General features: G+C 58.8%; 42 protein-coding genes. 19 read left to right on the forward strand and 23 right to left on the reverse strand.

Translation table 11 applies throughout. The features are described 5' to 3' along the window. Positions 1 to 51 precede the first annotated feature (51 nt). The 5 genes from ASB58_RS04085 to ASB58_RS04105 all read left to right on the forward strand — a co-directional run bounded on the left by ASB58_RS04085 (position 52) and on the right by ASB58_RS04105 (position 8,337). Complete coding sequence (locus tag ASB58_RS04085) at positions 52 to 2,820, forward strand: TonB-dependent receptor (protein WP_118129427.1); 2,769 nt, start codon at positions 52 to 54, stop codon at positions 2,818 to 2,820. Positions 2,821 to 2,899: 79 nt separating this feature from the next. Beyond that, a complete protein-coding gene (locus ASB58_RS04090; RefSeq protein WP_202974584.1) occupies positions 2,900 to 3,142 on the forward strand; it encodes a helix-turn-helix domain-containing protein in 243 nt (80 codons plus the stop codon). A gap of 447 nt (positions 3,143 to 3,589) precedes the next feature. Continuing rightward, positions 3,590 to 5,695 carry an ATP-dependent nuclease gene (locus ASB58_RS04095; RefSeq protein ID WP_118129429.1) on the forward strand — a complete coding sequence of 702 codons (2,106 nt, stop codon included), beginning with the start codon at positions 3,590 to 3,592 and terminating at the stop codon, positions 5,693 to 5,695. Position 5,696: 1 nt separating this feature from the next. Then, positions 5,697 to 7,535 (forward strand): UvrD-helicase domain-containing protein, encoded by a 1,839-nt coding sequence (locus ASB58_RS04100; protein WP_118129430.1) that lies wholly within the window; start codon positions 5,697 to 5,699, stop codon positions 7,533 to 7,535. A 175-nt stretch (positions 7,536 to 7,710) separates the two neighbouring features. After that, positions 7,711 to 8,337 (forward strand): LysE family translocator, encoded by a 627-nt coding sequence (locus tag ASB58_RS04105; RefSeq protein ID WP_118129431.1) that lies wholly within the window; start codon positions 7,711 to 7,713, stop codon positions 8,335 to 8,337. 2 nt (positions 8,338 to 8,339) lie between these two features. On the opposite strand, the gene ASB58_RS04110 is transcribed toward ASB58_RS04105, so the two are convergent. From ASB58_RS04110 to ASB58_RS04120, 3 genes are all read right to left on the reverse strand, one after another. After that, entirely contained in the window at positions 8,340 to 9,125 is a 786-nt protein-coding gene (locus ASB58_RS04110) for a hypothetical protein (protein ID WP_235827207.1), read from the reverse strand. Between the two features lie 114 nt (positions 9,126 to 9,239). Next, positions 9,240 to 9,548, reverse strand: a complete 309-nt coding sequence (locus ASB58_RS04115; protein ID WP_118129432.1) for a chorismate mutase — start codon at positions 9,546 to 9,548, stop codon at positions 9,240 to 9,242. 458 nt (positions 9,549 to 10,006) lie between these two features. Further along, entirely contained in the window at positions 10,007 to 11,173 is a 1,167-nt protein-coding gene (locus tag ASB58_RS04120; RefSeq protein WP_118129433.1) for an MFS transporter, read from the reverse strand. Positions 11,174 to 11,267: 94 nt separating this feature from the next. On the opposite strand from ASB58_RS04120, the gene ASB58_RS04125 reads away from it, so the two are divergent. Further along, positions 11,268 to 12,161 (forward strand): LysR family transcriptional regulator, encoded by an 894-nt coding sequence (locus ASB58_RS04125; protein ID WP_118129434.1) that lies wholly within the window; start codon positions 11,268 to 11,270, stop codon positions 12,159 to 12,161. Positions 12,162 to 12,391: 230 nt separating this feature from the next. Here the strand turns inward: ASB58_RS04125 and ASB58_RS20120 are convergent, their stop codons facing one another. Together ASB58_RS20120 and ASB58_RS20125 are read right to left on the reverse strand one after the other, a co-directional pair. Continuing rightward, positions 12,392 to 12,730, reverse strand: a complete 339-nt coding sequence (locus ASB58_RS20120) for a tyrosine-type recombinase/integrase (protein WP_202974608.1) — start codon at positions 12,728 to 12,730, stop codon at positions 12,392 to 12,394. 157 nt (positions 12,731 to 12,887) lie between these two features. Beyond that, positions 12,888 to 13,016: a phage integrase N-terminal SAM-like domain-containing protein gene (locus ASB58_RS20125; RefSeq protein ID WP_235827211.1), complete on the reverse strand. Its 129-nt coding sequence runs from the start codon at positions 13,014 to 13,016 to the stop codon at positions 12,888 to 12,890. Between the two features lie 372 nt (positions 13,017 to 13,388). Between ASB58_RS20125 and ASB58_RS04135 the strand changes: the two genes are divergently transcribed. From ASB58_RS04135 to ASB58_RS19830, 6 genes are all read left to right on the forward strand, one after another. Beyond that, positions 13,389 to 13,934 (forward strand): DUF2975 domain-containing protein, encoded by a 546-nt coding sequence (locus ASB58_RS04135; RefSeq protein ID WP_118129435.1) that lies wholly within the window; start codon positions 13,389 to 13,391, stop codon positions 13,932 to 13,934. A 6-nt stretch (positions 13,935 to 13,940) separates the two neighbouring features. Then, entirely contained in the window at positions 13,941 to 14,147 is a 207-nt protein-coding gene (locus tag ASB58_RS04140; protein ID WP_118129436.1) for a helix-turn-helix domain-containing protein, read from the forward strand. Between the two features lie 97 nt (positions 14,148 to 14,244). After that, positions 14,245 to 14,961, forward strand: coding sequence for an SDR family NAD(P)-dependent oxidoreductase (locus ASB58_RS04145; RefSeq protein ID WP_118129437.1), 717 nt, complete (start codon positions 14,245 to 14,247; stop codon positions 14,959 to 14,961). A gap of 115 nt (positions 14,962 to 15,076) precedes the next feature. Then, entirely contained in the window at positions 15,077 to 15,679 is a 603-nt protein-coding gene (locus ASB58_RS04150; protein WP_118129438.1) for a DUF4272 domain-containing protein, read from the forward strand. Positions 15,680 to 15,774: 95 nt separating this feature from the next. After that, entirely contained in the window at positions 15,775 to 16,011 is a 237-nt protein-coding gene (locus tag ASB58_RS19825; protein WP_147336789.1) for a hypothetical protein, read from the forward strand. Between the two features lie 42 nt (positions 16,012 to 16,053). After that, positions 16,054 to 16,500, forward strand: coding sequence for a hypothetical protein (locus ASB58_RS19830; protein ID WP_147336790.1), 447 nt, complete (start codon positions 16,054 to 16,056; stop codon positions 16,498 to 16,500). A gap of 192 nt (positions 16,501 to 16,692) precedes the next feature. Here ASB58_RS19830 and ASB58_RS04155 read toward each other — a convergent pair whose 3' ends face one another. Both ASB58_RS04155 and ASB58_RS04160 read right to left on the reverse strand, forming a co-directional pair. Beyond that, complete coding sequence (locus ASB58_RS04155) at positions 16,693 to 17,769, reverse strand: ATP-binding protein (protein ID WP_118129439.1); 1,077 nt, start codon at positions 17,767 to 17,769, stop codon at positions 16,693 to 16,695. Further along, positions 17,766 to 18,500: a response regulator gene (locus ASB58_RS04160; protein WP_118129988.1), complete on the reverse strand. Its 735-nt coding sequence runs from the start codon at positions 18,498 to 18,500 to the stop codon at positions 17,766 to 17,768. Before ASB58_RS04160 ends, ASB58_RS04155 begins: the two co-directional genes overlap by 4 nt. A gap of 159 nt (positions 18,501 to 18,659) precedes the next feature. Between ASB58_RS04160 and ASB58_RS04165 the strand changes: the two genes are divergently transcribed. From ASB58_RS04165 to ASB58_RS04175, 3 genes are read left to right on the forward strand one after another with little or no spacing between them, the layout of a single operon-like run. Further along, positions 18,660 to 19,814, forward strand: a complete 1,155-nt coding sequence (locus tag ASB58_RS04165) for an efflux RND transporter periplasmic adaptor subunit (protein ID WP_118129440.1) — start codon at positions 18,660 to 18,662, stop codon at positions 19,812 to 19,814. A gap of 16 nt (positions 19,815 to 19,830) precedes the next feature. Continuing rightward, positions 19,831 to 22,965, forward strand: a complete 3,135-nt coding sequence (locus ASB58_RS04170; protein WP_118129441.1) for a multidrug efflux RND transporter permease subunit — start codon at positions 19,831 to 19,833, stop codon at positions 22,963 to 22,965. Then, positions 22,962 to 24,401 carry an efflux transporter outer membrane subunit gene (locus ASB58_RS04175; protein WP_235827213.1) on the forward strand — a complete coding sequence of 480 codons (1,440 nt, stop codon included), beginning with the start codon at positions 22,962 to 22,964 and terminating at the stop codon, positions 24,399 to 24,401. The genes ASB58_RS04170 and ASB58_RS04175 overlap by 4 nt, the downstream gene beginning before the upstream one ends. 57 nt (positions 24,402 to 24,458) lie before the next feature. On the opposite strand, the gene blaOXA is transcribed toward ASB58_RS04175, so the two are convergent. Next, entirely contained in the window at positions 24,459 to 25,292 is an 834-nt protein-coding gene (gene blaOXA, locus ASB58_RS04180) for a class D beta-lactamase (RefSeq protein ID WP_118129442.1), read from the reverse strand. 143 nt (positions 25,293 to 25,435) lie between these two features. Here blaOXA and ASB58_RS04185 point away from each other — a divergent pair, with 143 nt between their 5' ends. Beyond that, the gene (locus tag ASB58_RS04185) at positions 25,436 to 27,022 is read left to right on the forward strand and encodes a hypothetical protein (RefSeq protein ID WP_118129443.1); all 1,587 of its coding nucleotides are present in this window, start codon (positions 25,436 to 25,438) and stop codon (positions 27,020 to 27,022) included. A 198-nt stretch (positions 27,023 to 27,220) separates the two neighbouring features. On the opposite strand, the gene acuI is transcribed toward ASB58_RS04185, so the two are convergent. Both acuI and acuR read right to left on the reverse strand, forming a co-directional pair. Beyond that, the gene (gene acuI / locus ASB58_RS04190) at positions 27,221 to 28,204 is read right to left on the reverse strand and encodes an acrylyl-CoA reductase (NADPH) (RefSeq protein WP_118129444.1); all 984 of its coding nucleotides are present in this window, start codon (positions 28,202 to 28,204) and stop codon (positions 27,221 to 27,223) included. A 47-nt stretch (positions 28,205 to 28,251) separates the two neighbouring features. Next, positions 28,252 to 28,884: an acrylate utilization transcriptional regulator AcuR gene (gene acuR / locus ASB58_RS04195; protein WP_181977860.1), complete on the reverse strand. Its 633-nt coding sequence runs from the start codon at positions 28,882 to 28,884 to the stop codon at positions 28,252 to 28,254. A 163-nt stretch (positions 28,885 to 29,047) separates the two neighbouring features. Here acuR and ASB58_RS04200 point away from each other — a divergent pair, with 163 nt between their 5' ends. Next, positions 29,048 to 29,359 carry an NIPSNAP family protein gene (locus ASB58_RS04200; protein ID WP_118129445.1) on the forward strand — a complete coding sequence of 104 codons (312 nt, stop codon included), beginning with the start codon at positions 29,048 to 29,050 and terminating at the stop codon, positions 29,357 to 29,359. 45 nt (positions 29,360 to 29,404) lie between these two features. On the opposite strand, the gene ASB58_RS04205 is transcribed toward ASB58_RS04200, so the two are convergent. Then, positions 29,405 to 30,313, reverse strand: coding sequence for a LysR family transcriptional regulator (locus ASB58_RS04205; protein ID WP_118129446.1), 909 nt, complete (start codon positions 30,311 to 30,313; stop codon positions 29,405 to 29,407). Positions 30,314 to 30,428: 115 nt separating this feature from the next. Between ASB58_RS04205 and ASB58_RS04210 the strand changes: the two genes are divergently transcribed. Beyond that, a complete protein-coding gene (locus tag ASB58_RS04210; RefSeq protein WP_118129447.1) occupies positions 30,429 to 30,758 on the forward strand; it encodes a nuclear transport factor 2 family protein in 330 nt (109 codons plus the stop codon). A 322-nt stretch (positions 30,759 to 31,080) separates the two neighbouring features. After that, a complete protein-coding gene (dapA, locus tag ASB58_RS04215) occupies positions 31,081 to 31,986 on the forward strand; it encodes a 4-hydroxy-tetrahydrodipicolinate synthase (RefSeq protein ID WP_118129448.1) in 906 nt (301 codons plus the stop codon). A gap of 67 nt (positions 31,987 to 32,053) precedes the next feature. Here the strand turns inward: dapA and ASB58_RS04220 are convergent, their stop codons facing one another. The 12 genes from ASB58_RS04220 to ASB58_RS04275 form a co-directional block, all read right to left on the reverse strand. Then, a complete protein-coding gene (locus ASB58_RS04220) occupies positions 32,054 to 32,383 on the reverse strand; it encodes a hypothetical protein (RefSeq protein WP_118129449.1) in 330 nt (109 codons plus the stop codon). Between the two features lie 45 nt (positions 32,384 to 32,428). Next, positions 32,429 to 33,142, reverse strand: coding sequence for an NINE protein (locus tag ASB58_RS04225; RefSeq protein WP_118129450.1), 714 nt, complete (start codon positions 33,140 to 33,142; stop codon positions 32,429 to 32,431). Positions 33,143 to 33,226: 84 nt separating this feature from the next. Further along, positions 33,227 to 33,685 carry a DUF4190 domain-containing protein gene (locus tag ASB58_RS20130; RefSeq protein WP_202974585.1) on the reverse strand — a complete coding sequence of 153 codons (459 nt, stop codon included), beginning with the start codon at positions 33,683 to 33,685 and terminating at the stop codon, positions 33,227 to 33,229. A gap of 370 nt (positions 33,686 to 34,055) precedes the next feature. Beyond that, the gene (alkB, locus tag ASB58_RS04235; RefSeq protein ID WP_118129451.1) at positions 34,056 to 34,709 is read right to left on the reverse strand and encodes a DNA oxidative demethylase AlkB; all 654 of its coding nucleotides are present in this window, start codon (positions 34,707 to 34,709) and stop codon (positions 34,056 to 34,058) included. Further along, positions 34,693 to 35,241, reverse strand: a complete 549-nt coding sequence (locus ASB58_RS04240) for a methylated-DNA--[protein]-cysteine S-methyltransferase (RefSeq protein ID WP_118129452.1) — start codon at positions 35,239 to 35,241, stop codon at positions 34,693 to 34,695. Before ASB58_RS04240 ends, alkB begins: the two co-directional genes overlap by 17 nt. A gap of 51 nt (positions 35,242 to 35,292) precedes the next feature. Next, positions 35,293 to 35,562, reverse strand: coding sequence for a hypothetical protein (locus ASB58_RS04245; RefSeq protein WP_118129453.1), 270 nt, complete (start codon positions 35,560 to 35,562; stop codon positions 35,293 to 35,295). Then, positions 35,562 to 36,350, reverse strand: coding sequence for an SDR family NAD(P)-dependent oxidoreductase (locus ASB58_RS04250; RefSeq protein WP_118129454.1), 789 nt, complete (start codon positions 36,348 to 36,350; stop codon positions 35,562 to 35,564). The genes ASB58_RS04245 and ASB58_RS04250 overlap by 1 nt, the downstream gene beginning before the upstream one ends. 200 nt (positions 36,351 to 36,550) lie before the next feature. Then, positions 36,551 to 37,387 carry a 5'/3'-nucleotidase SurE gene (gene surE / locus ASB58_RS04255; protein WP_118129455.1) on the reverse strand — a complete coding sequence of 279 codons (837 nt, stop codon included), beginning with the start codon at positions 37,385 to 37,387 and terminating at the stop codon, positions 36,551 to 36,553. A 73-nt stretch (positions 37,388 to 37,460) separates the two neighbouring features. After that, a complete protein-coding gene (locus ASB58_RS04260) occupies positions 37,461 to 38,507 on the reverse strand; it encodes a phosphotransferase (protein ID WP_118129456.1) in 1,047 nt (348 codons plus the stop codon). 103 nt (positions 38,508 to 38,610) lie between these two features. Beyond that, positions 38,611 to 39,375, reverse strand: a complete 765-nt coding sequence (locus ASB58_RS04265) for an SDR family NAD(P)-dependent oxidoreductase (protein ID WP_118129457.1) — start codon at positions 39,373 to 39,375, stop codon at positions 38,611 to 38,613. 96 nt (positions 39,376 to 39,471) lie between these two features. Then, positions 39,472 to 40,668, reverse strand: coding sequence for an acyl-CoA dehydrogenase family protein (locus ASB58_RS04270; RefSeq protein WP_118129458.1), 1,197 nt, complete (start codon positions 40,666 to 40,668; stop codon positions 39,472 to 39,474). Positions 40,669 to 40,832: 164 nt separating this feature from the next. Next, a complete protein-coding gene (locus tag ASB58_RS04275; protein ID WP_181977861.1) occupies positions 40,833 to 41,459 on the reverse strand; it encodes a TIGR04282 family arsenosugar biosynthesis glycosyltransferase in 627 nt (208 codons plus the stop codon). Between the last annotated feature and the right edge of the window lie 188 nt (positions 41,460 to 41,647).

Consider the following 41,647-nt stretch of genomic DNA (forward strand, 5'->3'; position numbering starts at 1 on the left):
CGCGTCTTGTTGGTAGTGATTTGCATTAACAACAATCTGCCGGAGTCAGTCATGCGTTTTTGTCGTTCTGCTGTAGCGCCTACATCCACCCCATTCCCGCTGCTCAACGGCGTCGCCCTCGCTGTGGCGCTGGCGCTGGGCAGCGCCCAAGCCCAGGCAGCGGAACCTGCATCCGTCGGTCAGGCCCAGGCGCAGCTGCTGCGTTTTGATATTCCTGCCCAGCCGTTGGATCGTGCGGTATTGGCCTATGCCGAACAGGCCGGGGTGCAGGTGCTGTTTGACAGTGCACGGCTGCAAGACCTGACCGCCACTGCGGTCGCCGGGCAACTGACCGCGCGCGAGGCTCTGCAGCAGCTGATCGGCGGTGCGCCGGTGGACTTTCGCTTCGACGGCATCAATCAGGTAACCCTCACGCGCCGGGCCGAGACGGCCGACAACGCGTTGCAGTTGCAGACCATCATGGTTGAAGGTCAGGAGCTGACCCAGCGCCAGCAGGTGTACCTGGAGCCCAGCTCGGTGGCAGTGATCGACCGCGCGCAGATCGATAGCCGCCCGCCGCGCCATGTGGCCGACCTGCTGGAAGAAACCTCCGGCGTCTATACCGCCGTCAACCAGCGGGATCCGGGCCTGTCGGTGAACATTCGCGGCGTGCAGGATTACGGCCGGGTCAACATGAACATCGACGGTATGCGGCAGAACTTCTCCGTTAACGGTCATCAGCAGCGCAACGGTGTGATGTTTATCGATCCGGAGTTTATCTCCAGCGTCGAGATTGCCAAGGGCACCAGCGCCGGGCAGGGTGGGGCGGGCGTGCTGGGTGGTATCGCCACCTTCAATACCGTCGATGCCCGCGAGTTTCTGACCGATGGCAAGGAGATGGGCGGGCGCCTGCGCGCAGGCCACGGCATTGGCGAGTTGGGTAACGGTACCAACTTCAACGGCAGCGCGGTATTTGCCTTCGGCAACGAGACCGGTGATGTGCTGTTGGGCCTGAGCGAGCGCCACTTTGGCGACTACCGCGCCGGTACCAGCGATAAGGACAATCTGGGCACCCAGATTCGCCTGCGCAATATCCATCCTCAGGCCTGGGAGCATTGGCTGGAGTCCGAGGTGGGCGACACCGGCAGCGTTAGCCGCTCGCGCCTGTTCAAGCTCGGCCTCAACCTGCCGGAAGACCAGCGCCTGCAGTTCAGCTACATGGAGTACGACGCCGACAGCAAGAATGCCTGGACCTATGTCTCGTCCGATGCGCAGACGACGTACTACCTGCGCAGCAGCGCCAGCGACCTGATCGCCCGCAACGCCGCGCTGGATTACAGCTACAACCCCGACAGCAACCTGATCGATCTTGAAGCCAAGCTGTATTACGTGACCACCCGCGAGGACCGCTGGAACGCCGCCAGCACCGCCAGCCAGAGCAGCGGTAACTGGTATCCCGACTACCTCGACCACTATCAGATCGATACCTGGGGCCTGCAGCTGACCAACACCGCGTACTTTGATGTCAGCGACGACCACCTGCTTACCTTCACCTACGGCGGCGAGGTCTATCAGGATCGCTTTTCGCCCTCAACCACCCGCACGCCCACCATCAATCAGCTGGCCTATCCCTTTATCAAGGGCGCCAACCCCGATGGCGAGCGCACCATGGCCAGCATCTTCGGTGAGCTGGTCTGGGACTACAGCGACTGGCTTCGGGTGGATGCCGGGCTACGCTACGACCGCTATCGACTCAAGGGCGAAAGCGGGCTGACGGTGTGGATGTATCCCGACGGCGAGTTTGTCACGCAGGATGGCGCAAGGAGCGAACAGGCGATGGTGTTTGATGTAGACCAGCAGGCCGGCCGCCTGTCGCCCACGCTGGGCATCGCCGTCAAACCGGGGGTTGATTGGCTGCAGCTGTATACCCGCTGGGGCAGGGGCTGGCGCCCGCCGGCTGTGACCGAGGCGTTTATGTCGGGCCGCCCGCATGGCGGCGGTGGTAGCGAGATGGTGTACCCCAACCCCTTCCTGAAACCCGAGCGCTCCAACAACTGGGAGGCAGGTTTCAATATCTTTGCCGAATCACTGCTGCGCGACGGTGATCGCCTGGGTATCAAGGTCGCGTACTTTGATAACCGCATCGACAACTTCTCCTACATGGACGTCAACGTCGATGTGCCCGGCCTGACCGCCGCCAACACCTCGATGGGCCGCAGTGCGTACCAGAACAACCTGGAGGAGACGCGCTTTCGCGGCGTTGAGTACAACCTGGACTACGACGCAGGCAGCTTTTACTCGCGCCTCAGCTACACCCACATGATCGGCAGCAATGACTTCTGCTCCAACCAGTTCTATCTGGGCGGTGCGCAGGAGCTGGTGCAGGTGGGCACCCGGCCTGGCTTTATTCAGGTTGGCCCGATTCAGATCCCGGTGCAGCTGCCGGTGTATGACGCCCAGCCCAACGACGAACTGAACAACTTTGTGCAGTGCAATCAGGTCATGGGCAGCGCCTCTTACATGCCCGCCGACAGGGGGGCGCTGACGCTGGGCATGCGCTTTCTCGACAACCGTCTGGATGTGGGCGGGCGCGTGCGTTACAGCGAGGGCAACGGCGCGAACCTGAACACACCGACCTACTCGCAGCTGGAGCAGGCGCTGTGGCCGCAGTATCAGGTGTATGACCTGTACGCCAGCTACTGGGTGACCGACCAGCTCAATATCGCAGCCTCCATGGAGAACGTGTCAGACCAGGCCTACTTTGTCGCCATGGGTGATGTGAACAATCTCTCGTTGGCGCGCGGGCGGACGCTCTCCGGCATGCTGGAGTTTCGTTTCTGAGGGTCCTGATAAAGCAGGGCGAGGTTACGCCCTGCTTTAGCTGTGCAGGCTGGCGACTCAGGCCGAGCGGCGCAGCGGGGTGACGTTGTTCTCGCGCGTGCGCTCGCTGCAGCGCAAACTGAGCGCCGAGAAGCAGACCTTCGATGCCATCCGTGACCAGGTTCGGCGCAACGCAGCAGAACATTACCTGCTGGAAACGCATATCCCGCTCGCTCAGATTGCCGACCTGCTGGGGCTGGCAGACCAATCGGTACTGACCCGTCTGTGCCAGCGCTGGTTCGGCAACCCGCCCGCACGGCTGCGCAAGGCGCGGCGGGGCTGATGTGCAGTCACGGGCTAGTTCCCTGCTACTAAGCCACCGCCTAATACCCGTTTCAGCCACTGACCAGAAAATGTCTGACGCTACCTCCATCAGGTGCTCCAGGGCGAGATCTACGCCTGCGCCCAGAGCTGCGGTAGAACATTGATGGGAAAGTAGTTTGGAGGGGCGGAGGTATGGGTAATCTGGACGGAATGCCGGGTTTTGGTGGAAGGGTTGGAGAGGGTGCTTTCGGCCAGGAGCAGTCATTCACGACCGACAGCTATAGACCCAGAGCGACCAGTCACGACAGACAGGAGGCGGCCAGAAGCGACGGCACGAGGACAACGAACTGATACTCCCAGGCAGCAGGTGTGAGAGGGTGGAGGAACCAAGCCGAAAGGATATAGGCTAGGATCTCAATCGGGCAGTGAATGATTGCTCTCTCAATGCGTCAGGGAGGAGGTTTGTATGAGAGTTAGTAGTATTTCGATCCAAAATTTCCGTCGACTGGAAAAAGTTCAGATAGACATTGAGGAGCGGGAGTCAATCTTTGTTGGCCCGAACAACAGCGGCAAGACTTCTGCCACCGCAATTTTTCGCTGCTTTCTAGGTGGACGCGACTTCAAGATTCATGATTTCTCGGTCGCCCGAATAGCAGACTTCGACGCGTTCACCGCGACAGATGATGCCAGCAAGCTCCCCAAGATCAGTCTTGACCTTTGGTTCACCATCGATCCTACCAGTATCGCATTCGGCAGAGTGTTCACACTGCTGCCAAAGCTTTCTGACTTAACGCGGGTAGGAATTCGATTGTCGTATGAGGTCGCGGACGCGAAGACGTTGCGTGAGAGCTACGAAGCCGCCTATCCGCACAAGGATGATGGTACCCGCGCTAAGACGCTGGCTCAGTATCTGGCGCTTGATGGAAATCTTGGCCGACATTTTGCGGTTTGCTACTTCTCACTTGATGAGAAACGCCAGGACGGAGCACCTACTGAAACACTGACGAGTCAGCTAGCCCCTGACGAAGGTAAACGGCTTCTGAAGCATCTCATCCGGGTTGAGTTTGTCGACGCACAGCGCAACATTAACGACGATGACAGCAGCCGCAGTAACCGGCTTTCGTCAGCCTTTGCCGCCTTCTACCAGAAGAATCTTGAACAGGCTGGCCATGCTGCCGATGCACACAGCGTAATCGATGCCAACAACAAGCTACTGACTGAACACTACGCCAATCAGTTTGAACCGCTGATTAAGCTCATCAAGCACCTTGGCGTGCCATCGATTAATGATCGAGAGTTGCGGATCATCTCCTCGCTAAGCCCTGAAAGTGCGCTGCGTGGGAACACCGAGCTGCTCTACGTTGACCCTGGTCGCCAGCATGAACTGCCAGAGCTTTATAACGGCCTTGGCTTCAAAAACCTGATCTACATGGCAATCCAAGCTCAGCACTTCCATTCTCAATGGGTGATGACTGCCGAAAACAGGCCTTTATGCCTAATGATCTTTATTGAGGAGCCTGAGGTTCACCTTCATGCGCAGGTGCAACAGGCCTTCATCTCCAACATCTGGCAGGTGATCAACCAGTCCGCCGAGGCGGCTGGAGAACCTGCTCTCGTACCACAGCTGGTTGTTACTACGCACTCTTCGCACATCATGGAGGCTGTGGATTTCGAGAAAGTCCGTTACTTTCAGCGCTGCTATATCGAAGGTGAGACAGCAGCGGAGAGTATTCGCAACGCCTCAGTAGTTCATAGCCTTCGGGCCTTCCAGCCGGAAGTGGAAATGGTTGATGAGAAGCGGATCGAACCTGCGGAGTCGTTGGCCTTCCTCAAACGCTATTTACGACTAACACATTGTGATTTGTTCTTTGCGGATGCTGCCATTCTTGTCGAGGGGGCCGTCGAGAAGCTGTTAATGCCATCCATGATTGAGCGTGCTGCTGGGCGACTAAGAACGACATACCTCACAATCTTGGAAGTGGGAGGCGCCTATGCCCACCGTTTCGAGGGTTTGCTCAGCTTCCTTCACATTCCATACCTAGTTATCACCGATCTCGATTCCGTAGTGCCCACTGGATATCCCCGAGCTTGTCGGGCGGACCTTGCCGGGGCTCGAACCTCAAATGCTTCTCTCAAAAAACTGTGTGGGATAACCACCGTCGCTGAGCTTATGGCCTTGACTCCAGCTCAGCGACAGCAAGCCGAGAAGGATCGTTGTATTTCTTTTCAGACGGATATCTTGGTAACGGAAGGTGAGACTCAGGCAACGATGCGGCCGCGCACTTTAGAGGAGGCAATCCTTTACGAGAACTTCGGGCTGCTTCGATCCGGCGTCTTATCTATCGACACCCACATTCCAGCGCTTCTGAGCGACGCTTACCAGGCTGTCTACGAACAGGTTCGCTCGGATAGTTTCAAGAAGACTGACTTTGCTATGGATATCTTGGCATGCACTCAGGAATGGGTCGTTCCTAGCTACATTGCAGAGGGGCTAAGTTGGCTTGAGTCGCGCTTGGATCCAGTGCGTGAAGCAGACACGACGGCAAAAGCTGCTGGCACGGAGGGGGCATAGCATGGGGGGGTGGGTTGAAAGCAAAGCGGATGCCCTAGTCCGAGAATGCCTAGAAAGTCGCCGAAGCTTCGCTATGATCGCAGGCGCTGGGGCTGGTAAGACAAGTTCGCTGGTTGATGCTCTGAGCCGAATTCGCGATCGCGAGGGGATTGCTCTTAGAAAGCATGGTCAGCGTGTTGCATGTATCACCTTTACCAAGCGTGCGGTTGAAGTGATCAAGGCAAGGCTGGGGTTCGACGAGCTGTACCTAGTTTCAACTCTTCACGGATTCTTGTGGGGGCAGATCAGCCACTTCCATGATGATATTCGACAGGCGCTTTGTGAAAGTCGTCTTCCAGCTCTTATACAGAAGGCAGAGGATGATGATAACGGGGGCGGTAGCAAAAAGGCACAAAAGGCTCGCGCAAAACGCGCGCGACTGATAGAGCAGTTAGCTCTTCTTGAGTCAGTTAAGAGCTTTGATTATGCCGACACAAACTTTAGTGATTACGGAAAGGGGCAGATTGGCCACGATGACGTCATCGCGATTGCCACCCACTTGCTTGCGAATAATGAAACTCTAAGGCGTATTGTCGGATTGCGTTTTCCTTATATCTTCGTCGATGAAGCACAGGACACATTTGAGGGTATTGTCACCGGACTTAATCTTGTCGGTGCTGGCATTGGTCTTCCTGTGGTCGGATACTTCGGTGACCCCTGGCAGCAAATTTATGACCGAAGTGCTGGGGTTTTTTCACCCCCTGATGGTGGTGAAGTTATCAAGAAAACGGAGAATTTCCGCTGTTCGCAGAGTGTTATCCGACTCCTCAATGCTTATCGCAGAGATGTTGAGCAATATGCCGCTGGCGAAAATGCTGCATGTGAAGGCAGTGTCGAATTCCTGCTGGTAAAAGCAGAAGATCCAACGGAGCCACGCAGGCGCTATTCAGAAGAACAAATTGAGCGTGCCCTGCTACGCATGGATGCAGCAGTCGATGCATGGGGCTGGGCTGGGCGTGACGATATCGTCAGGCTCTTCCTTGCACGCCAAATGATTGCGCGGAGGCTTGGGTTCGCTGATCTAAATCGTCTCTTTACAGGCGACTACGCATCGTCCCGCGCGCAAGATGCCTTTGAGGAAGGTACACATTTTCTTCTCAAGCCATTTATTACGACGATTTGTCCTCTTGTCGCTGCTCAAGCTCAAGGTGATGAAAGAGAAATTATCAATCTGCTTCGTCATAATAGTCCGGCTTTCGCAATCGATGGATTAAACTCGGAGAAGTCACTGAACTTTATGATTGAGGTGTCGAAGGAAGTAGTTGGCCAATTGCAGGAGTTGTGGGGTGGCGAGACAATCGGAACGATTCTTCGTTTTTGTATCGAGAAGCAGATCATCCAGCCTTCCGACAAGTTACGTGAGCATCTCGATCGCGCCCCTCGGCTCGAGCAGTTTGATGAGGTCATTCACAGTCTAGACAAAGGGGATTGGCTAGCAGACGCGCTATTCACAATGGCACCAGAGGCGGTATCCCGCTACGCCCAGTACCTCAACAACAATACGGCCTATAGCACCCAGCATGGGGTCAAGGGTGAGGAGTACGCAAAAGTCTTAGTCGTCTATGACGATATTGAGGCCGCATGGAACCACTACAGTTTTAATAAAACCCTGACACCAGGCACGGCTGGCGATCCCTCTGATCGACAACGCTCTGTAACTCAGAAACTAGCGTATGTCTCGTTCTCCCGTGCAATGGAGGACTTGCGTGTCGTGCTGTTCACCGCTGATCCGGCGGGGGCACGAGATGAACTTATTCGAAGTGAGCTATTAAGGCCTGATCAAATACAAATCATGAACTAATAGTTTTCCAGCTTTTAGGTTAAGGAAAAGACTAAAGGGGGGTAGATTTATTTATTGGGGAGACCGGCCGCTTCTGGCCGAAAACAGCCGCTCCACTAGGTCATCGCCCCAACTTGCTATCCTATCGCCACACCGTCAGCATGGCACCTAACCCATCCCAACGAGAGAGCCTGCCGTGTTTCCCATCAGTGTGTGGTTTGCCTATACCGCTGCCTGCGTTCTATTGGTGCTGGCGCCGGGGCCGGATAATTTGCTGGCTATCGGGCGGGGGCTTAGCCAGGGCAAGCTGGCTGCGGCTTTGTCTGGCATGGCGTCTGGTGCGGGTATTTTGTTTCATGTGGCGGCGGCATCGTTGGGGCTGACGTTGCTGATGCAAACCTCGGCGGTTGCCTTTTGGGTGGTGAAGCTGATTGGTGCGGCCTATCTGCTGTGGCTGGGCATCAAGGTGTTGCGCTCGCGCAGTTTGTTCAACTTGCAGGCGGCGTCTCGGCAGTCATTGCCGAGCATCTTTTTGACCGGGTTTCTCTCTGCGGCACTCAACCCGAAGCCGGGGTTGTTCGTGCTGGCCTTTATCCCTCAGTTTGTTGACCCGGCGCGTGGTTCGGTCACTGTGCAGATGGTGGTATACGGGGTGTGGTTTGCGGTGCTGACGGCGCTGGGGTTTGCCTTGATGGGCATTTTTGCCACTGCGCTCTCCCGCTTTTTGCTCAACCGGCCACGGCTGGTGAACAGCTTGAACATGGGGGCAGGGCTGACCTTTGTTGCCTCTGGCGTGTCGGTGGCAACGCTGAGTCAGCGCTAGGGCTAGACTCGGTTGACTGGCCGCTCTGCGGAACCCTTCGCGATGCAATCACTGCAGTACTCTGGTCTGGGTTCATCGAGAGCGCCCATAGCGTCCATCCGTTGCGCTTTAAGAGTAAGGCTGTCCGGCATCGATAGGTGCTTTCCCGGTGTGGGTAAAGCAGTTGCTGTCGTATCGCACCAGCTTTTATACAAAGCGCTTGCATCAACAGGCGCGGGTACTTGTTCCTTGCGCTGCAGTGCCAGCGACATCTGCTCGGCAATGATGGGGTTGCTAGCAGAATAGGAAAAGTGTGAGGAAGGATGGCTCACCACGGCTACAGGTACATCACCTGTCAGTGCCTTAACCCGACGGCCGTTTCGCTTGCTGTAGCAGACGATTAAATCTGGCTTCAGCACCCCCAAGACTTCAGTGAATGGCTGCTTGCCTCTCTCCCATGCGGCGTCGCATGGCGTCTTTCGGGCTTTGGGTATGAACTCCTGGATGAAGTTGTAGTAGGCGATGCTATGCCAAAACTCGCTTTTATCTGATTTGGAAAATCGCTTTCTGGTGTTCAGGATAGAAGCCATGATTTTGGTGAAATGTGGGTGGCGGCGAAGCTTGGCGGTGGCTTGCGGGTGTTTCTGGCCCAAGGCGAGAGCCTTTACGATCTCAGGCGTGACAGTCGGGCGTTCATTCTCTTTGGCACCGTAGTGTGACTCGCAGACCACGAGTACCCGCAGGCCATGAATGCCTTGCTCGTAGCGGGGGCCGACCCATGGCGCAAAACGAACAGTACTCTTGGTCATTGCCTTCCTTGGTCAATAGGGCCAACACGCTTGGCCAGGCCCTGAACACGTAGCGAATTTTTGGGTTTTGGCAGTCGACTCGATGGCTGTTTTGTCCCCTTGCCCAGGCGGCCTTTAACTACCGGATGGCGCGTTCGTCAGTTGCGCGTGGGTAGACAGTTCTTCCGCAATAAACGCTGCAATCATCGCCCGGTATACCTGTTCCACTACCTCTGGTGAAGCGCCGGTTTCGCTGGCGATGGCGCGGACCTTGGCGATAACCTGCTCGACCCGTGCAGGCGCTTTTACATCATCGGTGGTTTTCTTGAAGCTGGCCGCCTGGGTGACGAGGTTGCCGCGCTTGGCGAGCAAGGAGACGAGGCTGCGGTCGATCTCATCGATTCGTTGGCGTACTTCGTCGAGGGAAGAGCAGGGCACATCCATTGTTTAACGCTCCTTTTTGCTGGCCTGTGGTGGCTTGGCTGTTGCCGCCGTGCCCGTAGCCTAACCCTCAGCGCTTCGGCGATTCAATGCGGCGTCACTGTTGAGCGCTTGCATTCCCCTCCTGCCAACCCGCACCTAACGCCAGAAGCAGCTCAATCTGCCTGAGCGTCACTTCGGTATTCACCGCGGCCAGACGCACGCATTGACGGCCTCCCTTCGGCCGTGCGGGGCGTCAATAACGGGGCAGACCCTGGGCTGGATGCATCTTGTCCTGGGCCAGATTACGTGGATCGGCATGCGCGCGCTGGCGTTATTTAACGTGGACAACTGCGCTGTGTGAGGTCTGCATGGCTGCAATAGCATCACGCTGTGGCCGCTCTGCAGGCCCTGGGGAAGGGGTTAAGAAGCCGGGCGTATTGCCCGGCTTTTTGATTGCTGCGCCAGCGGTATCTCGGTGCCTAGACTGCCGCCGCCGTTACCGCCCGGGCACGCCAGACTGAGCCCAGCACCATCAGCAGGCCAATTGCTGCCATCGCCGCTCCGGCTAGCGAGATGGCCGGGTAGCCGAGCCCTGCCTTGATGACTGCTCCACCCAGCGCCGCACCAATCGCGTTGCCCAGGTTGAAGGCGCCGATGTTCACCGCAGAGGCCAGGTTGGGCGCATGCTTGGCGGCCTCCATCACCCGCATCTGCAGCGGCGGCACGATGGCGAAGCTGGCAATGCCCCAGAGCAGAATGACCACGGCGGCAGGCAGCGGCCAGCGCATCAGCACGGTAAAGGCCAGCAGGATCACAATCAGCGCACTGAGTGAAGCAATCAGCGTGCGATCAACCGACCGATCTGCCGCCTTGCCGCCCCACATATTGCCCAGCGTCAGGCCGATGCCGTAAAGCACCAGCATGGCGGTAATGAAGGCCGCGGAGGCGTGGGTCTCGCTGGTCAGAATAGGCGCGATATAGGTGAACACGGTAAACATGGCGCTGGAGCCGATCACGGTCAGGGCCAGCGCCGACAGCACCGGGCCACGGCCCAGCACGCGGATCTCGGCCAATGCGCCGCCGCTGTTGGGCTGCGGCACATGGGGCAAGGCAAACCACAGCGCGACCATCGCCAGCACGCCAAGGCCGGTAATACCCCAGAACGCGGTACGCCAGCCGAACGCATCACCAAACCAGGCCGCCAGCGGCACGCCACCAATGGTTGCCAGCGTCAGCCCCAGAAACATCGCCGCCACCGCGCCCGCGCGTTTGTCCGGTGCGACCACACTGGTGGCAACAATGGAGCCAACGCCAAAGAAGGCGCCGTGGTTCAGCGAGGTCACTATGCGGGCGATCAGCAGGCTGTAGTAGTCGGTCGCCATCGCTGACATCAGGTTGCCCAGGGTGAAGATGCCCATCAGGCCGATCAGCAGATAGCGGCGGGGGATGCGCCCGGTGGTCAGCGTCATCAGCGGCGCGCCGAGCAGTACGCCCAGCGCGTAGGCGCTGACCAGCAAGCCGGCAGCCGGGATGGATACGCCCAGATCGGCGGCGATGCCGGGCAACATGCCCATTGGGGAAAACTCGGTAACACCAATGCCAAAGGCACCGATAGCAAGTGCAACAAGGGGTGGGTTGATACGCATGGAAGGCTCCTCATCTATGCCGCGAATGCTACAATCCGCTCCTTGATGGCGGTAGATGGCTTTTCCGGTAAACACCTTTGCGTAGAGAGCACAAATGGACTTTAACGGCAGGTCGGGCGACATGGTCGTGTTTACCACGGTGGCGCAGGAGGGCAGCCTGTCAGCTGCCGCGCGGGCGCTGGGCCTGACACCCTCGGCGGTCAGTCGCATCATCACGCGTACCGAGCAACGCCTTGGCACGCGGCTGCTGCTGCGCACCACCCGTGCAATCACCTTTACCGCTGAAGGCGAGGCCTACTTGCGCGGCGCCCGCCGTATTCTTGCCGACATGGCCGAGGTAGAAGAGTCCATTGCCGATCAAGGCGTGCCCAGAGGCCGCCTGCGCGTCAGCGCTGCGCTCGGCCATGGACGGTTGGCAATCGTGCCGCTGGTGGCTGCGTTTACCGCGCGTTATCCAAAGATCACCGTCGACCTGTCCCTGGGCGATGAAGTGGTCGATATCCTCGCCGGCGAGGCCGACGTTGCCGTGCGCTTTGGCCCACTGCCCGACAGCCCGCTGACTGCGCGCCGCATCGGTGAAACAGGGCAGGTCGTGGTGGCGTCCCCAGACTATCTGCAACGCCACGGCACCCCGCTGCAACCGGAAGACCTCGCTCAGCACAACTGCCTGCGTTTCAACTTCCGCCGCGCCGAACCCAACTGGCCGTTTATCCGCGACGGCCAGTCATTCTCCCTGCCTGTGTGCGGCAACATCGAATGCAGCAGCGGCGAAGCGCTTGCCCAGCTCGCCCGCGTAGGCGCCGGTATCGCCCGCATCGGTGAGTTCAGCGTGGCCGAGGATATACAGCGCGGCGATCTTATGCCCTTGCTGCAAGCCTTCAACCCGGGCGACCGCGAACCTATTCATGCCGTATTTGCGGGCGGCTCGACAATGCCGGTGCGGGTGCGGTTGTTTGTGGACTTTCTGCTTGAGCAGCATCAGATGTGAATGAGCGATAGGTGCTGAGGGTGAGGGGCGATTTTGGCCAAGATGAAGCGGTTGAAGACGGCATCTGGATGGGGATATTCCGCAAACCCGCAGCGTCATCGCTCGAACGACAGTGACATAAACAACACTCCCGACCATCGCGTGGGATGGGTGTATGTACGGGATAGACAGCGCTTTGTGCCGTGGAATAGTCTTGAAGCACAAAAGGGACAGCTCAGCGTAGCCAAAGCTCAGCCGAGCGGACTTTGCACTCCGGCGAAGGCATTACCAAGGACATGGGTATAAATCTGCGTAGTACGCACATCGGCATGTCCCAGCAGCATCTGCACCGTGCGAATGTCACTGCCACGGCGCAGCGCATAGGGCAGGCTGGCATCACACTGGTAAAACGCATCTTGCTCGCGCCAGGCACGCTGGATGCGCGCTTTGCGGTCTTTCAGTGGCTCAATCAGCGGGCTCGGCAGCAGCGTGGTGCGATCCTTATCTCCGTTACCGCTACGCACCGTGATGATCTGGCGGTCGAAGTCGATGTCTTTGATTCGCAGCCGACAGGCTTCGACAAGACGCAGCCCCCGAGCCGTACATCAACGACGCAATCAGTTTGTGAGGCTCCGGCAGCAGCGCGATGATCTGGGTTGCTTCACCGTGCGTCAGCACTGTCGGGATACGTGCAGGGCGCCTCGCCCGCACAGTGTCGCCAATATCACCCAGCGGCTGATCAAGCTCCTAACCGTAAAGAAACACCAGCGCGTTGAGCGCCTGATTCTGTGTGGCTGGGGCCACATGCCGACTGACGGCCAGCCAGGTGAGAAACGCGCTAACGTCCGCCGTCCCCATCTCCAGTGGGTGACGCATCCGGTGATAGCGCAGGAAGTAGCGTATCCAGTACCAGTAGGCCTCCTCGGTACGAATGCTGTTTTTTATACAGCGTTATTGGTTGCGCAAAATGAGGACGTCAAGATGCTACAGGCTGTGCGTTGTGGGAGAGATATAAGTATTTGATTTAAATATAAAAACTTTGTTTTAGGTGAGCGAGGCGTCGCGTTGTTATGAAGAGGTCACTGATACGCAATGGTGAATCCGTCGGTCCACTCAGCTGTTAGCTGTAAAACCAGCGTGGAGCGTTGTCTCAAGTAAATTATCGATATACGATAAAAAAATATTGAAAAGCGATAATTTACCTCCTATGCTCTCTTTTCATTCTTGAAGAAGCGGAGGCCTTAGTCTATGAAAAGTGAAAGCGAAAATATTAAACGCATACAACGTGTCAGCGGTACATTTCGATTACTGTTTACGGTTTTAATTTTTTTGATTCCCGCCGTAACCTTGACGTATTGGATGTTTTTTAACTACCTACCTGCTGGGTTTACGGCTGAACTACCTGTTGTGGTTAGCCAGACGCTCCCTCTTAAAACTCTCTTGTTAGCATTTTCAGTCAGCTTGATTCCCGTATCTGTTGCTGTATATGGGGCTATGAATCTAAAAGAACTGTTCAAACTCTACGAGAGGGGAGTTGTTTTTTCTGAGCAAAATGTAAACTATGTTCGTCGTCTCGGGTACGCGTTGATATCTTGGGTTGTTGCTAATCTGTTATTTGTCGTTCTAATAAGCATTGTTTTAACATTCAACAATATGCCAGGAGAACGTATAATAGCTGCGCAGTTTGGGGTTTCAGACGTAGGTACATTAATTATCGGGGCGGTCGTTCTGTTAGTCTCCTGGGTAATGAAAGAGGCATCAAAATTAGAAAGCGAACTAGCACATACGGTATAAAACACAATGGCAATTGTAGTAAACCTAGATGTGGTGCTTGCAAAGCAAAAAATGAAATCTAATGAGCTGGCGAAACTTATTGGTATTTCTGAGCAAAATTTATCTATTTTGAAAACGGGCAAGGCGAAAGCGATTCGCTTAACAACACTGAATGCTATTTGTAGAGAGCTTAATTGCCAGCCCGGAGATATATTGGAGTATCAGGAAGGTTAAATAAAACAGCTAACAAGCGCATGTTGCTGGACTGGTTTTCCGCTGCGCTCCAAACTAGTCGCAAATGCGGACGTTAGGCAAAAAGGAGAGTTGGTTCATGAAGTTAATGGTCGTTGGGGCGAGTAAAGGTCTAGGTCGAGCTTTTGTAGAAGGGTTATGCACGGCTGGTGATAATGTTGTTGGTATTTCACGCCTGCGTCCGAAAGAGCTTAAGCTGCCTGATTTCGTTAGTCTTGATTGGATCGAAGCGGACCTAGGAACCCCTCTGGAGGCAGCCTTAGAGATTGAGCGGCAAGCTCCCCCGGAGCTGGATGTGCTGATATACAATCTGGGAGTCTGGGAAGAGACGGCTTTTACGGATGAGTACAAGTTTTTTGATGATTCTGATGAGAGCATTGTTGGGATGGTGAATATCAATATCACTGGAACCATACTGCTGCTAAAAAGGCTTATTCCCAAGCTTCTCAATTCCACTAATCCTCGATTGATTCTTACTGGTTCAACATCCGGGCTTCGCCAGAGTGGACGTCCGGAAGTTACGTTTGGCGCGTCAAAGTTTGCCCTGACAGGTATTGGTGACGCATTGAGAGAGGGTTTCCGAAAGGACGGTTTAGCGGTTACTTGTTTGCAGCTTGGCTACCTCAACACAGACGATGCTCTTTCTGTGCCATTGGATGAAGCCGCTCTCCGAGGTGACGGACAACTTGTACCCGTTCACGACGTAGTCAATGTTGTAAATGCCCTCATTAACATGTCTAGCGCATCTTACGTCCGTGAACTTGTGCTGCCTGCTATATATGATGAACGGTTTTGACGTCTGTTCAGCAGAAGCCTAACAATCGCAGTCACAGCGACGGCTTTTCCGCTGCGGCTTTGTCTTCACTACAAAGCCGCGCGTGCTGCGGGCGTTAAGTGAGAAGGAAGAAGTAATGTTCTGGAAGAAGAAAAAGAATGGTAATGTCGTTCACATAGAGCAAGAAGATGACTTCGAATTAAAACCTCGGGACTCTGCTGCAACATCACAAAGAGTGTTGGCTCTCCTTGCGGTTATCGGGCGTGTTCACGAAGACCCTCCTGAAAGAGTAACAAGCTGGGTTAGAGAAAATAGTATCGCCAAGTATTTTTCAAATGAAGAGTCGAAATATTTTTTTAAGACTGAAATTACGTTTCAAGAAAAACAAAATTTTAGCTGGAGAGCAGAGTCAGTAGTCTCGCTGATTTGGGCGCTAGGCGGGTTAGAGGAATTTCCAAACCTTGATGAGCAATTTGATATTTACGCGACTGAACTTGTAGTTAGAGCTATCAATGACCCTGAGAAGTTTCTGTTGAATGCAAGGCTAAGACCATTTGAGGAAATAGAAGAAAAGGAAAGCGACATGCATCATCAACACTGGAAAATTAGAGATGCTCAACTATTTCAAAAGACTATGCCTGATGAGCTAGATCCAGGGATAGTTTACGAAAGACGCTATGCTCTAAGCTGGCTCGTAGGTTACGGGGAGTGCTGGGATGACGTTCCAACAGATACTTAACAAGGCGCTCAAGTTCGTTCCGGCCTATGGCCTCCAGCGGACGCCCCTGTCAGGGCGCCGCTTAGCTTTGCGTTAAAGGTACGTAAGGCATAGCGATGGAGTTTACTGATCCAGAGGAAGAAAAATCTCGCGGTAGAATCGCGCTTTGGCTTGATCCCAGCGATATTGCATTCTTAGCAAACGAATGGCGAAAAATCCCCGATAATGCCCCCGAGTCGGTAAAAGAAGCATGGGCTCGTGTAGCCTTTCGGGCATCAACTGCACTGCACAAGGCTGGCGTAAGCTACTCGCCAGAGTTTCCGAGCGACGATGAGAAATACCGAAACCTTTAACAAATCAATGTTGGCGGACAATTTTCAGCGTTAGGCTTTCTTATGAATCCACTATGGAATGAATTTCCAAGAATCCCTTGGGGCTCTGCCGGTTGGAGAATGGGCTTCGGTGAGACCTATCTAAAGCAATGGAATGATTGGTATATAAATTTATCGTCATGTGAAAAAGAAAAATATGAAAGTAAATACCCTGAACCTCCAGAATGGGAAGGGTTTTACAACTATGTAAAAAAAGGAGAAAAACCTCCGAAAATTTTACGTGAAGAAAAACTAATGGCAGAAGCGGCAGTGCCGCCGCTTCCTGAAGAAATGGTAATTTCAGAAAAGTATAGGGTTATGTGGTGTATGCAACGCTATATGAAAAATGAATATTGGCCCCATGAAGAAACAGAAGAATACTTTAATAAATTGCTCTTTGTAGAGCCAAACGGGTTTAGGTGGTTCTTCTATTCACTAAAATCAGGCGGTTTTCGCTTCGAACGCGAGTAGGCCTAACAAGTGACTGTGGTGTCAATGCCTCAAATCAGGCTGTTTGTACAGATCAAGTATTCACCTAACACCGGTCCCCCCGCAGCTGGGCTGGCCTTTGCGTCGCGTGACTTCGCGGTTTGAAGGGTGCCCCGTACTGGACTCTACGCGTTGGGGCGTCCGCGAACAGTAGGCAGTCGATGTATCTGCTCGCTACCGCTCCAGTGCCTGCGCACCAATCGGCCAGGCCATCACGAATGCGCTACCTTGGCCCGCAGGCTGGCAAATCACATCGCCGCCATGGGCTTCGGCGATGGCTTTGACCACGGCCAGCCCGAGGCCGCTGCCGCCGCTTTGACGTGAGCGAGAGGGGTCGCCGCGGCGGAAGGCTTCGAAGATCGCCTCGGCCAGGGCGCTATCGATGCCGGGGCCGTCGTCTTCAACCGTTAGTTGGCAGAGGCCGTTCGCTTGCCGGAGGCTTACTCGCAGATTACCGGGTGTGGCGTGCTGCAGGGCGTTTTCCAGCAACCCCATGAGCGCCTGCCGGATGCGCACCGGGTCGCATTCCACCAGCAGGCTCGCATCCAGGTCACTGTGTAGTTGAAACCCTTTTTCGGTCAGCGGTGTGGTGAAGGCTTGCAGCACTGGGTTCAGTTCATCTGCCAGCCTGACTGACACCCGCTGAATATCCAGATGGCCATTTTCATTCAGGCTGAGTACGCGCAGGTCTTCGATCAGCCGACTGAGCCCCTCTACCTGGCGCAGCAAGCCTTCAAAAATGTCTTCACTGGGGGTGAATACCCCCTCGGCCAGACCCTGCAGGCGACCACGCAGGATGGTCACCGGTGTGCGCAGCTCGTGGGCGATGGCGGCACTCCAGAACGCGCGTTCGCGGGTCATGTGTTGCAGGCGCTCGGCCATGGTATTGAAGTCGCGTACCAGTTGCGCAGTCTCGCCCATGGTTTGCTCGTCAAGTGATGCGCGGGCATCAAGCTTGCCCTGGGCGACTTCACGCAGGCTGTGCGCCACTGAGTTGAGCGGGGTGATCAACCGCCGGGAAAGGCGAATGGCGACGAACACTGCCATGCTCAATGCGGCGATGATGGTGCAGCCGATCCAGATCATCTCGACCCGCGAGGGTATCCAGGTTTCGGAGATGCTGTCCGGCATGTAGGCCACGGCGATAGCGTAGAAGGCATACGAGCCGAATACGGCGATCACGATGATCCCCAGCGCCATGACGGCCAGGGACTGGATTATCTGCCGCCGCAGGCCCGGTGTCCGCTTCATGATTCGCTACCAAAGCGATAGCCCACGCCCCAGACACTTGCTGGTACACCTTGAATGTCGAGCGCTTCGAGCTTCTTGCGCAGCTTGCTGATGTGGCTGTCTACAGTCCTTTCCTGGGTATCCCCTTCGGGCAGGCAGTTGACCAGCAGCTCGGCGCGACTGAACGCCCGTTTGGGCGCTCGCATCAGGCAGGCGAGCAGCTTGAACTCGGTCAGCGTCAGCTCTAGTGGCTGCTGCTGGCCTTGGCGCTGAACGCTCGCTTGGTGATTGTCCAGGTCGATCTGAAACGGGCCGACCCGCAGCATCTGCGTTGCTGCTGGTGCCCTGGAGCGGGTGCGGCGTAGTACGGCTTCTACCCGCGCTACAACTTCGGTCGGGTTGAACGGTTTGACCACGTAGTCGTCTGCCCCCAGCCGCAGGCCCATGACCTTGTCAATGTCCTGGTCGAGTGCGGTGAGCATGATGACCGGCGTGTCTGCACTGGAGCGGAGTTCACTGAGGACTTTCCAACCATCCAGACGGGGCATCTGGACATCGAGCAGCAGCAGATCGGGTTTGAGTGCCCGGTGCATGGCCAGGGCTTCGTGGCCATCTTTGGCGTGCTGTGTGCGCAGGCCACTGCGTTGCAAATAAGCCACGAGGATGTCGGCGATTTCGGCTTCGTCCTCTGCGATCAGTACCAGCGCTGGCAGCAGGGAATCAGGACGTACGCTCTCGATCAGATCAGACATGGTCAGGCTCGCAAGCAAAGAGGCGAAAGTATATCGCCCCCTCCACACCATCTCCACATAGCCTCGAATCATTCGCAACAGAGCACCATCAGAATTCACCTGGGTCAGCCCCGAACGTTATCCGGTTGGGGCTCGGGTATTCAGTGAAGGGGAAGGGTTATGGGGATCAAACAGCGGCGTCTCGGGTGTCTGTTGGCGGGGCTCGCGGCTTTGGGGCTCGCTGGCTGCGATGCGCCACCGCAGGACGAGCAGGGGCCCGCGCCAGTCCAGGTATCGGTGATGACCTTGGAGCCGCAGGTGATGTCGGTCAGCGAGGTGCTGCCGGCCCGAGTGGCAGCCGTGCGCAGCGCCGAGATTCGTGCGCAGGTCAGCGGTATCGTTCAGCACCGGCTGTTTGAGCAGGGCGCCGAAATTGACGCCGGCACCACGCTATTCCAGATCAACCCGGCTCCCTTCAGGGCCGAGGTCGACAGTGCCGCAGCAGCCCTGCAGCGCGCTGAAGCGGTACTTGCTCGAGCCCGTCTGCAAACCCGGCGCCTCGCGCCTCTGATGGAAGCCGAGGCGATCAGCCGTCAACTCTATGATGATGCGGTGGCACAGCGCGACCAGGCCGCTGCCGATGTGGCGCAGGCCAGAGCCACGTTGAGCCGACGCAAGCTCGATCTGGCGTTCGCCAGTGTCGAGGCGCCGATTGCGGGGCGTATCGACCAGGCTCTGGTCAGTGAGGGGGCGCTGGTTTCGCCGACCGATGCTGCCCCCATGGCACGGATTCAGCAGATTGACCAGGTCTATGTCGATGTGCGCCAGTCGGCTTCGGTTCTGGAGGTGCTGCGACGTCAAGCCAGCTCAGCGGCACCGGACATGGTGGTGGAGGTTCTGGGGAGCGATGGCAGCCCACTCGGCATGCAGGGCCACATTCTGTTTTCAGGTATTGAGGTAGACGCCGGTACCGGTGATGTGTTGCTGCGGGTCCTGGTCGACAATCCGCAGCGCCGTCTGCTGCCCGGCCTGTACGTGCAGGCGCGGGTGCCGCGCGCGCATTACAGCGATGCGCTCAGTGTGCCCCAGCAGGCGGTGACGCGCATTGCTGGTCAGGCCAGCGTGTGGGTGGTGGATGCTCAGGGACAGGTGCAGCAGGTGCCCATTGAAGTCGGTGAGCTGGTCGAGCGCCGTTATCGCGTGGTGTCAGGGCTTGCCGCTGGCCAGCAGGTGGTCATTGAGGGTATCGAGCGTCTGAGCCCGGCAGTGCACGTCGCCGCACGCCCGTGGCAGCCCGCTGTGCGGAGCGCACAGCACAGTGCCGCAGCGCACTGAGTCCGGAGAAGTCGACATGCCTCAGTTTTTTATTGATCGCCCGGTGTTCGCCTGGGTCATCGCGCTGTTTATCGTGCTGATTGGCGTTATTGCCATCCCGCAGTTGCCGATTGCCCGCTACCCATCGGTTGCGCCACCTTCGGTGAGCCTCTATGCCTCCTATCCCGGTGCAACACCGCAGACGCTCAACGACTCGGTGATCAGTCTGGTAGAGCGCGAACTGTCCGGGGTGAAGAACCTGCTGTACTTTGAGTCCTCGGCAGATACCTCGGGTAGTGCGCAGATCACGGCCACCTTCAAGCCGGGCACCGACCCTGAGCTGGCTCAGGTAGACGTGCAGAACCGCATCAAGGCCGTCGAGCCGCGGTTGCCGCAGGCCGTTCGGCAAAACGGCCTGCAGGTGGAGTCGGCCGCGTCCAGCTTTCTGATGATTGTTGGCATGACGTCGCCCAACGGTCAGTTTGATGAAGTCGCGCTGAATGACTACTTCGCACGCAATCTTGTCGAGGAACTGCGCCGTATCGACGGGGTAGGGCGTGTGCAAATGTTCGGTGCCGAGCAGGCCATGCGTATTTGGGTTGACCCGAACAAGCTCACGGCGTTTGGGCTGACGATGAGCGAACTGGCTCTGGCCATTGAGCAGCAGAACGCGCAGATTGCCCCTGGCCGGATTGGCGACGAGCCAGCGCTGCCGGGCCAGCGTCTGACCGTTCCGTTGACGGTGCAGGGGCAGTTGACGACGCCTGAGGCGTTCGCTGCCATCGTCCTGCGCGCCGGTGCTGATGGCGCGAAGGTCACCCTCGGCGATGTTGCCCGGGTCGAGCTGGGCGCCCAGTCCTACGGCTTTTCCAACCGCGAGAATGGCGTGGCCGCCACCAGCGCCGCGATTCAGCTCTCGCCCGGGGCCAATGCCGTGCGCACCGCCTCAAAGGTGCGTGAGCGCCTGGCCGAGCTGGCACCCAGTATTCCGGCGGGTATGGCCTATTCGGTGCCGTTCGACACGGCGCCCTTCGTCAAGGTGTCGATTGAGAAGGTGATCTACACCCTGTTCGAGGCGATGGCGCTGGTGTTCCTGGTGATGTTCCTGTTCCTGCAGAACCTGCGCTACACGTTGATCCCGGCGATCGTCGCGCCCATTGCGCTGCTTGGTACCTTTGCGGTGATGCTGCTGGCCGGTTTTTCGATCAACTCGCTGACTATGTTCGGCATGGTGCTGGCGATTGGCATCATCGTTGATGACGCCATCGTGGTGGTGGAGAACGTCGAGCGGCTGATGGCCAAGCACGGTTTGTCGCCGAAGGAAGCAACCCGCCGGGCGATGCGGGAAATCACCGGCGCGATCATCGGCATTACCTTGGTGTTGACTGCTGTGTTTATCCCCATGGCTTTTGGCAGCGGCTCGGTCGGGGTGATCTACCAGCAGTTCACCCTGTCGATGGCGGTGTCGATCCTGTTCTCGGCCTTCCTGGCCCTGACTCTGACGCCGGCGCTGTGCGCCACGCTGCTACGTCCGGTCAGCGCCGATCATCATCACAAGGGTGGCTTCTTCGGCGCCTTCAACCGGGGCTTTGAGCGCCTCACTGAAAATTACGGCGCCCGGGTGGCACGGCTGGTCGGGCGCAGCGGGCGGATGATGGCGGCGTTTGCAGTGCTCTGCGCGGTGCTGGTTCTCGCCGCTCAGCAGCTGCCGTCTTCGTTCCTGCCGGAGGAGGATCAGGGCTACTTCATGACCTCCATTCAGTTGCCGACCGGCGCTACCAGCGAGCGCACGCTGGAGCTGGTAAAAACCTTTGAAGCCCACGTGGCTTCGCGGCCGGCGCTGGATGCAAACATGGTGGTTCTGGGCTTCAGTTTTGCGGGGTCCGGACCCAATGCGGCAATGGCGTTTACCATGCTCAAGGATTGGGACGAGCGCGATGGTGCAACGGCGGCTGAAGAGGCAGAGCTGGCCCAGCAGGCCATGTCAGACAGCGTTGAAGGCACGGTGATGAGCCTGATGCCGCCGGCCATCGACGAGTTGGGAACGTCCTCCGGCTTCACCCTGTTCCTGCAGGATCGCGCCAATCGAGGCGAGGCTGCGCTGCTGGGGGCTCAGGCGCAATTGCTGGAGCTGGCCGCGCAGAGCAGTCTGGTCAGTGATGTGTACCCCGATGGTTTGCCGCCTGGCGAGAGCATCCGCCTGGAGATTGATCGACAGAAGGCAGAAGCGATGGGGCTGTCCTTCAGTGCGGTGAGCAGCACGCTATCGGCGGCCATGGGCTCGCTGTACGTCAATGATTTCCCCAATGCCGGGCGCATGCAGCAAGTCATCCTCCAGGCCGACGCGGCAGCGCGCATGCAGCTGGATGATGTGCTCGGCCTGCGTGTGCGCAATGTCACCGGCGGTATGGTGCCGCTGCGCGAGGTGGTTACCCCGGAGTGGAGCGAGTCGCCGCAGCAGATGATGCGCTTCCAGGGCTTCCCGGCAGTGCGCATATCTGGCGGCGCCGCTCCCGGGGTGTCCAGTGGTGTGGCAATGGCCGAGATGGAACGGCTGGTTAAACAGCTGCCGCAGGGGTTTGCGGTCGCCTGGACGGGGCAGTCTTTGCAGGAGCGCCAGTCGGCCGCGCAGGCGCCGCTGCTGATGCTGCTGTCAGCGCTCGTGGTGTTTCTGGTGCTGGCGGCACTCTACGAGAGCTGGAGTATTCCGCTGTCGGTGATGCTGGTAGTGCCGCTTGGCCTGCTCGGCGCGGTGGCGGCGGTGATGCTGCGAGGGATGCCTAACGATGTGTTCTTCAAGGTCGGGATGATCACCATCATTGGTCTGTCGGCGAAGAATGCCATCCTGATTGTCGAGTTTGCCCGTCAGCTGCATACCCAGGGGCACACGCTGATCGACGCGGCAGTGACCGCTGCCCGTCTGCGGCTGCGGCCGATCCTGATGACTTCGCTGGCCTTTACCCTTGGCGTGGTGCCGCTGATGCTTGCCAGTGGCGCGAGTGCAGAAACCCAGCACGCCATTGGCACCGGTGTGTTTGGCGGCATGCTCAGCGGCACGGTGTTGGCGGTGTTCTTTGTACCGGCGTTCTTCGTTTTCGTCATCGGCGCTCAGGAGCGCTTCAGCGCCTGGCGTACCCAACGGTCGGTGGCTCCGATCAAGGAGAATTCATGATGCGTCTGCCAATCATCTTACCGCTGGTACTTTGCCTGTCAGCGTGCTCGCTGCAACCTGAGTTGCGGATGCCACCCGCACCGGTGCCAGCGCACTTCCCGGTAGAGAACCAGGCTTCAGGTTCGGGGCTACCGGCCAGTGCGCTTGGCTGGCGTGCGATGTTCGGCGATCCTCGTCTGCAGCGCCTGATCGAGCTGGCGCTGGAGAACAATCGTGACCTGCGTCTGGCTACCCTCAATGTTCAGGCAGCGCAATCCCAGGCTGATATAGCGGGTGCGGCGCGCCTGCCAGCGGTGGGACTGGAGGGAGAGCGCACGCGTGAACGCACGCTCGATAGCGGCAGCAATCGATCCGGCTCTGGTGCCGTGAGTCAGCACAACGGCTTGAATGTTGCGCTGAGCGCCTTTGAGCTGGACCTGTTTGGCCGTGTACGTTCGCTGTCCGATGCTGCATTGGCACGCTATCTGGCTAGCCAGCATGGGCGCGACGCTGCGCAGATCGCGCTGGTTGGCGCGGTAGCCGAGGCTTACTTTGCCCAGCGTCTGGCAGACGAGCAGGTGCAACTGGCCGAGCAGACCCAGGCAGACTGGAATCAGTCGTTGGCGCTGGCTCGCCTGCTCAAAAAGTCCGATCAGAGCAGCAGCCTGGATGTCGCTCAGGCCGAGAGTCAGGTGGCGTTGGCTGATGCTGATCTCGAAGCGGGACGCCGCAGGCTGCTCCTGGCGAACAATGCGCTGCAGCTGGTGCTGGGCAGCCCGTTGCCTGCCGACTTGCCGCCGGCACAGCCGTTGGAGCGCCAGCCGGTGATTGCGCGCCTGCCAGCCGGACTGCCAGCGGACCTTTTGCTGAACCGGCCGGACTTGCAGCAGGCCGAGCAGGTGTTGGTCGCCGCCAATGCCGATATCGGTGCAGCACGGGCTGCGTTCTTTCCGCAGATTTCGCTGACAGCATCGTTCGGTTACGCCAGCACCTCGCTCGGCGACCTTTTTGATCCGGCCTCTCAAGTCTGGCGCTTTGCTCCGCAGATCTCACAGCCGCTGTTTCAGGGTGGGCGCCTGCGCGCTGAACTGCGTCTGGCGGAGATACGCAAGTCCGAGGCCATCGCGCTTTACGAGCGGGCGGTTCAAAGTGCCTTCCGCGAAGTGGCTGATGCGCTGGCCGGAACGGCCAGTTTCGATCATCAGATTGAGGCTCAGCTACGTGCGGTCACGGCAGCCGAACACCGCCTGCATCTGTCCGACCTGCGCTACCGGGCAGGTCTGGATGGCCGTCTGGAGCTGCTCGACGCCCAGCGCCAATTGCAGGCCGCGCGGCAGTCCCTGCTGGCGCTGCGCGGCGCGGACATCGCCAACCGGGTAGCGCTTTACAAGTCCCTTGGCGGCGGCCTCTATGCGCGCGATGCCCAAGAGAATGTCGCTATCAACGCCGCTCGGTAGGTTCAAAAAAACGAGTTGGTCTAGGCGCGTTTGTGTTGGGGCACCCGCGCCGAAAGCTTACATTAATGACAGGCTTTCAAACGCTTCCTTGGTGATCGCCAAGCGTTTTGCCGTATCGCCTTGCTGTTCAAGGTCGATGTTCATTGCATAGAAATAAACGTCTTCCCCGCGTTCTAAATAGCCTACCAGCCAACCCAACTGAGGCTGGTCGGTTTCGCTAAATCCGACCCAGCCTGTTTTCCCGCTCAGGCGGTATTGAGGTGTCTCTTCAAGGATCAGCATCTGTTTTACGGCATTAACATTGGCTTCCGACGCGCCTAGCTCCCCTTGGTAAAAACGCTCGAGGAAGCCGATCTGTTGTTTAGCCGAAATGCGCAGATCACCGGTGAGCCAAAATTGGTCAATGCCTCCAGAAATGTCTCGGTTTCCATAATCAAACTGATCTACATACGACTGCATGCGTTCTTGGCCAACCCGGCGCGCTATTTCCTGGAAATACCACACCACGGAATGTTGCAACGCGGTATGCAGCGTGTGGCTTTCTGTCCAGCTAGCAGGCCACCACGATGCACGCGGGTCTTTATCACTATCCCAGTCAAGCTGGAATTCGGGCCCACTCGCAACCTGAGTTTCCAGAGCGATTAAGCTGTTGGGAATTTTGAATGTCGATGCGGGTAGGTATTGAGTGTTGGCTCTATCCTCATCGTGATAGACCCACAGGTTTTGCTTGGGGTCGAAAAGAACGAAGGTGCCTTGCACATCATGTGCTTCAAAAAGGCTGTCCAGGTGAGAGCCACTTTCTTGTGTTAGGGGTGTTTGAGCGTACCCAACAGATGTCATGCAGAGACTGAGAGCAGCAAAAACGCCGCCGGCGATTCGAGCGAGTTTCATGTTTATTCCATTAACTGTGATTGTCTGGTCATGCGAGAGCGTGTCGCGCGATGGAGAGTAAGGCGGTAGGAGCTGAATGGAAAAACAGGCTGATGTAACATCCGTAACCTGCTATTCATTTCTCTGTCTTAGGCCTTAGGTCCATGCTGGGTCCACCAATCAATATCGAAATTTCCCCTGCGCTGCGCGTTAATGAAACAGCGGCGCGCTACCAATCACTTTGGTTGCTCATTGCCATTTGCCATGCATGTCGATCCGGAAAAATGAGCTTGCCTGTTCACATCGTGCGAGCGCGATTTCCTGGAAAGGCAAATTGGAGAATGTTGATATCCAGGGCGTTCAGCGACTTTGAGAGGTGGGGTGTCGATGTGGGGTGGGGCCATGATGTTTCTCGTGATATTGCCTTGCTCGATCTTCGGCAGCGCAGCAAAGGCCCTTTTTGGGTTGATGCGGCAACCTTGTCGAGAGTTCGAGTTTTGGTGGATGGGGCAGAAATAGACCCGTTGTCCGTCGCCAGTTTCTTAGGGGAAGGGACTACTCACACGGTGGCCCAGCGCAACGTGGCCCGGCGCAACGTGGTGCCAAGCCGGGACGACGTGACGTACTGGGGCCACCTGGCTCAAGCGTTGCGCCTGACAAGAGACGGCTGCGTAGAACAATCCCATAACCAACTAAACGAACACTATGGTTTGGCTAAGGCCTCGGCCAAGACGGACTTCCAGAGAAACCTTGCCGTGCTGAAGGAGACGTTGGCGTGGCGCAAGATGGGCAACGAACATAAAAGCCATGAAACGCTCAACGATCTGGAGCAGCTGTTAGCGCTGCCCGATGAATGCAACGAAATGCCAACGCTCCACGCGATGGCCCATGTCGCGCGAGGATGGGATCTTTACAGCCGAGGCGATGTGCAGGCAGCTAATGTTGAGCTGGAAAAGTTTGCCTTTAATTCCAACCTGCAGCTGGTGATTCGCTATAACCCCAAGGTGCGTTTGGAGTACTTGAACCTTCGGGCACTGGTGAGCAAAGAGCGCGCTCTCAGTCAGAACCACCTGTCTTTAGAAGAACGACGCAGCGCGGCAGAAGACTCAATAAGCTCCCTTTCAGAAGCCTTACAGTCTGCTTATGAGGCGGATTCGATAGAGGCGGCGCAGGACGTGGCCGCCAACATTGGCTTTTCAAGCTGGTTGTTCTGGAAAGGCAACTTGATCGATGTCGAGCGGGCGCAAACTGAGCACCTGAGTCAGCTGCAAGCGGTGAGCTGGATTAGTTTGTCAGAGTGGATTTGTGACCGTTTTGGCGTGGGAGGAAGCTCTGCATGGAATCTTATTTTTTTGCTTCGTGTCGCGCGAGGTAACTGCAATCACTTTCAACCTAAAGACGTGAAGACATTTCAAGCCCAGCAACCGCTTACGCTGGAAAGTGTATTCAGGGCTGCTCAGCCTTTTGATGTCGCTTTCTCTAAAGCCAAGGGTTTCACCGATTGGTCTAGCGCCGCCGCCTTCGCAATAGAAGAAAGTGATACTTCGCATGTGCAGTATCCGCTCTTGCAGGTCGCCAATTTGCTGCTTGAGGCGGCTTGGTATTCGACTTATGAAAAGGGGTTGTGCTCCGAAGCATACAACGCAGTCGAGCGTCTTGAAGGCATCGTAGATAAGCTGCAAGCCAAGCACAGGCGTTTTTTTCGCGAGAGTCTGGATCTTTTGCCTGCCGAGCTGCGTAACCTAATCTGACAACGGGCAAGTGCTCCGCTAACACTAGATATCGGTAGGCAAGGACTGCAGGGCAAGAGTCAGCTCAGGTGGCAATTAGGACCACGGTTTGGCAAAAATGACCGGTCTATGCGTTCAAGTAGGGTCGGTCGGTGTGCATGAACTCATAGTATGGTGGGAGACTGCAGCAGCAGTCCCCACCTTCCCTGCTTTCGCTGCTTAGCGATTGACGTTGACGACGAGTCGTCCGCGTACTTTGCCGTTCAGCAGGTCATCGGCTGCCGCGATGGCCTCACCCAGGCCCACTTCCTGGGTGATGTCGTCCAGCTGGGCAAGGTCCAGGTCCGAGCACAGGCGTTGCCAGGCTGTTACGCGCTCTTCATACGGGCGGGTGACGCTGTTGATGCCCAGCAGGCTGATGCCGCGCAGGATGAAGGGTGCCACTGTGGCCGGGAAGTCCATGCCCTGGGCCAGGCCGCAGGCGGCAACGGCGCCGTCTGCGCGCGTGCTGGCGCAGACGTTGGCCAGGGTGTGGCTGCCCACCGAGTCGATGGCGGCTGCCCAGCGCTCTTTTGCCAGCGGGCGGCCAGGGTTGCTCAGCTCCGCCCGGTCGATGATGGTGGTTGCGCCCAGGCGCTTCAGGTAATCAGCCTCGCTCGGACGACCAGTAGACGCGGTGACCGAGTACCCCAGCTTGGCGAGCAGCGCGATGGCGAAGCTGCCGACCCCGCCATTGGCGCCCGTTACCAGAATCTCGCCGCTGGCGGGTGAGATACCGTTACGCTCCAGGGCGATCAGGCAGAGCATTGCGGTATAGCCGGCCGTGCCGATGGCCATGGCCTGGCGGGCGCTCAGCTGGTCGGGCAGGGGGATTAGCCAGTCACCATTGAGCCGGGCCTTCTGAGCCAGTCCACCCCAGTGCGTCTCACCGACGCCCCAGCCGTTGAGCAGCACCCGGTCGCCCACCTTGTAGCGGTCATGATTGCTGGCTTCGACGACGCCAGCGAGATCAATACCTGGCACCATCGGAAAGCTGCGTACCACTGGGCTGCGGCCGCTGATGGCAAGGCCATCCTTGTAGTTGAGCGTGCTGTACTCAACTCGCACTGTGACGTCACCTTCCGGCAACTGGCTGTCATCCAGCTCGGTCAGGCGGGTCTGATACTGATCTTCTTTTTTGTCGACAAGTAATGCTTTGAACATGGTCTCTCCTTATTTAGACTGATCGTCTATAAATAGTGAAAAAAACATCACCTCGACGCGCCGGCGAGAAAGCCGGTGGCAAAGGTGTCCAGCGGTTGCGCATTCTGGACCAGCTTGGCGCGTAGTACGGCGCCTTCCCAGCCGATCCAGAAGTAGGCGGCCAGTGCATCGCAATCGGCGTCGGGCTTCAGCTGCCCCTGACGGGCTGCTTCCTCGAGGCAACGGGCCAGCCTTGCCTGCCAGTCGAGCAGAATATTCTCCAGCGCCTGGCGAAAACTGGGCGGCAGGGCCGATATTTCCTGACCCAGGTTGCCAACCAGGCAGCCGCGACGAAATGCGTGTCTGGCCATGCCGGCCTTGGCGTCTTCAACGAAGTTGCTCAGGCGCTGCAGCGGCGGTACGTTATCGTCCAGCAGCCAGCGGTCCAGTTTGCGGGCGAAGTAGGCGGCGTAGCGCTGCATCACTTCCTGAACGAAGGCTTCCTTGCTGTCGAAGTAGTGATAGAACGAACCCTTGGGCACGCTGACGCGTTTCAGGACTGCGTCTATTCCCGTCGCCGCAAAGCCCTGCTCGGTCAGCACTTCCATGCCGCAGCGCAGCAAGGCCTCACGGGTGTCGTCGAAGCTTCTCGCAACTTTGGGTGGGCGGCCGCGACGGGCTTTGGGCTTGGAAATAGTCATGGGAATATATTAGACCGATCGTCTATAATGTCAATGTTGTGCACTCAGGTCGTAGGACTGACCCCGGTCGGTCGCGAACCTGCTAAAAATCGTTGACTGTGGCCCAGCGCCGATCAGCGGCGATGAAGAATGTCCTTCCCATCTAACTCAGGGCCCGCTTGCCATGATTACCTGCCACGTCAAATACGTTATCGACCCCTACCAGCTCGCGGCCTTTGAGCGCTATTCGCGGCAATGGATTGGGATAGTAGGGCGGATGGGTGGGGTGCATCATGGTTATTTTTTGCCGTCTGAGGGCGCGAATAACGTGGCGTATTGCCTGTTCAGCTTCCCCAGCCTGGCGGACTACGAGCGCTATCGCCAGCAGGCGGCGGAGGATGCGGAGTGTGTGCGGCTGGTGGAGGAGGCGACGGCGCTGAAGTTTATCGTCAGTTACGAGCGCAGCTTTGTGCGTCCGGTGCTGGAGTCGCTCTGAGGCGGGTGTTCAGTTTTCGTCGGCGCGAGTGGTGTTCGCTGTCCGTCAGTGCCGGCTGCGTGTGTGCTCCCGCGCCAGGTCGATAAAGGCTTTCAGCGCCGCTGAGGGGTTGCGGCGGTTGGGATAGTAGAGGCACAGCTCTTGGCGGGGTGGTGTCCAGTCTTGCAATACGCGTTCTAGCAGACCGGTGTCCAGCTCCTCCTGGACGTCCTGCTCCATCAGCAGCCCGAGCCCTGCGTCTGCCTTGAGGGCTGCTTTGACTACGCTGGCGTCGTCCAGTGTGAGTGGTCCGTTGACCTCCAGCTTGATGTGCTCGCCGTCCTTTTCCAGATGCCAGGGGTAGAGGCTTCCGTTAGGCAGGCGGATGCGGATGCATGGGTGATTCAGCAGGTCTGCCGGTGAGGCTGGGCGGCCATGGGTGTTCAGGTACGCGGGGCTGGCGACGATGGCGTAGCGCTGGGCCTGCCCCAGTGATAGCACGATCATGTCGGCGGGCACGAGATTGCGCGCGCGCAGGCCGAGGTCGAAACCGTCGGCGACGATGTCGACCAGGCGGCCTTCGGTCACCAGATCAATGTGTACCTTGGGGTAGCGCTGTATGAATTCGAGCATCAGCGGCAGCAGGGCTGAGCGCGCGGCGCTGGCGAAGGCGTTGATGCGCAGCACGCCGGCGGGCTCGGCGTGACGGCTGCGCACCTCGCCGAGTGCGGCACGGATGTTCTCCAGTGCCGGGCCCACCTGTTGCAGGTACAGGGTGCCGGCTTCGGTCAGCGAGACGCTGCGGGTGGTGCGGTTGAACAGGCGTGTGTCGATGGCGGTTTCCAGCTTGGCGATGGTGGTGCTCAGGGCGCTGGTCGAGACGTTGAGGTCGATGGCGGCCTGGTGGAAGGAGCCGCGCCGGGCGACGGCGAGTGCGGCTTCCAATTCATTGAGCCCGATACGTGATATCGCCATTAGATTGTCCTGCTTTTTGGGATAGGCCGTTCTTTTTATCCCAGTTGAGCAAATTAAGACTGGCGCGGCAAGATGACTGCTGTCCCGCACTGTTTGCGGAAGAGGAGAGCACATCATGAGTATTGTATTACCGGATGTCGTACAGACCTATTTTGAAATCAGCAACGGGCAGGGCATGGCGCGACTGGCCGAGTGCTTTTGCGCCGATGCCACGGTGAGCGATGAAAACCAGACCCATGAGGGTGTGGCGGCCATCATCGAGTGGCAGCACGCTGCCCGGCAGGCCTATACCTATGTTGCGGTGCCGCTGTCGTCGAGGCAGGAGGGCGACGCTTTGATGGTCAAGGCGCGCCTGACCGGGAACTTTCCCGGCAGTCCGGTCGAGTTGAATCACCGCTTTGCCCTTGCCGATGGGCGCATCAAGGCGCTTGAGATAACGGTCTAGGCCAGGCCAGGGCCGGCGTGGCTGTGCACGATGCGTTGACAGCCGCGCCCGCCGCTCCGTAGTATCGACTCCGGATTTCACGCAACGGATCTTTCATGTTCCTCACAGTCGACTACTCGCTGCCCCTGTCTGAGCTTGCTGCTCGGGCTTGCGCGTGCGTCGCCGTTGCCAAGAAATTCAAGAAACAGTCGCTCATCTGACCGGGGCGTGCTGTCCCGTCAGGTGGGCTGACAGGACAACATGCGCTAGGTTATACCTCCCTCACGTTTGATCCCCACGCCTCCTGACGGTGACTTGACGGTCTGCCACAAGGAGTTTTTGCATGTCTGATTTTCGTGGGATCTGGGTGGCGCTGGTAACGCCATTCCGTGAGGGAGAGGTGGATTTTGTTGCGCTGCAGGGGTTGGTGGAGCGGCTACTGGCCGATGGCGTCGCCGGGCTGGTGGTGTGCGGCTCGACCGGCGAGGCCGCTGCGCTGAGTGAGCAGGAGCAGCTCGCGGTGCTGGATGCGGTGCTGCAGTGGGCGCCGCCACCGCAGGTGATCATGGGGCTGTGCGGCAATAACCTGCGCGAGTTGCTGGCGTTTCAGCAGGCGATTCAGCAGCGTCCGCTGGCGGGGCTGCTGGTGCCTGCGCCGTACTACATTCGCCCGTCGCAGTCAGGACTGGAGGCGTTCTTCCAGACGGTAGCTGATGCAGCCACTGTGCCGCTGGTGCTGTATGACATTCCGTACCGCACGGGTGTGCGCATCGAGCGCGAGACGCTGCGACGTATCGTGCGCCATCCGCGCATTGCTGCCGTCAAGGATTGCGGCGGTGACCCGGAAACGACCATGGCCCTGATTGCTGACGGCAACGTTGCCGTGCTGGCGGGTGAGGATATGCAGATATTCAGCAGTGGTTGCCTGGGCGCGGTGGGCGCCATTTCTGCTTCAGCGCATATCCGGGCTGACCTGTTCGTCGCTATGCATCGTCTGCTGGAGCAGGGCGATCTGGTTGCCGCGCGGCAGCTGTTCTATCGCTTGCTGCCGTGGATTCAGGTGGCCTTTAGCGAGCCCAACCCGGCAGTCATCAAAGCCGCGCTGACGCTTGAGGGGCTGGTTGCCGACGAGCTGCGCGAGCCGATGCAGCCATGCTCGCAGGTGACCCAGCGGTTGATGCAGGGCGTGCTCGCAGAACTCGGCAGTCGGGCAGAAGAGGTCGTTGCCATTGACCTCAAGAGCGCGTGAGTGGAAGAGGCCGGCGTTGGGCACCTGCGAGGGCAGGGCCCTGATGTCGGGAGCACAGTCGCGATGCTTACTCCATAGCCATGCCGACCAGCACCAGCAGGATTGCGCCGATCAGCGTCAGGCTGGAAAACACGGTGCCTAAAATCGGAAACAACTTGTTGCGGCCACGCTGGCAGAGTCCCGCGATGCCCAGGCCGAGGCCGACAGCAAGGGCTCCGACTAGCAAAATCAGACACAGACCAACCAGCAAGGCTGCGGTGGATTCTTCATCCACGCCTCCCGGCGTCGATAGCTCCATCACGCCTGCAACCATAAACAGCATGAAAATAAGCACCGTAGACGCGCCACCGATGACGGTGGCGGCGATGCCCAGCCCCGAGTGTTTCAGTTCTTCCATGAGTCACCTTTGTGTTGGTAGAGACGACAGCGCTGCATCCTGAGATCAGCGGCAGTCTGCCGGTAGATAGCGTTTGTCGATGGTGGATTCGGTGCAGTCCCAGACGATACTGGAGCCTTGCGCCTTGGGTATGTAAACCAGCGCCCCAGCGATGCCGGTGCTGGCTGCCGGGGCCACGATGATGACGCCAGCGTCTATCTCGACCGAGCCGACATTGTCCGATGTGCGTGGGGCGGCGATGCCCAACTGTTCGAGGTTTCTTGGCCACTGCTGGCGCTCGAACGCATAACTCTCGACGGCGGGCATCAGTTGCTGAGCAACCAGTTTAGATTCCAGCACCTTACTGCGGTTGGTGTAGTCCTGGTAGGCAGGCAAGGCAATCGCCGCGATGATGCCGACCATGGCAATGCCGATGAACACCAGCGGAACGATAACCACCACGCCGCCTTTTTCGGTCCCCAGTGACAGGCCGCGATTGTATTTGTCGTTCCAGACTTTTTGCGATGTGGCGAGAAAAACGATGCCTTCGATAATGGCTACCAGCATCGGGATATAGGTCCAGAAGAACAGCAGGTAGAAAATGCCCCACCATTGCCCCAGATAGAAACGGTGGATGCCGAACAGGCCGGTAGAGAAAGCGATGACGGCTGCGGCAACGCGGCTCTTGTAGACAAAATTGTCCTGAATGGCGCCGCAACTGCGGCACTGGGGCGCTTCGGCGGGCATTTCCACGCCGCAGCTGGAGCAGTACTTGTTCATCTTGGGGTTCTTCCGTGTTGTTTTAAGTCTATGTATCCATTATCTGCCGCGGCGCCAGTCGTTGGTTGCCGCATAGGGGGCGGGCTATGACGCCGCGGCGATCACGCCGGCAAAAATCAGCCACAGTGCCCAGATTGCAACGCCGATATAGCCGAGGATGAGGCCGCTCAGCGCCATGCCGTCACCGGACTGGGCGCCTTTGCTTTCCTTGATTTGTGAGCGGGCAATGTGTCCGCAGATGATCGCGATGATCGAGCCGAAGAAGAACAGGCCGAGGATACCGGCAACCAGGCTGACGATCGCCAGGGAGGATGTTGCGGTCGTGGTTTGCATTGGTTGCGAAGCGGGAGGCGGTGTCTGCGCGGCTACGCCGTAGATATCTTTTGCCTGTTCTCCGTCCGCCACAAAGTCTACCGGCGCGCCTGCAACCGGTGCCTGGGCGCTTTTCCACTGCTCCTGGCTAAACTGGTACCGTCCGCCGTGCTCACAACTGATCACGCCGCTGCCGCTGGTTGCATTAAAATCCAGCACTGTCCCTTTCATGTCATCTCCACCTTTCGCTTTAGAACATATTCAAATACTGCCCATCTCGACCAGATGCCGGTCTCTTTCGCGGTTTGCGGGCAAGTGACAGGCAAACGAGAAGATGGGATCAGGTGCAACACCTGACTTGCGGTGTCGCCTTGACGATTATGCAGCACGTTGGACCTGGGCTGTGCTCCGCCCTCGGTAACGTTGCTAGCGGACAGCTGGCAGAGTCAGAGTGTCGCTCGCCAAGGGTTGACCACTCTAGCAGGTCGCCATGAGGGCGGACAGACTGCTAGTTCACAGACCTGCTTGACGCTTGGGGGGCGGAGCCAAGATGGCCGGGTAGCGGCGGGTAATGCGCAGTGGCTGCGGCCTTAAAAGCGCTCTAGGTTACCTTTCTGAACGTCAGGTTGTAGCGCACCGCGCCTGTTTGCGGATGGCTGGCCTTTTTGCCCAGCGGGCTGACGCCATGAAAATACAGCCGGCTGACGCCGCCCCAGACCACCACGTCTCCGTGCTCCAGCAGCCAACGGCTGGTTGGGTCGCTGCGGTTGGGGCCGCCAAACAGAAAGGTGATGGGCGCGCCGAGGGAGATGGAGACGATGGGCGCGCTGAGGTCCTGCTCGTCCTTGTCCTGATGCAGGCCCATCCGCGCACCAGTGGCGTAGCGGTTGATCAGGCAGGCTTGCGGCGCAAAGTGGGCAAAGCCTGCGCTACGTGCGGCGCGTTCAGCCAGCTCTGCGAACAGTGCAGGCATCGCCGGCCAGGGCCGGTTGCTTTGTGGGTCTTGCGGGCTGTAGCGGTAGCCGTGCCGATCCGTGACCCAGCCGTAGGCGCCGCAGCTGCTCATGGCCGCGGACATGGTGTAGCCGCCCGGGGTGACCTGATGGCGAAAGGGCGCTTGCGTCGCGATCTGCTCGATGGCGGCGAGCAGGGCGTCGGCATCTCTCAGAGCAAAGCCTTTCAGCAGCCAGGCATCAGACCCGATCTGCTCCGGTGTCTGCGCGTCAGGCGCGCCCAGGTCAAGCAGGCCTTGCATCGCTGGCTTTCGAGTTGTGTTGGTGTTCCAGCTGCAGTAACTGCTTTTTGCGCTCTACGCCCCAACGATAACCGGAGATGCCGCCATCGCTGCGCAGCACGCGGTGGCAGGGGACGGCCATAGCTAACGGGTTGGCGGCGCAGGCGCTGGCAACGGCGCGAACGGCACGGGGTTTGTCGAGGCGTTTGGCCAGTTCGCTGTAGGTGATGGTGTCGCCGCTGCGGACCTTGCTTAGCGCCTGCCAGACGCTGCGCTGAAAAGCGGTGCCGTGGGGGGCGGCCGTTTTTCTCAGCGGGAACTCGCCCTTGGGTTGGTCACCCCAATCGAGCATCGCCTGCAGACGCTGTTTCTGGCCCTCGTCTGCCCTGACCAGCTTGGCGTCGGGGAAGCGTTGTTGCAGGTCATCGCGCATGGCGTCGTCGTTGTCGCCAAGCAAGATGGCCTGGGTGTGATCGGCGGTTTCGGCCAGCAGCAGGCCGCCAAGGGCGCAGTGGCCGGTGCAGTAGCTGAGGGTGTCTGGGAGTGAAGACATAGCTGGCTCCTGGAGGCTGATTGGCCATGATGCGACAGGAGTTGGGCCGGCTCAAGGGGCTTTCAGTAGCGCCGGATCGCCTGTTATCAGACTAAGGCCGTCACGGGCGGGAGCGGCGCAGGGGGCTGCGCCGTAGCACTGGGCAACGTGCTGGATGCCTGGTGAAAAGTACAGCACCAGGCGGCAATGCAGCTCACCGGACTCCAGCCGTTGCAATACGGCTTCACCGCAAGGCACTGCGGGCAATGTCGCCCGCAGTGCATCCAGCGTCGGGTCGGCCAGCATTGGATCTCCGACCACCCAACGCGACCAGCCGCTCATCAGAACTTCATGCCCGGCAGGTTGAGCGAGGCGGTGTTGCCGCCGTCTACTGCCAGGGCTTGTCCTGTGACGTAGCTGGCGTCGTCGCTGGCGAGGAAGGCGATGGCGCCGGCGATTTCCTCCGGGCGACCGTAGCGGCGCAGCTCGCAGCGGGTGCCGAGCTTCTCTTCCTTGTTGTTCTCGCGGGCGTATTTGAATACCGGGGCGGTCATGCCGGTTTCGATCAGGCCGGGGCACACGGCGTTGACGCGAATATTGAACTGGCCGAGGTCGCAGGCGGCGGTCATGGTGAAGTTGATCACCCCAGCCTTGGAGGCGCTGTAGGCGTTGCCGCCGGCACCGGAGCGAATGCCGGCAACCGAGGCGGTGTTGACGATGGCGCCGCCGTTCTGTTCGCGCATCTGACGCGAGGCGTACTTGGTAAACAGCATCACGCCGAACAGGTTGATGTTGATGATCTTCTGCCAGGTTTCCAGGCTCTGGTCGGTGGCGATGCTGTAGTCACCACCGGCGATACCGGCGTTGTTGCAGAGCACGTCCAGGCGGCCGTAATGGGCCACGGTGTCGGCGACGCACTGTTCAACGGCGGCTTCATCGCTGACGTCCAGCGCACGGTGCAGCACCTCGGCACCAGCGGGCAGTTCGCTGAGGGTCTGCTCCAGACCCTCGGCGTTGCGGTCAACCAGCATCAGGCGAGCGCCTTCAGCGGCCAGACGCTTGGCAGTGGCACGGCCAATGCCGCTGCCGGCACCGGTGATCAGGGCGATTCTGTTCTCGAAGCGTTGCATTTCAAACTCCTTTGGGGCGAAAGCGGCAAGCCACAAGCGGCAAGCTGCAAGCAAAGCTGGCGCGGTGTTGACCTGCGCGGGTTGTCTCAAAGTCCAGCAGGGGCGTTATAGGCGGTGAAAACAATTGACTGGCCTGTCGCACAGCGCACCCTGTTGCAGCTTGCAGGGGGCGGCCATCCGCCTTGCAGCTTGCAGCTGCGTTAATGACTAATACTCGGATCATCCGCTACAGCGGTGTTGTCGCCGTTCTGATCGATACCCAGCTGGTCGGCCATATTGCCGGTGTCGACTTGCCAACTGCTGGCGATGTCGCGTTCGAAGCGTACCGGGGACAGGGCGATCAGGCCGTCGCGCAGGGCGCCGACGTCGGTCTGGCGGCCGGTGATGCGGTCGGTCTGGCGCTGGAAACCGAGCCAGTAGTAGGGCACGCCGCGGGTGTCTTCCCGGCGTTCGATGTTCACGCCGCCAATGCTGCCGCGTTGCGGGCGGCAGATGGCAACGCCACGGACGTCTTCTGGTGCACGTGCCGGGAAGTTGATGTTCATGGCACAGTCTTCCGGCCAGCCGGCGTCCAGCAGTTGGCGCACCAGGTTGGCACCGTACTGGCGGGAGGTTTCCCAATGTACGTCGTTGCCGGGGATATAGGCCTGGCTGAGGGCGATGGACGGGACGCCCAGCAGGGTGCCGGTCAGCGCGCCGCCGATGGTGCCGGAGTAGGCGACCGAGTCGCTGATGTTGGCGCCGTTGTTGACGCCGGACAGCACCAGATCGGGTTTGACCGGCAGCAGTTCGGCAACGCCGAGCAGGACGCAGTCACTGGGAGTGCCACTGACGCTGAACCGGCGCTCTTCAAACTGGTGAACGCGCAGCGGGTGGTGGACGGAGATGGACATGGACACGCCGCTCTGGTCCAGATCGGGGGAGACGATCCACACTTCCTCGGCGATCTCGTGGGCAATTTCTTCGAGCACTTGCAGGCCCGGGCCGCGCCAGCCGTCGTCGTTGGTCAACAGTACGCGTTTGACGGGTTTGCTCATGGGCAATCCTCATTGTTCGAAGCGGGTGGGGCTTGAATGTGCAACGGGGCAGCTCAAGCTGCCCCGTTTGGTCTTACTTCTGGGCGATTTCCCAGCCGCGCTCAGCCAGCAGGCTGGCGCGTTTGCCGACTTCGAGGGCGTCGGCGTTGCTGGCGTTGCCTTGCAGCGCGCGGTGGTAGACACCCTGCACAATGGCGGCCAGACGGAACAGCGAGAAGGCGATGTAGTAGTTCCAGTTCGGTACACCGCTGCGGCCGGTGTATTCGCAGTACCAGTCCAGCAGTTGCTGCTCTTCCGGCAGGCCGAGGGATTTCAGATCGGCGCCGACCATGCCCTTGGCGCCGTCGACGTTGACCGGCATGTGGTACGGCAGGCAGCAGTAGGCCAGATCCGACAGCGGGTGGCCGAGGGTTGCCAGCTCCCAGTCGAGGATCGACACGACCTTGGACTCGGTCGGGTGCAGCATCAGGTTGCCGATGCGGAAGTCGCCGTGGGCGATGGTGGTGCTTTCGTCAGCCGGGATGTTCTCCGGCAGCCACTTCATCAGGGCGTCCATGGCGGGCATGTCGTGGGTGCGGCTGGCTTCGAACTGGCCGCCCCAGCGTTTGACCTGACGGGCAATGTAGTTGTCGGGCTTGCCGTAGCCTTCCAGGCCGATGGCCTTCCAGTCGGCGTTGTGCATCTTGGCCATGGTTTCGATCATGGACTGATAGATCGGCATGCGCTCTTCATGCGCTACTTCGCTCAGCAGCGGCTGGGAGTAGACGCGGCCTTCGACGTAATCCATGACGTAGAACGCGGTGCCAATGATCTCCGGGTCTTCACACAGCAGTTGCGCGGTGGGAACCGGTACGTCGGTCTTGCCCAGGGCGTTGATGACCTGGAACTCGCGCTCGACCATGTGCGCGGAGGGCAGCAGTTTTCCCGGCGGCTTTTTGCGCAGTACGTAGCGCTTGCCGGCGATTTCCAGCAGGAAGGTGGGGTTGGACTGGCCACCTTGGAACTGCTTTACCTTGATGCCCTGGTTGGCTCCCGGAAGGTAGTCCTGCAGGTAGTTGGCGAGTTTTGCCTCGTCAAACTGGTGGGCAGGCAATACGTCAATCAGGGTCGCTCCGCTCATCTTTGAAGATCCTGTTGTTGATGGTTCTGAAGGGTCAAGTACGGGAAAATAACACGCCAGGGCAAGCCCTGGCGCTTTGAACAGCCTGATGAATCAGGTGTTATCAGGCAATGGTATCGCCGCCATCGGCAACGATGGTCTGCCCGGTAACGTAGGCCGAGGCCCTGGAAGCCAGGAACAACGCCACCCCGGCGATATCCACCGGCTCGCCGACACGGCGCAGTGGCAGCTTCTCTTCCACCTTGCGCAGGCGGTCCGGATCTTCCAGCAGGGCCTGGGCAAAATCGGTACGGATCAAGCCCGGGGCGATGCTGTTGACGCGGATACCCTGCGGGCCCCACTCCAGCGACAGGTTGCGGGCCAGGCCGGCTTCCGCCGCCTTGGACATGCCGTAGACGCCGATATTGGCGCTGGCACGCAGCCCGGCAATGCTCGATAGCAGCACGATGGAGCCACCACCTTGTTCGACCATGTGCGGGATGACCATGTTGCACAGCCAGAAGGTGCCCTTGACGTTGGTGCCCATGATCTTGTCGAAGGCCTCGTCGCTGACGGTGTGGGTCGGGCCATAGACCGGGTTGGTCGCGGCGTTGCAGACCAACACGTCGATGCGGCCAAAGGCCTCCAGGGTGCGATCAACCAGATTCTGTAGCTGGGCCTTGTCGCCCACATGGCAAGCCACTGGCAGTGCATCAAACCCTTGCGCGCGCAGTTTGTCGGCCACTTGCTGGCAGGCGTCCGCTTTGCGGCTTGAAATGACGACCTTGGCCCCAGCTTTGGCGTATTCCTCGGCAATCGACTTGCCGATGCCCTTGGTCGAGCCGGTGATGATGGCGACTTTACCGGTTAGATCAAACAATGTGCTCATAGAACCTCGCTTCGCTCGAGCCACAAGCTTCAAGCCTCAAGCTAAAACCAGTGCAAGGTCAGCTTTAGGCTTGCAGCTTGCGGCTTGACGCTGCCCTTACAGATATTGGCTCATCTCCATCTTCGCAATGGCATTCAGATGCACTTCGTCCGGGCCGTCGGCCAGGCGCAGGGTGCGGGCTTTGGCGTAGGCGGAGGCGAGGAAGGTGTCCTGACACACGCCCTTGGCGCCGAAGATCTGAATGGCGCGGTCGATCACGTTGCAGGCCATGGTCGGGGCAACGGCCTTGATCATGGCGATCTGCTGACGGGCGACCTTGTTGCCGAATTTGTCCATGCTGCGTGCGGCGTGCAGGGTCAGCAGGCGGGCCTGGTCGATCTCGCAACGGGAGCGGGCGATCATTTCCGGCACGCTGCCCAGCTTGTACATCGGCTTGCCGAAGGCAACGCGCTCGCCGGCGCGGCGGCACATGGCTTCCAGGGCGCGCTCGGCGATGCCGATGCTGCGCATGCAGTGGTGAATGCGGCCCGGGCCAAGACGACCTTGAGCGATTTCGAAGCCACGGCCCTCACCCAGCAGGATGTTGGAAACCGGGACGCGCACATTGTTGTATTCGATTTCGGCGTGGCCGTGCGGTGCGTGGTCATAGCCGAATACGTGCAGGTCGCGCACGATCTTCACGCCGGGGGTGTCCAGAGGCACCAGAATCATGCTCTGTTGCAGGTGCTTCGGCGCGTTGGCGTCGGTCTTGCCCATGACGATGGCGATCTTGCAGTGCTCGTTCATCGCCCCGGAGGACCACCACTTGGTGCCGTTGATGACGTACTCGTCACCTTCGCGGCGGATTTCGCACTCGATATTGGTGGCATCGGAGGAGGCGACATCCGGCTCGGTCATGGAGAAGCAGGAGCGGATTTCACCGGCCAGCAGCGGCTTGAGCCATTGCTCTTTCTGCTCGTCGTTGCCGTAGCGCTCGATGGTTTCCATGTTGCCGGTGTCCGGCGCGTTGCAGTTGAAGACTTCTCCAGCGAAGGAGACGCGGCCCATGATTTCGCACAGGTGGGCGTACTCTTCGTTGGTCAGGCCGGCGCCACGCTCGGATTCGGGCAGGAACAGGTTCCACAGGCCCTGGTTGCGGGCTTCTGCTTTCAGTTCTTCCAGGATTGCCGGATGGCCCCATTTGTTCTGTTTTACTTGCTCGTAGAACAGAGCTTCATTGGGGTAAATGTGCTCATCCATAAAGCCTTCGAGCTTGTTTTTAAGGTCTTCTACGCGCGGGCTGAGGTCAAACATGGCTAATCCTTCGATTGGTTGCGGACTGCGGCGGGCGGCGCCTTGTGAGCACTTCGCCGGATAGCGGTGACCATATAGTCATGCCGGGTAAAGGAGAACAATGTGCTACTGCCGGCAATAAGCTTGCATAAGTCGGGTTGATTCTGGTGGATGGGTATTATTCGTCAGCGCGAGACGCGGCCGGTGCGCAAGGCGCGGGCCAGAGCTGGTGGCAGGCGCGGCAGGTCGGCTGGCTCATCCAGATCCCAGAGCGGCTCACCCTCCCACAGGCTGAGCCCGGCGCGGTGCAGACGCTGGCGGGTGTCGGCCATGACCTTGGCGTGGCTCCACTGCATCTGCTCAAAGGGCGCAGGGTGTGGCTGGCGCTGGCCAATCAGTACGTAACCGCCGTCGTCGCTGGGGATAATGGCGGTGTCGTGGGTTTGCAGGGCAGCAGCGGCCCGGGCGATGGCTTGAGTGTCTAATGCCGGGCAGTCGCTGCCGATCAGCAGTGCACCACCGGGAAAGTCTGCCATGGCGCTCATCATGCGCTCACCCAGGTCACCCTCTACTTGCCGGCGCACCGGCAAGCCGTGTTCGGCTGCGAGGACTTTAAGCCAGACATGACTGGGCTGGTCGACATAGAGCAGCCGCTCGCCAGGCCAGTCAGCCGTTTGCAGCAAACAGTGCTCCAGCAATCGCTGATACAGCGCGCACGCTCCCTCGGCGCCCAGCGCCGGAATCAGGCGGGTTTTTACCTTGCCCGGCACCGGGGCTTTGGCGAAGATCAGTAGAGGGCGTGTGGTGGGCACGGGGTGACTCGTTATCTTGGGCTCTAGGGGCTTTTGACGTTTCGTTCGCCCGCCTGCCGGAGGCCATTTTTTCGGCCAGGCAAGGCAGAGGAAGCGTAGTGTAGTTGACCTACATAAGCGACCGACAACGTAGCATGGCTGAAAAATGGCCCCGGCCCTGCGGGTGGGGCCGCCGAGGTTGCGCCTGT

It is taken from the genome of Pseudomonas abyssi (assembly GCF_003444685.1).
Lineage (GTDB): Bacteria > Pseudomonadota > Gammaproteobacteria > Pseudomonadales > Pseudomonadaceae > Halopseudomonas > Halopseudomonas abyssi.

What these genes read in the sequence shown, in the direction of transcription:
- ASB58_RS04170 (WP_118129441.1), top strand. Translation starts at nt 19,831, where the DNA reads ATGCCTCAGTTTTTTATTGATCGCCCGGTGTTCGCCTGGGTCATCGCG.
- ASB58_RS04095 (WP_118129429.1), top strand. Translation starts at nt 3,590, where the DNA reads ATGAGAGTTAGTAGTATTTCGATCCAAAATTTCCGTCGACTGGAAAAA.
- ASB58_RS04150 (WP_118129438.1), top strand. Translation starts at nt 15,077, where the DNA reads ATGTTCTGGAAGAAGAAAAAGAATGGTAATGTCGTTCACATAGAGCAA.
- ASB58_RS19830 (WP_147336790.1), top strand. Translation starts at nt 16,054, where the DNA reads ATGAATCCACTATGGAATGAATTTCCAAGAATCCCTTGGGGCTCTGCC.
- acuR (WP_181977860.1), bottom strand. Translation starts at nt 28,884, where the DNA reads ATGACTATTTCCAAGCCCAAAGCCCGTCGCGGCCGCCCACCCAAAGTT.
- ASB58_RS04140 (WP_118129436.1), top strand. Translation starts at nt 13,941, where the DNA reads ATGGCAATTGTAGTAAACCTAGATGTGGTGCTTGCAAAGCAAAAAATG.
- ASB58_RS04175 (WP_235827213.1), top strand. Translation starts at nt 22,962, where the DNA reads ATGATGCGTCTGCCAATCATCTTACCGCTGGTACTTTGCCTGTCAGCG.
- ASB58_RS04260 (WP_118129456.1), bottom strand. Translation starts at nt 38,507, where the DNA reads ATGAGCGGAGCGACCCTGATTGACGTATTGCCTGCCCACCAGTTTGAC.
- ASB58_RS04240 (WP_118129452.1), bottom strand. Translation starts at nt 35,241, where the DNA reads ATGTCTTCACTCCCAGACACCCTCAGCTACTGCACCGGCCACTGCGCC.
- blaOXA (WP_118129442.1), bottom strand. Translation starts at nt 25,292, where the DNA reads ATGAAACTCGCTCGAATCGCCGGCGGCGTTTTTGCTGCTCTCAGTCTC.
- dapA (WP_118129448.1), top strand. Translation starts at nt 31,081, where the DNA reads ATGTCTGATTTTCGTGGGATCTGGGTGGCGCTGGTAACGCCATTCCGT.
- ASB58_RS04265 (WP_118129457.1), bottom strand. Translation starts at nt 39,375, where the DNA reads ATGAGCACATTGTTTGATCTAACCGGTAAAGTCGCCATCATCACCGGC.
- ASB58_RS20125 (WP_235827211.1), bottom strand. Translation starts at nt 13,016, where the DNA reads ATGCGTCACCCACTGGAGATGGGGACGGCGGACGTTAGCGCGTTTCTC.
- ASB58_RS04085 (WP_118129427.1), top strand. Translation starts at nt 52, where the DNA reads ATGCGTTTTTGTCGTTCTGCTGTAGCGCCTACATCCACCCCATTCCCG.
- ASB58_RS04135 (WP_118129435.1), top strand. Translation starts at nt 13,389, where the DNA reads ATGAAAAGTGAAAGCGAAAATATTAAACGCATACAACGTGTCAGCGGT.
- ASB58_RS04220 (WP_118129449.1), bottom strand. Translation starts at nt 32,383, where the DNA reads ATGGAAGAACTGAAACACTCGGGGCTGGGCATCGCCGCCACCGTCATC.
- ASB58_RS04270 (WP_118129458.1), bottom strand. Translation starts at nt 40,668, where the DNA reads ATGTTTGACCTCAGCCCGCGCGTAGAAGACCTTAAAAACAAGCTCGAA.
- ASB58_RS04145 (WP_118129437.1), top strand. Translation starts at nt 14,245, where the DNA reads ATGAAGTTAATGGTCGTTGGGGCGAGTAAAGGTCTAGGTCGAGCTTTT.
- ASB58_RS04100 (WP_118129430.1), top strand. Translation starts at nt 5,697, where the DNA reads ATGGGGGGGTGGGTTGAAAGCAAAGCGGATGCCCTAGTCCGAGAATGC.
- ASB58_RS04205 (WP_118129446.1), bottom strand. Translation starts at nt 30,313, where the DNA reads ATGGCGATATCACGTATCGGGCTCAATGAATTGGAAGCCGCACTCGCC.
- ASB58_RS04160 (WP_118129988.1), bottom strand. Translation starts at nt 18,500, where the DNA reads ATGTCTGATCTGATCGAGAGCGTACGTCCTGATTCCCTGCTGCCAGCG.
- ASB58_RS04250 (WP_118129454.1), bottom strand. Translation starts at nt 36,350, where the DNA reads ATGCAACGCTTCGAGAACAGAATCGCCCTGATCACCGGTGCCGGCAGC.
- ASB58_RS04115 (WP_118129432.1), bottom strand. Translation starts at nt 9,548, where the DNA reads ATGGATGTGCCCTGCTCTTCCCTCGACGAAGTACGCCAACGAATCGAT.
- ASB58_RS04185 (WP_118129443.1), top strand. Translation starts at nt 25,436, where the DNA reads ATGCTGGGTCCACCAATCAATATCGAAATTTCCCCTGCGCTGCGCGTT.
- ASB58_RS04200 (WP_118129445.1), top strand. Translation starts at nt 29,048, where the DNA reads ATGATTACCTGCCACGTCAAATACGTTATCGACCCCTACCAGCTCGCG.
- ASB58_RS04225 (WP_118129450.1), bottom strand. Translation starts at nt 33,142, where the DNA reads ATGAACAAGTACTGCTCCAGCTGCGGCGTGGAAATGCCCGCCGAAGCG.
- alkB (WP_118129451.1), bottom strand. Translation starts at nt 34,709, where the DNA reads ATGCAAGGCCTGCTTGACCTGGGCGCGCCTGACGCGCAGACACCGGAG.
- ASB58_RS04245 (WP_118129453.1), bottom strand. Translation starts at nt 35,562, where the DNA reads ATGAGCGGCTGGTCGCGTTGGGTGGTCGGAGATCCAATGCTGGCCGAC.
- ASB58_RS04165 (WP_118129440.1), top strand. Translation starts at nt 18,660, where the DNA reads ATGGGGATCAAACAGCGGCGTCTCGGGTGTCTGTTGGCGGGGCTCGCG.
- ASB58_RS04125 (WP_118129434.1), top strand. Translation starts at nt 11,268, where the DNA reads ATGGACTTTAACGGCAGGTCGGGCGACATGGTCGTGTTTACCACGGTG.
- ASB58_RS04210 (WP_118129447.1), top strand. Translation starts at nt 30,429, where the DNA reads ATGAGTATTGTATTACCGGATGTCGTACAGACCTATTTTGAAATCAGC.
- ASB58_RS20130 (WP_202974585.1), bottom strand. Translation starts at nt 33,685, where the DNA reads ATGAAAGGGACAGTGCTGGATTTTAATGCAACCAGCGGCAGCGGCGTG.
- acuI (WP_118129444.1), bottom strand. Translation starts at nt 28,204, where the DNA reads ATGTTCAAAGCATTACTTGTCGACAAAAAAGAAGATCAGTATCAGACC.
- ASB58_RS19825 (WP_147336789.1), top strand. Translation starts at nt 15,775, where the DNA reads ATGGAGTTTACTGATCCAGAGGAAGAAAAATCTCGCGGTAGAATCGCG.
- ASB58_RS04155 (WP_118129439.1), bottom strand. Translation starts at nt 17,769, where the DNA reads ATGAAGCGGACACCGGGCCTGCGGCGGCAGATAATCCAGTCCCTGGCC.
- ASB58_RS04120 (WP_118129433.1), bottom strand. Translation starts at nt 11,173, where the DNA reads ATGCGTATCAACCCACCCCTTGTTGCACTTGCTATCGGTGCCTTTGGC.
- surE (WP_118129455.1), bottom strand. Translation starts at nt 37,387, where the DNA reads ATGAGCAAACCCGTCAAACGCGTACTGTTGACCAACGACGACGGCTGG.
- ASB58_RS04110 (WP_235827207.1), bottom strand. Translation starts at nt 9,125, where the DNA reads ATGACCAAGAGTACTGTTCGTTTTGCGCCATGGGTCGGCCCCCGCTAC.